The following is a 57,671-nucleotide window of genomic DNA, read 5'->3' as shown; positions in this document are numbered from 1 at the left end:
CATAGATTCCTTCATCCCAGATCTCAACTTCTCCAGCTCCGTAATTTCCTTTGGGAATGCTTCCTTCAAAAGTCCGATATTCATAAGGATGATCTTCTACCATCATTGCCAGTCTTTTATCTACAGGATTAAGAGAAGGCCCCTTGGGAACTGCCCAACTTTTAAGCACTCCTTCCATTTCCAGACGAAAATCGTAATGTAACCGTGTTGCCGCATGACGCTGAATCACAAATCTCAGTTTTGCTTTACTTTGTTTTTCTTTGCCCTCCGGTTCGGAAGTTGCCTTAAAGTCTCTCTTTTTATGATATTCTTCTAATGGCATCTTACAAAAATTTTAAGTGGAACGAAAAAATTATCTGATGAAAGTCTTATCCTGCTTTTCTTTTTCCTGACTCGAGACTTGCTTTCAGCATAGCCATAAGATCAGTCGCTTTTCCTGCCGGTTCTTTTGTTTCTTTAGTTTTTGTTCTTTTACCTTTTGCCTTCTGCTTTATAATTTTCAGAAGGTCTTCATTGTAGGTATCTTTATACTTTGAAGGATCAAAAGTCTCTGCTAAAGATTTAATCAATGTTTCCGCCATTTTGAGCTCTTCCGCTTTCGGAGCCTTTCCTGACGGAATTTTCAGGTCTTCATACGTTCTCATCTCTTCAGGATACCTCATCCTGTTTACCATGAGAATTTCATCCTGATAAGGGCGGATCATGCAAAGAATTTCTCTTTCTCTTAGAATAAAAGAGCCTATTCCTGCCATTTTGGTTTTCATAAGAGCTTTCAGCAGTAATTTATAAGCTGCTTCACCATTTTTTTGAGGTTCTAAAAAATAAGGAGTTTCAAAAAGTGCGGGATCTATTTCCTCTTCTTTTACAAATTGCAAAATGCTGAGAATTTTTGATTTTTCAGGACTTACCGCCTGAAAATCTTCATCCTCCAAAACAATATATTTGTCTTCTATTTTGTAGCCTTTTACAATATTTTCCCAGGCTACTTCTTTGTTGGTATTTTCATTTACCCTTTTGTATTTGATATTGCTGAGATCTTTTTTGTCCAGCATATCCAGATCTAAAGTACTCGATTCACTGGCCGAGTACAGCTTGATCGGTATGTTTACCAATCCAAAACCTATGGCTCCATTCCAGATCGCTCTCATATTTTTTATTTTTATAGGTTAGAGTACAAAACCCTTTCCAAATTGAATCGGACAGTATTTTTTGAATCTATCAAATCTTTTGAGCCAGTTAAAAATCCAGAAAACCATTCACCAGTGTTTTCCACTGAATTTTTGAAATCCCAATCATTCCGCCTGCTGCGATTAGCAGGTTTCTGGCTTTATCTATGAACTCTGCATCCATATTCGGGGTTTCATTTCTTCCGTATATTCCTGCCTCAATAAAGTCTCTTCCTTTAAAGATTCCAAAGGTAGAAGTAGCATGATCAGAATAGAAATGTACAATATGTTGTGAGGTTTTATCCTGAGGATTTTTCGATGGTCTGCAGGTCATCATCAAAAAATCAAGGCAAATTCCATGGGTTTGCTCTTCAAACAAATCGATTACTTCTACCCAATCGTAACCTTTGGCTTCAACAGTTCCCGGCCCAGGAATGTCTATTCGTATATAATCGCCAATCACAGGAAACCGCTCTACCGTTTTCCCTTGCGAATCGAAAAGTTTAAAATCCGCAAATCCCTCTCCACAATAACTTTTCCAGTTATTAATCAACATGAATCTTTCTTTCAGAGTGTTAAATCCTTCATGTACATCTGCCGGATTTGCATAGTTTTTCTTAGCTTCCGTATCATGATAGCTTCCTTTCTTTTGAATCGGTACTCCGAAAAGTTCTTTAGGTTTCATGTGATCAATTTTAAATCTGATGATAAGGCTTATATATTAACTTCTTTAGAGTTTTCTCTGTTCTTGGGTTAACTTATCCGTTGATAATCAATCCTCCATTGGGATGGAGAACCTGTCCCGTAATCTGAGCCGCTGCTTCGGATGCCAGAAACAAAAAGCTTTCTGCAACTTCTTCGGGTGTGGCATTTCTCTCCAAAGGAGGTTTTCGGAGGTCTTCCTCTTTTTCATCAAAAGTTTCTTTTGTAAGAGGTGTTGCTACTGGTCCCGGAGCCACTGCATTTATTCTTATTCCTTTGGGTTTTGCCTGCAATGCTAAGGAACGGGTAAAAGAAACAATAGCTCCTTTTGTTGCTGCATAATCCAACAATTCGGGATGTCCCTGATAAGCGACGGCGGAAGTTGTATTGATGATACAATCACCTTCTTTTAAATAGGGAAATACTACTTTGGTCAGTAAAATCATTCCAATGATATTGGTATCAAACGTTTTCCTGATATTTTCTTCTTCCAAATCCTGAATCTGCTCTGCCGGAAACTGGGTTCCTGCATTATTGATAAGGATGTTAATTTTATTCCATTGTGATATGAGTTCCCTGACTGTATTTTCACAAAATTCATAATCATTAATATCCCCTGAAAAAAGCAGACATTTTCTTCCCAACGCTTCAATCTCGCTTTTCGTTTTTTCGGCTCCTTCATCATCTTCGTGATAAATGATGGCTACATCGGCTCCTTCTTTTGCAATAAGTAATGCTACCGCTTTACCAATCCCACTATCTGCTCCTGTAATGAGAACTGATTTTTCAGCTAACTTTAATTCTTTCATCTTTACTTTTTTTCAATTCTAAATTTGCTCTGGCTTCAGCATTTTTATTCATTTCTGCTTTAAAACACCCCAAAATGAACTCAGTGTAATATAATTGGGCATTCAGAGCTTGTGTTTTGGGGTGCAGTTCAAGTGTGTTTGTGTAAATAATTTCGCCTTTGTAAGAGAATGAAAAGAATGCAAATATTTTGTATGATGAATTTCTAATAGGAGTACAATATCCTGTTGTTGCAATTGACCAGTCTGCTTCGTAGAGTTTTGCAACATTCAAAGCCATCGTTTCCACAATATTTTCCGAAACACAGTCGCATGCTTCCGCTTCTTCTTTATCCACATTCAGTAATTTTACTTTCATGGGTAAAGTATATGCTGTCATTCCGCCTTTATACACCAATGATGCGTTAGGCATCTGAGATAAAGCCAGCTGTAAACATCCTGCGGTTACAGATTCTGCAACCGCAATTGTTTCATCTGCCGTCATTAATGACTGACTAATGTACTCCAGAAGATTTTTGTGAAATTCCATCGCATTATATTTTTAAATGATTGTTTTAGTGATTGATTGTTTTCTATTTTATCATAGAGTTCTAAGCATTTCTATCGAGCTCCAGATCCCAAACTCTATGGTTAGCAATGGCCTGTATGAATCGATCTGTGCCTTCTGCATCTTCCCCTGTAATGATTGCAGGATCTTCATGTGCTCTTGCTCCAACATTACTGTTCATGTACAAAGGCTCTGTTCCTGCATCAAAATAGATAGCTTTACAATGTTTATAAGCTTCATTAATAAAATGCAGTACCAAATGCCTGTTTTCCGGGATTAATAATTCTTTGACTGCATCTTCTCCTCCTGCTATGTATAAAGCATCAAAGCAAACACTTGCTGTACTTGTCAACGAATGTTTCGAAAGTAAAGTTGAGCCATCATTAGTTCTTACAGGAGCTAAACTCGGGGCAATCAGTTCTACCGTTCCTCCTTTTCCTTCCAGTTTCATTTTTAAATCATTACTCGCTCCTACATCCACACCTGCGGCAATGATAAACCCAATCTTCCTTCCCTGAATGGTATTTTTAACGGTATTCTCCATACTCAGAGCTTCCGAAATTTTTATTTCAGGTTCTTTTTCTTCACTCTGCAAATCAATCCTGTTTCCATCTGCAGGAATACTTTGATTAGGAAAATCCAGCTCTGTGACCTCAACTCCAATTTTTTCTGCAACCCTCCATGCTAAGAATTTATCTATATTAACCAACTGCCCAACCAATCTTTCTCTAATTTCCGGAATCGTCACTTTTGACAATTCAAAAATCAACGCATTCTGCAAATGTATTTTTTCAGGAGTAGACTGACTGTTATAGAATAATTTAGCCTGTGAATAATGATCTACAAAACTTTTGCTTCTTTCTCTAATCTTTGTTCCGGAAATTCTTTCTTCATGTGAACTAAAACCTCCTTCCTTCATCATCGCCTGAAACGGACAACCTCCTCCTATAGAATTGGGCTCATAGCTCACTTTTCCTTTCACGATCTGCTGTCTCATATGACCATCACGCTGATTATTATGAACGGTATTGATGGATCTGTTGATGGGAATTTCATGGAAATTAGGCGATCCAAGCCTTGACAATTGGGTATCGGTATAAGAGAATAATCTTCCCTGCAGCAAAGGATCATTGGTAAAATCGATTCCCGGAACGAGATGTCCCGGATGAAATGCCACCTGTTCGGTTTCTGCAAAAAAGTTATCCGGATTTCTGTTTAATGTTAACGTTCCGACAAGTTCCACCGGGACAAGTTCTTCGGGTACAATTTTCGTGGGATCCAAAAGGTCAAAATCAAAGGTATCTTCATCTTCTTCAGGAATCAACTGTACTCCAAAATCCCATTCAGGAAATATTCCTTTTTCAATGGATTCCCAAAGATCTCTTTTATGAAAGTCAGGATCAACTCCTGAAATTCTCTGTGCTTCGTCCCAAGCTACCGAATGAACTCCTAATTTCGGCTTAAAATGAAATTTAACGAAATGAACCTTTCCTTCTTCATTGATGAATTTAAAGGAATGAACCCCGAAACCCTCCATTCTGCTGAAACTTCTGGGAATTGCTCTGTCACTCATCAACCACATGATCATGTGCATACTTTCGGGCATTAATGATATAAAGTCCCAAAATGTATCGTGTGCAGAAGCCGCCTGCGGCATTTCATTATCAGGTTCCGGCTTTACGGCATGGACAAGATCTGGGAATTTGATGGCATCCTGAATAAAAAATACCGGCATATTATTCCCTACCAGATCATAATTTCCTTCTTCAGTGTAGAATTTAATCGCAAATCCGCGTACGTCCCTTGCCATATCTGTACTTCCCTTACTTCCTGCTACGGTAGAAAATCTTACGAAAACAGGAGTTTCTGTACCTTCTTCGGCCAAGAACCTTGCTTTTGTATATTTTGCCAAGCTTTTATTGAGTTTAAAAACGCCATGCGCTCCTGACCCTCTTGCGTGGACTACTCTTTCGGGAATTCTTTCATGATCGAAATGCGTTATCTTTTCTCTCAGAATGAAATCTTCAAGTAACGTTGGCCCTCTTTCGGCAGATTTTAAAGAATCCTGATTGTTATTAATCTTCAACCCTTGATTCGTGGTTAACTTTTCATTCTCATTCAAAGTTGTATCTAATTTTAGCTGCTCAGATTTTTGATTTAATGGTGTGTCTTCTTTCATATCAATATTTTTTGAATTGATCATTTATAATTATTTCAGAAAAGAAACTCCTCCCATCATATGTATTCAAAAATCATTTCTTTTCAGAGTATCCAATAACCCGTTGAGACATTCTTCTTCTTTTAGCACTTTATTATAGGCCGTCTTTGCATATAAAGTAAAGGAAGGATCATCAAAAGGTGTTTGAGTACTTGCGTTCTCTACTATATCATGATGAAGATTGTCTTTTATATGAAAAAGATATTCTCTAATATATTTTTCTATTAATTTTTTAAGAAGCTCAGATCGGGTATTCGCTTTTAATTTGTTCAACGATTTTACCAAAAAAGCTGTTGCTCCATAGGTATTTACTCCATCCTGAACGATCGTTTCGTTTTCAGATTTTTCTTTTTTCTCATATAAGTCTATAAATTTTGATGTATCATTTTCTATCATAGTTTAAAGGTGTTTTTTCGGATATGTGTATAAACTTTTCAAAATAGTGGAGATCATCTTTATCTTTTACAGACAGATAAAACATCATTTTTATGGGTTCTTTCTTCCCTATGCTTCCGAGAGAATCAAATTGGGCAATAAATGCCTTTATGGTTTCAATATCTGCATTTTGCGCCATTACAAGTACTAAAAAAATATTATCGTCAATTTCCTTTGCATAGATCGAGGCTCCCTCAGGAAACAAGTCTCCATTGTTTGTAATTTTTTGAAAACATTCTTGTTTTAATGTGTTCATAATTTTATGAGTATCCATAGTGCTGAGTATTCGTGGTTATGGAAGCAAAAAGCCATATAGAGAATTCTATATGGCTCCAGTATATATCAAGTGGTGTATTAATTTTATTTTTTACATCAAAATTGATAAAAGCCCCTCTATTTTAATAAGATCATCTAAGATTTATAAACGACTACCCCTTTACTTCTTATCTATAAAGAGGCAATCATTGTTAAAAGAATTATGAATTTTGTCTTCTTTTCAAAGCCCTGTATATAGATTCTGAGAAATCATAATTGTGTATTCTCTGTGTACTTTGCTTTGAATAATAATTCCCTCCTCCAGAATTATAATTTATTTAAAAGGTAATAGCGATGATCGTTCTGCTATCTTACCTGCTAAAAATTATTTAGTATGATTGATATGAAAAACTAGTTAGAAGTAAAAACGTATCAATACTCTATCTAAAGCTCTGATTTGTTGCTAGTTTAAATGTACAGCTTAATAATTCACTATTTTATGATTTCAGTCATAAAAAAAATAGATTATTAATATAAAATTTTTCTGTTTTCTATTTTGATTTTCCCTTCCTTCTCCATTTTTTTCAAGGCTCTGATTACTGTTTCTACACGAAGCCCCACTAAATTTGCAATTTGCTGTCTTGTAAGCTCTACCGGGAAACAATATTCGCAATCATTATCATGAAAGCTTCTAAGATAATCCAAGAGGCCTTTTAATCTTATAGAAGGGTTTAGGGATGCCATATTTTGCATCATCACCAGTTTATAGTATAGCCTTTGAGATAAACAATGGTTCATTTCCATTGAAATATCCGGATGTTTTTCCAACAGATCTATAAAATTGTTTTTGGGAAGCCTTATGATTTCTGTAGGAACCAGGCAAACAGCATTCATTGGATACAGCTTATCTAAAAAAATAAGAGAATCTCCAAAACTCTGCTTTTTCCCCAGAATGTTGTGAATAAACTCTTTACCTTCTTCATTATAATTATTCAGCTTTACCTTCCCTTCCGTAATCTGGAAATAATACGACACCTGATCTCCCTCGCTAAAAACCATTTGTCCTTTTTTAAAGATTTTCGTCTCACCACCCCATGAATACAAAAGCGATTCATCGATGTTCATACAGCTTTTTGTTTTCATTGTATTTTAATTTAAAATTGAGGAGACTCTATTTTTAGCATAAAAAATTTTAGTATAATATTTTTCGATCTTCTATTTTGAGAAGTCTGGCTCTTTCCATTCCTTTTATTGTCCGTATGGTTGTTTCCACACAAAGCCCTGTTAATCCTGCCATTTGTTGGCGAGTTAATGGAATTTTAAATGAATATTGCTGCTGATCCATCGCAAAACTTTTAAGATAATCCATCAATGCCATTAACTTTACCATAGGACTTTGAGAAGAGAGATTCTGAGTCATGATCAGTTTAAAATACAATCTTTGAGAAAGACATTTGTTCATTTCATAAGAAACTTCTGCATCTTCCCTTAATAAATCAAGAAATGCTTTTCGGGGAAGTTTTAAGATTTGACATTCTGTAATTGCTATGGCGTTAATAGGGTAAAATTTTTCCATAAACAATAAAGATTCTCCAATACTCTGACCATCTTCGATGATAATTTGTATCGTCTCCTTCCCTTCCTCATTGTAATTATTGAGTTTTACCTCGCCTTTTATAATCTGGAAATAAAATGCAGGCCAGTCTCCTTCCGTAAAAATAGACTCTGCAGGTGCATATGTAGTAATACTTGCTCCCATTGAATACAACAGATTTTCTTCAATAACCATAATAGCTTTTTTAATGTTATAAGAATAAATACAGGGAACTTTTAAGTCTGAATACAAATATTACACCTTCATATTGTTAACTAAAGTTAAATTTGAATATAAAAAAAACAATAAATAGTAGGTAAAACAATAAAATAGACAAAATTCTATTCAAAAAGTTCATAGATAATATAAAAACTCAGAAAAATATAAGTCAAAAATGAAGATTACATTTAAAAAACCTCCATGAAGAATTTTACTTTATTTTTTTGACTTTCACGATACTGTCTTTACGATATCTAACGGTATCCGAACCTGCTTTTAAAGTGTCCCGAACCACTAATGTATCATCTTTGATTAGGGTATCAGGAGTAATAATTGTATCCTGAATAGAAGTACTCTTATACACAGTTTCCTTTTTACAACTCCAAAATATAGTCAAAAATAGAGCTGAGAATAATACAGTAGATTTCATAATATTAAATTTTGTGGTGTTATTATCAAATTTAATGCATTATTTTCTGTTTATCTTATGATTTCAATCATAAAAAGAGAATGAAAAATAAAAATTCTTCTATCACAAATACAACACCAAATCTAATAGAAAATTTTCCCAAGTTCTATTTTGACCATTTTTTCCTTTTCCATTTTTTTTACCACACGGATGACAGTTTCAATTCTCAACCCCGTAAGAGAAGCTAACTGTTGTCTTGTAAAGGGAATCTGATAAGAAAAAGGTTCACTATACTGATGGTAATTTTTCAAACAATCCATTAGCTGTCTTACCCTTAGCAAAGGATTGCTTACGGAAAGATTATTGAGCATAATGTATCTGTAATACATTCTTTCGGCAGTATAGGTATACAAATCCCACAAAGATTTCGGACATTTTTTCAAAAACTCAAGGCATTTCAGTTTTGGAAGTTTTAAAATATCAGAATCTTCCAGCGCAATGGCGTTTATAGGGTAAGGCACTTCTGAAAATAAAAATGTCTCTCCAAAACAATGTCCTTTAAAGGGAACACTGTGAATAAACTCTCTTCCATCTTCATGGTAATTATTCAGCTTTACACTTCCGTGCTTTATTTGATAAAAATAATTAGGTTGTCCACCTTCCGTGAATATTACCTCATTTGCTTTATAAGTTTGCATTTCTGCTCCTAATGAAAGCAAAAGTTCTTCATTAAATATCATTTTTGAAGGCTAAAAGTTTTATTATTAATTTATATAAAACAAAAACATTAGAATTGCATAACATATCCTGCAAACGTTGATTACTTCAACAATAATGTTTCTTAATCGATCCCCAAAAATAGATAAAGACTTCACGAAAATTTATGATTACAATCATAAGTTCTATAGCAACAAGCTATAGTTGTCAAGTGTATACATAGAAATAATTACCCGTTTACAATCTCTCCTCCGTTAGGATGCAGAACTTGACCGCTGATGAATTGAGAATCGTCACACGCCAAAAAAAGAAAACACGGCGCAATTTCGTTAGGCATTCCTGCACGCTTCATAGGGGAATCACTTCCAAATTCCGAGTTTTTCTTAGGTTTAAATGAAGATGCAATCAACGGAGTCCAAACCGGACCTGGAGCCACCGCGTTTACTCTGATACCTTTATCCATAAGATTCGCGGATAAACTTCTCGTAAATGAAATTATAGCCCCTTTTGTTGCTGAATAATCGATCAGTTTTGGACTCCCTCTATAGGCAGTGACTGAAGAAGTATTGATGATACTGGAACCTTTTTTAAGGTATTGCATTGCATATTTTGTAATCCAGAAATAGGAGAAAAAATTGTTCTGGAAAGTCGTCAGCAATTGTTCCGTACTAATTTTCTCAATAGAATCGGCTTCCCAATGAAGTCCTGCGTTGTTGATGATAATATCAATTTTCTTATGAATTTTGATACTGTTTTCAATGACTTTTTTACAATGGTTCTCTTTTCCCAAGTCGCCTTTTATCAAAGTACATGTCCGGGAAAATGCTTCAACTTCCATTTGGGTCTGTTTTGCCTCTTTTGTTTCATTCAGATAAGCGATAATAATATCTGCACCTTCTTTAGCAAATAGTAATGCGACCGCTTTTCCTATTCCACTATCTCCCCCTGTAATTAAAGCTACTTTATTCTTTAACTTTCCTTCTTTAGGATACGCTAAGGGAGCAGTTTCAGGAAGGGGATTCATATTTTTTTCTACACCGGGTCGGTTTTGCTTTTGCAAAGGTCGAATCTTTTTTTTAGTCTCTTTTTGCATGTTGTTTTTTTAAAAGAGCTACAAATAATGTGCTACTATGAAACAAACAACTTTACATCTTTCTTTCAAAAAAAGGAATAAAATAAATCTGCACCGAAGACATTATGAACAAATCTCAGTACAAATAAAGGGGAAATTCTTTTCCATTTACTCAGATGTTCTCTAATTAAAATATCCCGTACCTTTGTATCAATTATAAATGAAATGGGATGCAAAAAGATAGTACACACAGAAAAAAAATCATTCGATATAGCTATATAAAACTCATTATAAGCTCGATTCTTGTAAGTATTGTTTGCTGCTTATTAGCCTATAGTTTCAAACATTTAACTGGTTATGTGCAGGATCATTTATTTGAAAGACTGATCACATTCGACAACAGGCTATTAATCATTTTTCCAAGTATAGGTATAACGATTATTTATTTCTTACGTAAGTATATCTTTCAGAACAGAAAAAATAAAGGGATTAAAGAAATATACACCACATTGGAAACCCGTAAGGATCATTTACCCTTTTTTAAAGTTCCATCCCATTACATCAATGGTTTTCTGACTGTAATTTTTGGAGGCTCTACCGGTGTTGAAGTATCTACAGTGGTAGCAACTGCCACAGTCGGAAATCAGGCTTATAAACATTTGCATTCTGCATGGGCATATAAAACGGAACTCATCTGCGCCGGAGTAATTGCCGGAGTGACCTTATTATTCGGAAGTGCTCTTGGTGGTTTTCTATTTGCCTTTGAAGTTATCGCACGTAAGTATAGTAAGAGTCTGGTGATTAGTGGAATTTGTTCTATGCTTATTGCTCAACTATTTGTTCATTATATTGACTCCAGTTCACTACTTCCTTTTGAAGTAAAAGAATGGCACTGGGAAGCTCTCCCCTTTGTAGCCGTATTAGGATTAATTGGTGGATTTCTGGCACTCTACTTCACAAAGATTGTCATTTATGCCAAAACATTTTTTGGAACAATAAAGAATAATTTTATTCGTGTTAATTTAGGTGCCATAACGGTTGGAGGATTTATCTTTTTCCTTCCCGCTCTTTATGGAGATAGCTATCACGGACTTGGCAAAATTCTGGAAAGCAGTTTACATGATTCTGTAAATATGGCTTATTTTCTCCCTCTACTGCTGTTTATTTTCATTAAACCTTTAGCAGCATCACTCACTCTTGGAGCCGGTGGTGACGGAGGCGTTTTTGCTCCCAGTATTGTGACGGGAGCCTTTTTAGGAGTTGTTTTCGCGCAGTTTTGTAACCATTACTTTGGTGCTCATCTTATTATTATAAATTTTGCATTATTTGGTGCTGCTGCTATGCTTTCAGCTGCTATTCATGCGCCTTTTACTGCTATTTTCATTATTGCCAGTATTGTACCATCCGGTCATTTGTTATTATTTCCTTTATTAATCGCAAGTGTTATTTCCAAAATGCTTGCAAAAAAGATCTATCCTTATAATGTGTACACCTATAAGGAGATTGCCCATCATTAAAAATGAGAAAAGTAATTGCAGCAATCAATATGACTATAGATGGATTTTGTGATCATACAGCCATCACACCAGATAAAGAAATCCATCAGCATTATGAGAATCTCTTGTTGAATGCAGGTGTAATCTTGTACGGCAGAATCACCTATCAGCTGATGCAATACTGGCAAGAATTGTTGGAACATCCTAGCGGTGAAAAATCTATGGATGATTTTGCTGTTGCCATTGATAAAATTCCGAAATTCGTTTTTTCCCATTCGTTGGAAACTACAGGATGGGATAGTGCAACTCTGTCCCAAACATCCCTTCAAGAGACTGTGGTAGCCATAAAAAATCAACCTGGTAAAGATATTTTGGTCGGTAGCCGAAGTATTATCATTCAACTTCTTCAGCTTGGTCTCATCGATGAACTTCAATTGTGTATCCATCCCGTCATTGCAGGTAATGGTTTACCACTATTTAAGGACATTAATCAAAGAATGCTTCTTAAACATACAAAAACTAAAAATTTTGAGGGCGGTGCTACCATTCTTTACTTTGAACCTAAGTAATTTGTTCTTTTATAATTCGATTTTAACAATATAAAGTAACATGAATACCATAATAGATAAAGTAGCATTAATCTGCATTTCAGAAAAAAAGATTTTAACCGCACTTTCCAAATCGAAAACCAATCTTTATTTGCCCGGTGGTAAAAGAGAACCCTATGAATCCAATACAGAATGCCTGAAAAGAGAAATCATGGAAGAATTGAATGTCGAAATTTCAGATCACTCCATACGCTATTTTGGTATATTTGAAGCTCCTGCTGATGGCAAGGAAACGGACGTTTGGGTTAAAATGACATGCTATTTTGCAGACTATTCCGGTTCACTCGCTGCTTCCAATGAAATAGAATCATTCGAATGGATATCACATGATGATAGGAATAGAACCTCAGCAGTTGTTAAGATTATTTTAGATCGACTGAAATGCTTGGATTTAATAAATTAAATTGTACCATTAAAAACTTTGCCGTTTATTTATCCGCATTATTTATTTTTATACATAAAATAGCAAATAAAAAGACACACATTTACCAGTACAGCAAAAGCATTTGAAAAAATAATGGGTAATTCATTTTTAAGAAATCCATACCATACCCATAAGGAAAGTCCTAAAATAAGAACGAGAATCATGACCCAAGATAGATCACTGGCATTTTTTTCTCTGATTACTTTTATAAGCTGGGGAAGCATTGAAAGGGAAGTTAGAGTTCCGGCAACAATTCCTAAAATATTCTCATTAATCATTACAGTCTTCTTTTTATCTATTCCTAAATTAATCTTCATCTTTTGTGTTTTTCACCAGACTAATTCCAGAGAAAAAGAAAATCAATCCAAGAACTCCAACCACCCCTAAAGTGGTATATTCTGAATTTTTATTAATCAATTCATAACCGGTATAAAGTAAACCAACAATTCCAAGAACCGTTAGTATAGTTCCAAAAATACGTTTGACATTCATAACTATTTGTTTTATATTGATTAAACTTTTAAAAAAACTGCAAATTTTAAGCCGCTTGTTTAAAATCTATTTTCCATTAAAAGATAAAAGCAAAAAAGAAACATTAGACTATTTGAAGTTCGGTGCTTTTTTAATGTGTTAAAAACTTAGAAAGTTCTCGCTTAGCAATATCCTGTAAAATCAAAAGGCATAATAGTTGATTTATAGGAAGAACTAATCACAATTTTATTATTATGTCACACTCAATTTCACCCCACGAAAATCTGAGCGGTTCTGTTGCAATTGAAAAAATCAAACACATAACCGAAGGTTCAGGAACCTGTTTTTTCTCTACTCATGTAAATGGTGACACCAAAAGCCGTCCTATGGCTTTGCAAGAAGTGGATACTGAAGGAAATCTTTGGTTTTTAAGCGATGTAAACAGCGATAAAAATCATGAAATATTCTCCGATTCTGATGTAGAACTCTATTTTATGAATCATTCCAAGTATGAATACATGCTCATTAAAGGAAAAGCTACCGTATCACAAGACAAAGCCCTTATTGAAAAATATTGGACTGATTTTGCCAATGCATGGTTTGACGGAAAAGATGATCCAAGTATCAGTGTTATTAAAGTAGCTCCAAATGACGGATACTATTACGAAACCAAACAAAATAAGCTGGTAGCGATGTCCAAAATGATTTTTGCCGCTATTACAGGAAAATCTATTGAAGATGGGGGTATAGAAGGAAAATTAGAAATCTAAGAAAGAATTTTAAATGCTCCTAAAATTCACTCCTAAAGGCATTTACTGTATTCCGGGTAAATTTTATATTGACCCTTGGAAGCCTGTAGATTTAGCGGTCATTACCCATGGCCATGCCGATCACGCCCGAAGCGGAATGAAAAAATACCTGTGTCATCACTTTACCAGACCTATTTTGCATTCCAGAATCGGAAAAGAAATTGAATGTCAAAGTCTGGAATATGGTGAAATCCTTACTATTAACGGAGTAAAAGTATCCCTTCATCCTGCGGGTCATATCATTGGTTCTGCTCAGATCCGGATGGAATATAAAGGTTATGTTTCGGTTGTTTCTGGTGATTATAAAATTCAGAATGACGGAATTTCCACCCCTTTCGAATCTGTACGATGTAACGAATTCGTTTCCGAAAGCACGTTTGGACTTCCTATCTACAATTGGCTTCCAGTCGAGGAACAGGAACAGCAAATGCGGAATTGGGTTGAGCAAAATAAATCTAATGGTAAAACCTCTGTATTTATAGGTTATTCATTAGGAAAATCGCAGAGAATCATGAAAGCTTTGGAAGGACTGGATGAGCTCCATGTCCACTACTCTATTGCGAAACTAAATGAAGCCTACGAAAGTGTAGGAATACAATTACCCAATTATAAAACAGTAGATCTCCGTGAAGATAAAAAACACCTCAACGGCAAAATAGTGATCCTTCCACCCGCTCTTATTGACAATCCGGCGATGAAGAAAATCCCTAATTTGGCATATGCCATTTGTTCCGGCTGGATGCAGATCCGTGGAGCCAGACGTTGGAGAAGTGCAGATGCAGGTTTTGCAATAAGCGATCATGCCGACTGGCCCGGCTTGATTTCAGCGATTAAAGCTACCGAAGCGGAAAAAGTACATATCACCCACGGACAAACCGCTGTTTTTTCAAAATATTTAACTGAAATAGGAATTCCCGCTGATGAAGTAAAAACCGAGTATGGAAACGATGAGGAAACCACAGAATTTGAACCAGAATGAAAGATTTTGCCACTTTAATCAATGCGCTCGACAGCACCAACAAAGCTTCCCTAAAACAGGAAGCTATTTTGAGGTTTATGGAAGAAGCTGATTCACAAGATAAAATGTGGTTTTTAGCATTATTTACAGGTAAAAAGCCTAAACGGAACATCAACTCTACGATCATGAAACAATGGGCGATGGAAGCCGCCCATATTCCTGAATGGCTGTTTGTGGAAAGCTATTCTTCCGTAGGAGATCTGGGAGAAACCATTTCACTGTTGCTTCCACCACCTCAACATACTACAGAATATTCACTTTCTGAATGGATGAATAAAATTATTGCACTAAAGGATTATTCCGAGGAACAGAAAAAAGAATTTGTTTTAGATACGTGGAAAAGCTTGGATACGGTGGAACGTTTTATTTTCAACAAATTACTGGGCGGAAGTTTCCGAATCGGTGTATCTTCAAAAACCCTTATTAATACGCTGGCCAAACATTATCACTTGGAAGCCGCTGCCGTTGCCCACAGCATTATGGGCGACTGGAATCCTCAGGAAATGGATTTCGATGCTTTAATCAAAGGGGAATATACCAACACCAATTTGTCAAAACCTTACCCTTTCTGTCTCGCCTATGCATTAGAAAAAAAACTGCAGGATTTAGGTTCGGAAAGTGATTGGCAGGCGGAATATAAATGGGACGGAATCCGTGGACAGCTGATTAGAAGAAATAATGAAATCTTCATTTGGTCCCGTGGTGAAGAATTGGTTACCCAGCAATTTCCTGAAATTGAAGCAGAACTTTCAACGTGGCAAGGAAACTTTGTATTAGACGGTGAAATTCTGGCTTTTAAAGATAATGCGGTTCTTAATTTTAATGAACTTCAAAAAAGGCTGAACCGGAAATCTTTAACAAAAAAAATGATGAAAGAAATTCCTGTCGTAGTTTTTGTTTATGATCTTCTGGAGTTTGAAGGAGAAGATTATCGTGAAAAACCACTCGCTGAAAGGCGAAAAAAATTAGAAGAACTCCTGCAAAATAATTCTTCCGAAAAGCTGATGATCTCCTCTGTTATTCCTTTTAAAGACTGGAATACCCTTCCCGAAATCAGGGAAAAATCAAGGGAAATCAACAGCGAGGGTCTAATGCTGAAAAATTACACTTCCCCTTATCACACCGGCAGAAAAAAAGGGGACTGGTGGAAATGGAAAATCGATCCTCTAACAATTGATGCCGTTCTTATCTATGCTCAAAAAGGCAGCGGAAGAAGAAGCGCGTATTATACAGATTACACTTTTGCTGTAAAAAAAGAAGGGAAGCTTGTGACCATCGCCAAAGCTTATTCCGGCTTAACGGATAAAGAAATTCAGGAAGTCAGCCAATTCATTTCTAAAAATGTGCTGGAAAAATTTGGTCCTGTACGAACTGTAAAACCCGAGCTGGTTTTTGAAATTGCTTTTGAGGGGATTGGATACAGCAGCCGTCATAAATCGGGAGTAGCCTTACGGTTTCCGCGGATATTGCGGTGGCGGAAAGATAAAAAAGCAGATGAAATAGACGATATAGAAGAGATAAAAAAACTTATTACGTGACATCAAAATTCGAACAGTCAGAAGGTTTTCGCATCATTCAGCAATGGCTGCATGAGAAAGATATGTCGCCTTTTTCTTTTCAGAAAGAGACGTGGCAGCGCTTTGCCAACGGCTATTCGGGAATGGTGATTGCGCCTACAGGATTCGGAAAAACCTATTCCGTCTTTGTCGCTGTTCTTATCGATTTTTTTAATCATCCTGAACGTTATAAAACAGGATTGAAGCTGCTTTGGATCACTCCCCTCCGTTCACTGGCAAAAGATCTGGCAAGAGCCATGCAGGAAGCTATAAATGAAATAGGCCTGGACTGGATTGTGGAAGTAAGAAACGGAGACACTGATGCTAAACAAAAACAGCGTCAGAGCAAAGCCATGCCGGATATTCTGCTCGTCACTCCGGAAAGTTTACATCTTTTGATGGCTCAAAAAGACAATCAGCGTTTTTTTAAAAATGTACACTGCATAGCAGTAGACGAATGGCACGAATTGTTGAGTACCAAACGCGGTGTGATGGTAGAATTGGCATTAGCCGTTCTCAAATACAGGAATCCTCAAATCAGAATCTGGGGAATTACTGCTACCATAGGAAATCTTGATGAAGCACTTGAAGTGTTAATTCCTGATCCTAAGAAAAGAACTAAAGTAATTGCTAAGGAGCAAAAGAAAATAGATATTTTATCAATCTATCCTCCTGAAGTTGAAATATTACCATGGGCAGGACATTTAGGAGGAAAACTGGTGCAAGAAGTTGTTCCAGTCATTCTCAAATCAAAGTCAACCCTTGTTTTTACAAATACACGGAGCCAGGCTGAAATGTGGTATCAATTGCTATTAGAAGCTTATTCTGATTTTGCGGGACAAATTGCTTTGCATCACAGCTCTATTGATGCTCATTTACGGCAATGGGTAGAAGAGAATCTGAATTCCGGAGCATTAAAAGCAGTGGTTTCCACCTCATCTTTAGACTTAGGAGTAGATTTTAAACCTGTGGATACCGTCATTCAGGTCGGCTCCAGCAAAGGAGTCGCCCGGTTTATGCAGCGTGCAGGACGAAGCGGACATTCCCCGTTTGAAACTTCTACCATTTATTTCGTTCCTACCCATTCGTTGGAGCTCATCGAAGTTTCCGCACTGAAAGAAGCCGTAAAAAATAAAGTGATTGAAAAACGGGAACCCTTCATTTTAGCCTACGATGTATTGGTTCAGTTTCTTGTTACTCTGGCTTTAGGAGGAGGGTTTTATGCGGGTGAACTTTTTTCTGTGATTAAAGGAACTTATGCTTTTTCAGAACTTAAAGAGGAAGAATGGAAATGGTGCATTTATTTCATCACACAGGGCGGAAAAACTGGAAAAAACTACGAAGAATTTCATAAAGTGATTCAGAAAGAGGATGGAAAACTAGTCGTTGAAAAAAGAAAAATTGCCATGCTTCATCGGATGAATATTGGTGTTATCGTGAGTGATTCTATGTTAAGGGTAAAATTTCTGTCCGGTGGTTATATAGGAATGATTGAAGAATATTTCATTTCAAAACTGCATAAAGGAGATAAATTTGTGTTGGCCGGTCGTATTTTAGAATATGTGATGCTGAAAGAAATGACGGTCTATGTCAGATTATCCAGCGGAAAAGCCATCACCCCGAGCTGGCTGGGTGGAAGACTACCACTTTCATCAAACCTCAGTTTCTTTTTAAGAAAAAAATTAGCAGAATCTTTATCTCCCCATTCCAGAGAAAAGGAACTTAAATTTTTACATCCTTTACTCGTCAACCAAAATGAAAATTCACACATTCCCAAAGAGAATGAATTTCTGGTAGAGCAGATCAAAACCAGAGAAAGTTATCATTTATTCTTTTATCCTTTTGAAGGGCGTTTGGTACATGAAGTGATGGCTGCTTTATTGGCTTATAGGATCTCAAAACTATATCCTATAAGTTTTTCAATGGCAATGAATGATTATGGCTTTGAATTGTTTTCAGATAAAGAAATCAAATTATCAGAAGAAGAGCTTCATCATATTCTTTCCAAAGAAAATTTAATGCAGGACGTGATCAGCAGTGTAAATTCAACGGAAATGGCACGAAGAAAATTCCGGGATATCGCGGTGATCTCCGGAATGGTTATTCAAACCATGCCAGGAAGACAGATCAATAATAAATCATTGCAATCCTCTTCAGGGATTATCTTCTCCGTTTTGGAAGACTATGATCCTGAAAATTTATTGCTTCGCCAAGCTTATACAGAAGTTTTCAACCAGCAGTTGGAAGAAGTCCGATTGATTGCTGCATTTGAGAGAATTCATCAAAGTAAAATTATTTATATTCATTCTGACCGTTTTACTCCCTTAAGCTTTCCTATAAAAGTTGACAGCCTTAGACAATCTTTATCCAGTGAAGATTTAACTTCAAGAATTCATAAGATGCAAGAAGCCAATTTGAAAAAGAAAAACAGAAAGAAATGAAGATTATCGAAAAGCTTATTTCTATTAAAGAACACCACTTTATTTTAACCAATCAACGTGCTTTGTTTTGGAAAGAATCTTCTGCATTGGTTTTATCTGACTTACACTTAGGAAAGACAGCACACTTCAGAAAAAACGGGATTGCTTTACCCTCCGATATTATACATCAGGATTTAAAAAGGTTATCAAGTTTAATTTATCATTTCAAAGCAGAAAAAATCATTATCGTAGGCGATTTTCTTCACGCAGGAAAAAATTCGGAATTTGAACTCTTTGCAAACTGGAAAATGCAGTTTCCCACTCTATCTGTTATTTTAGTAAAAGGAAATCATGACCGTATTTCAGAAAAGGATATTCTGGAGTTAGGAGTTTCCGAAATCCATACGATTTACAAGGAAAATGAATTTATTTTCAGCCATCAGAATCTGAAAGATGAGTCACAGTTTGTGATTTCAGGACATCTTCATCCGGGCGTTATGTTACAATCGTCAACCAAAAGATTAAAATTTCCGTGTTATATTGTGACTGATCATCAGCTAATTTTACCCGCTTTCAGCACATTTACCGGCCTGGATACCCAAGATTATTTTCCCAACGCACAAAAATATATTTTTACTCAGGATTCTATTTTTTTAATTTCTTAAAACGTAAAACCCTTCCTTACATAAAGGACATACAGGAATTTAGAATAATTTTAAAGTATTGAAACCGGGTGTTGGACTTGTTTTTGATGATCATATACTTAAATACACCACATTATGAACACAAAAAGAATTTCAGTACAACTAGAAACGGCATTATCCACGCAAATGAATGTGGAAGATTTGCAATCCCGAGTATACTTATCTTACGGAATCTGGGCAACCGATCAAGGCTATGACGGCATTGGAAATTTTTTGTTTCGACATGCGCAGGAAGAACGTAATCATTCTATTAAGTTTATGGAATATATTCTAAATCGAGGCGGAAAACCTAAGGTTGAAGCAATTCCATCTCCCGGAAAGGATCCCAAAAGCTTATCCGATTGTTTTAATTCAGTATTCAAACATGAAGTTGACAATACAGAAAAAATTTACGCCTTGGTAGATTTAGCTTTAACAGAAAAAGATTGGGCAACCTGGAACTTTTTACAATGGTTTGTGAAAGAACAAATTGAAGAAGAAACCTTAGCAATGGATCTTATAGACAAACTTAAAATTGCCGGAGGTGATCAAGCTTCTGATGAATCATTATTTACCCTAGATAAAACATTAGCAGAAATGCCTGACGAAGCAAAATTGGCACAAACCGCAACTGGTGAAAATCCTTAAAACCTTTTCAGTAAATCTAATGTTTGAAATCTTAAAAAGGAGTCATCTATTTTCTAACATAATTATTTTTTTTAGGAATACCGTTCGAATTAATTAGGTAAAAACAATTGCTTTGATTATCCCAATTAATTTACAGCATTTCTGAAAATGTGATTATACATTAAAAAAGATGTAATTATTTAAATTACATCTTTTTTAATTTTAAGACAGTTCCTACTTTAGTTTCACCAAAGTGTTTAGCTATTTATAAAGAGTCTTTCAGAAAATTCTGCCATACGAGAAAATTCATAAAAAGCTTTAATTAAATTATGGTTACTATATACTTAAAGGTACCAGTCTTATTTTTACACTGAAAAATGAATTATACTTCTCGATAAATAGTAAAATTGATTAAAAAATAATATTATATTTTTTTATTCGGTACATCCAAGTATATAGTTGCCTTGAAAAGGTGACAATATACTTAAATGTACCAGATACAACTTTCTCTAAAAATATCACCCTCACTGTTAGATTTATATATCCTAGATTGATTGTAGACAAATATTATTTTATATTTTTGATTTGGTACATCCAAATATGTAGTTACCTAATTTTATCAATTAGACTGTATAAGTAGATAATATAGGCTCCAACGTTTCCGCATATTCTGCAATTAATTTTTCTTTCAAAAATCTGATCTGATCGCCATATAGACTATTCTTTCTCTGTCCAAAATACATGGTATTTTGGACATCATTGTACCCCCGCCACAAAACCTTGACCTCGTTTTTGGCAAAGGCCTCCCTGCAGATAAAATCAGGCAGTACAGCCAAGCCCTGCCCCACTGACAGACAACGGATGATCGAAAACTTATTTGGAACAATATAATTAGGTACAAATTCCGGCATGATGCCAAAATTTTCCTGCCAGAACTGATTCAGAAGTTTCATGTCGGATGCTGTGTTATACCAAATCTGCTGCTGGAACCAGTTTTTCAACGATTCACTGTCATGCGGATCGATCGTTTCCCAGCCTGAAAGATCGGTATTTTTTCCGCAGACAACCATGAGGGTTTCAGTGGTAAAGGCTTCAAACTCTAAAATATTATCCTCCTTTGGCTTTGTGGTCAGAATAAGGTCCGCGCCGCCATTCTCAAGCAGTTCGGTCAGCTTCTCGTTCTCTCCGAACTGCATGATCAGGTTAAAGTCAATATAAGGAATATGCTGTTCAAGCGCCTGCTGAAAAGTTTCAACACACATCCCGACACTTACCGTAGGTCGGTCAGATCCGGCTTTACGTCTGAACCGCCCCTGGATTTCTTCAAGAACATTCAAAGAATGCTGCATCTGCTGATACAATAAATGCCCTCTTTCCGTGGGAACCATCTTTCGGGCTTTTCTTTCAAATAAAGGATAACCGGTATAAGTTTCCAGGGAATTGAGATGTATCCCAACTCCGGGCTGTGATACAAACAGCTGCTTTGCTGCACCGCTAAGCGTTCCCGTTTCATAAATAGCCTTAAAAGTCCTGAACCATTCCAAATTAGCATTCATATATAAATATTTTTATAGTTATGTAAAAATACTATTATTTTTATTTAATAAAAACTGTCCATAATTTTGCCTATAGATTTTTAACATATTGTAATGCAAAAGATACTGGTAATAAACGCAGGAATGAAATTTGCCCATTCCGGTGGTAAGCTAAATGAGACGATCACTGTCTGGGACAGATTATTCTTTACTGCCAAAAATGGATTTGAGCTAAGAATCACCGAAACCGGAGACGGAGATTATGATATCGAAGAAGAAATAGAAAAGTTTCTTTGGGCTGACACTATTATCTATCATTTTCCCATCTGGTGGATGTATATTCCATTTACATTAAAAGAATATATTGATAAGGTTTTTACTGCGGGACATCGAAAAGGCATGTATTATAGTGATGGAAGAAAAGCCGACAATCCCACACGTAATTATGGAACCGGTGGGCTGCTTGGTGACAAACGGTATATGGTGACGACTACATGGAATGCCCCGGAGGATGCTTTTACCATTCCCGAGGAATTCTTTCAAGGTAGGAGCGTCGATGATGGTGTACTGTTTCCTTTTCACAGGATGAACGCATTCTGCGGACTTAAGCAACTGCCCAGCATACACTTCCACGATGTGGAAAAAAATGGCTCACCGGAACTGGTCGAAGCATTTAAGCAGGAGTACCTGCTGCATGTGCAGTCTCTTTTCAAAAATAATGGCGTGATTTTATAGATAGAAAGTAAGACCAAAGATATGATCAATATAAAAAATTTACTGCTACTGGCTTTTTGTTTTTTCAATACCGCAATCTTTGCGCAGCAGCAGTATATACTGGCTCTGTCAAAGGGAGAAAAGAAACTTGTGGTCATGGATTATACCACCCTGGAGGTTATCAAAAAAATTCCAGTGGGTGATGATCCGCACGAAATTGTAACCAATAGCGATGGTACCAGAGCCTATACTCAATTCCGCTTATGAATGCGGGCGGACACGAAATCAACGTGATCAATCTTCAAACACTTGAACCTGAGCAAACGATCAATACGAGCCCCTTTACCATACCGCATGGACTGGTTTTCAGGAATGATTCACTTTGGTATACGGCCCAGGGATCCAAAAATGTAGTCGTCTATGACCTCAAACAGAACGGACCTGTTAAAGCTTTAGGAACGGGACAGGATTTTACCCACCTCATATACCTGACGAAAAACGGAAAGACCTTCTACACCACAAATGTTGAAAGCGGCACACTGAGTATCTATGAGAATAAGGAAATACCGCCATACATGCCGCCAACAGGTGTACTGCCTGCTGGTGCAAAGCCCAGAAATGACTGGCGGCAGACCTTGGTGGATGTTGGTCTTGGAGCTGAGGGCTTCGATGTTTCCCGGGATGAAAAAGAGCTATGGACAGCAAGACCAGATGGAACCATTGTGATAGTTGACCTCGAAAAAAAACAGTTCAAACATAAAATCCATACAGAGGTTCAGGGACTTCCCCGTCTAAAGATCACCCAGGATGGTAAAACGGTGTGTATCGTCAGTGTAAAAACTGGGGACCTGCTATTTTACAACAGAAAGACTTTAAAATTAGAAAAAAGAATGCAGGTTGGACAGGGAGCCGGAATCTATATCGACAGTAACAACAGGATGTTTATTTCCTGTACCCCAAACAATTATGTTTCGGTGATTGACCTGTTGACACAAAAGGAAATCAAGCGTTTACCTATGGAGCGTCCTGATGGTATAACTTCTGTTACTACCCCCTAATAAATTTAAAAATCAAGCCTTAAAGGAGGCTGTTAATAATAAAAATTATAAAATATGCAAAATTCAATAAACTGGCCTGAGGGATATTTGCCGGGTCTAACAGATAATTATTGTTCAAATGAAGTAATCGTAAAGGGTTTGACCATAGAAGAAGTCTGGCCCTATCTAAACAATCCTTTTGCCTGGCCGAAATACTACGCGAATTCATCCGATATTGAATTTGAAAATAATGGAGGACCCGAATTCACCTCAGATTCACGTTTCCGCTTTAAAACATTCGGCTTTCCGATAGAAGCTGAAATAACTGAATTTGTACCACCTGCAGATGGCAATCCTGCCAGAATTTCATGGCATGGATGGGCCGAAGGTGATGAGGAAACAAGACTGGACGTCATCCATGCATGGCTGATCGAAGACCTTGACGGAGACAGAGTTCGCATCCTGACCCAGGAATCACAGATCGGAAAACCTGCCAGAGAACTGGCTGCGCAAAAACCCAATCCGATGATCAATGGACATCAGGACTGGCTGGAAGGTTTAATTAAGGCTGCACAGACTAAACTTGAAATATAACTTTAACTCAAAACAGGATCACAATGATAAGCAGACTAATGCTCCCTATCATGCTCATGATAGGGCTGACTGTAAATGCCCAGCAATTAGAGAAGGTCACAGACTACAAGGGGCAGCAGGTAACAGGAATCAGCGTAAATGAAGATGGACGGAGTTTTGTCAATTTTCCTCGCTGGCGAGAATCGGTAAAATACTCCGTGATGGAAATTAGCGAAAACAAAATGTCTGTACCGTATCCAGATGCCAGGTGGAACAGCTGGAAGCCGGGCAAGACAATCAGTGATTCTCTTTTCGTTGCCGTACAGTCCGTAGTAGCAAAAAACAATAAACTCTATGTCCTTGATACCAGGAATCCTTTATGGAAAGGTGTTGTGGACAATCCCCGTATTTTTGTTTTTGATCTCAAGACAAACAGCCTAATCGATGTGCTTAAGCTTTCCGATGGATCCTTCAAAGCTAACTCTTACACAAATGACCTACGTGTCGACGATAAAAATGGATTTATTTATATGACTGATTCCAATGAACCTGGGATAATTATATTTGACAGAAAAGCTAGAACAAGCAGACGCATTCTGGATCAGCATTATTCAACATCTGCTGAAACTGACCATTTGATGATAGACGGAAAAAAATGGGGTAACAAACCCGTCCATTCCGATGGGATTGCCCTTGATGAAACAAGCGACAAACTATTCTATCATGCGCTAACTGGGAAAACACTTTATAGTGTCAGCGCGAAGGCATTACGTGAAGGCTCTGAGCAGGAGATTGAAGGTTCAGTAAAAAAAGAGGCCTTAACTCCCTCTCCTGACGGTATGATACTAGATAAAAGAGGTAATTTATACATGGCAGATCTGGAAAAACATGCCATCGTGTATATCAGTCCTAAAAGAGAGCTAAAGACTTTAGTTAAGAATGAGTCCGTAGGATGGGCTGATACCTTCAGTATTTATGGATCCTACTTATATTTTACGAATTCAAATATTCACCGGGCAGGATCAGGTGCTGAAGATCTCTCCTATCCTGTATTTAAGATAAAATTACCTGAATAAAAAGTTAGCTAGACAGAACATCTAAAAATAGCTTTATAAGGACTTGAAGATAAAAAAGACTGTATTAATGTACAGTCTTTTTTATTAAATAACATTTAAAATCAAATTCATCAATGTTTCATTATTGCCCTTTTTCCGATATATAAACAAGCTTTGAGTTGACTACTTCATAAATACCTGCCGGTGATAGCTCCTTACCATAACCTGATTTCTTCGTACCGCCAAATGGCAGTTCCGGTAAACTTTCTGTCACCTTGTTAATAAAAACCATTCCTGAATCGATACTCTTCGCTAATTTTTTGGCTCTGATAATATCGTTTGAAAATATACTGCCACCCAGGCCAAACGGTGTAGCATTAGCTACCTCTATTGCTTCCGCTTCATCTTTTACGACATACAGCATAAACACAGGTCCAAAAATCTCTTCGGTGTAAGCGCTGTTGCCCGGCTTGATATCTTTAAGGAACGTTGGCTCAATAAATGCTCCGGGACGATCTATACGTTTTCCTCCACTGACCAAAGTTGCTCCTTCGGCTACTGCTTTTTCAACTTGTGATAATATTTCTTCAGCTGCCTTTTCACTACTTAAAGGAGGAACCTGCGTCTGGGCATCCATTGGATCGCCCACTTTTAGTGATGAAAAGATGGACTTGGCCCTTTTCTCGAACTCTTCAGCAATTTCGCGCAGTACGATAACCCGCTTTGGAGAAATACATACCTGACCGGCATTATGCATTCTTCCATAAACAGCCGCATTTACAGCATCATCGAGATTGGCATCATCCAGGACGATAAGAGGATCGCTTCCGCCCAATTCCAATGTTGATCTTTTGATATATTTACCTGCGGCAGCTGCAATGCTGGCACCGGCTGCTTCACTTCCGGTAAGGGATACCAATTTGATTCTGTCGTCAGCAACAATTGATTCGATATTTCTGCCAGGAACAAACAAGTTTGTATATAGTCCTTCAGGCGCTCCAGCTTCAAGAAATATTTCTTCCATTGCAAGTCCACATTGGGGAACATTTGAAGCATGTTTCAACAAGACTGTATTTCCTGCCATCACACTTGGTGCAGCAGATCGGGTCAGCTGATAAAATGGGAAATTCCAAGGCTGGACACTCAGATGGATTCCAAGTGGTTCATAACTGACATAACCCTCTCCGATTTTAGGATCCAGCGGCTTGTCAGCCAATAATTCCTCACCGTTGTCTGCATAGTAATCGAAAATTTTAGCGCATAACTCTACTTCCCCAAGGGCTTCACGGTAAAGCTTGCCCATTTCCAGTGTAGCCAATTTGGCAAGGGATTCTCTTTTTTCACGCATAATGGCCGCAATTTTATGAAGAAGCTTAGCCCTTTCATTTAAAGGAGTTTTCTTCCAGACCTTAAAGGTATTTTCCGCCGTGATGATTTTCTCTTCGATAACCTCCGCCGACATTTCCGTAAATTCCCTGACAATTTCATTTGTATAGGGATTGACGCTTCTGATGGATGATTTTTTTATTATTTCGTTCATATTAAGTATTTTTAGTTAATCAGTGTGATATGATTATGATTTGTAAAATGGATAATCGATATAGCCTTTTGCACCGCCGCCATAGAAAGTGGACCGGTCGAATGCGTTCGACTCAAGATCATTAATGAGTCTGTAGGCAAGATCAGGTGTAGATATATAGGTTTTTCCAAAAGCTACTGCACTGGCATATCCTTTTTCAATGACAGTCTCAGCTTTGTTTTTATCGAAACCTCCAGCAACAATAACAGGAAAATGGTAAAAATCACTGATGTGCCTAATGTATAATTTTTCCGCATCAAAACTTAATGTTGATCCGTTACCCGGGTCAATCTCCTTGTTTTCGATCACATGTAAGTAGGCCAATTTATAATCGACAAGTTTTTTAACAACATAATCATAAGTATTGTAAGGATCAGGCTCAGGAGCAATGCCACTGACATTAAAAGGTGAAATACGTAGCCCTACTTTATCATTATCCCATACCGTTAAAATAACATCAAGTACTTCGAATAATAATCTCGCCCTGTTTTCTACAGACCCTCCGTATTCATCGGTTCGCTGGTTGCTGACAGTCTTTAAGAATTGCTCAAGTAGATAGGCGTTGGCAGCGTGCAGTTCCACGCCATCAAATCCGGCCGCTTTCGCATTTATTGCCGCCTTACGGTAATCTTCAACAATCTCTTTGATTTCAGCTACTGTCAGTTCTCGGGGCGCTTCGTAGTCTGCTCTGGAAAAATCAGGTAAATAAGCATGACCTGGCGCTGCTAGAGCCGAAGGTGCAACCGGCAGGGTATTACCGGGCTGATAGTCTTTAAAAGAGAGTCTTCCTACATGCCATAACTGTAAAAAAATTGTCCCACCCTGTTGATGGACTTTATCTGTTATTTTCTTGTAAGCATCGATCTGCCCACTACTGTAAATTCCTGGAGTGTTGGGATACCCCTGCCCCTGCTGAGATATCTGTGATGCCTCTGCAATAATAAGTCCTGCACCTGAGCGCTGTCCATAATATTCAATTGCTATATCGGGCTGCTCAAAATTGCTGGTCGCCCTCATTCTGGTCAGAGGAGCCATTACTACCCTGTTTCTTAATGTATAAGCACCGATTTGTGCTGGTGTTGCTAAAATATTGCTCATTGTTGATTTTATTATTTATTATGGTAATTGACCTTAAGCTTCACTATGAAGGTGATGTCATAGCGAAACTCTTGATCTTATTTATTAATAACCTATTGTGAATCTTGCTTTCTCATGTTTGGGGCTTTCAAGTTCATTGACAAGAGCCACTGCATAATCTTCGAATGAAATCCAGTTTCTACCATTTCCATCCATAATGATGTTATCATCTGCCAGACGGAAAACACCGGTTCTAACACCTGGCTGGATCAGCATCGGAGGGCTGAAATAGGTCCAATTGATAACTGATTCTTTCAGGGCTGCAAAAGCTTTGACATGTGATTTGGCGATGGGCTTATATTCTTCAGGCCAATAACCAGAATCAAGGACAGTAATGCCCGGCGAGAACCACAGCGAGCCAGCTCCACCCACAACGATCAATCTTTTCACAGACGATTGCTGTACCGCCGAAATAATACGTTTGGTCACTTCCTCCAATATATCGGTGTAACTCTCATCTGTAAAATATCTAGGGTCTTTTGCGGGGCCAAAAGCACTGACCACAGCATCCGCACCTGTTATGATTTCTGCAATCTTATCGATATTGCTCAGATCATCCTGAATACGTTTTATACTTTCGGGTAATTTATCAATATCACGTAACACAGCCGTAACGTCATGTCCTCTGCTGATAAGTTCACTTAATACGGTGCGTCCTGCCTGTCCGCTTGCCGCTAATAGTACGATTTTCATTTTGTCTTGATTTTTTGTTTTGTATAAAAATTGAAATTTCAAAAATAAACCAACTGGTTTATTTTTGTTTAAAAAAAATTATGCTCCTATATTTCTGATTAATTTTTCCACGAAGCCCATGGTAATGTTAAGTTCCGCTAGTCTACCGGTTACCTTGGTCTGCATAACCGCACCTTCAATCATAAGCACAATAACCACAGCCATTTCGGTAACATCAGTTGTTGATTTTATCTCTCCTCTTTCAATTCCGCGCACAATTTCATGTTCTATTTTTTTTTGCCATGAAATCAAAGCTTTTGAAGCCTTATCCTTAAGCAATGGATGTGTATCATCTGCCTCGCTTGAAGTATTTACGATCGGACATCCTCCCTGCCAGGCTGGTAATGTCAGAAAATTTCTGAGTGTTGTAGGGTAAACTAATAATCGGTCAATGGAATTCTGTAGTCCTGAAATCTTCTCTCCGAAATGATTGGTCAATTTGGCTATATTGTAATCAAATACAGCTAATGCAATTTCATCTTTGCTTTCAAAATGTCCATAGATACATCCTTTCGATAATCCGGTTGCATTGACAAGATCCTTATAAGATGTTCCTGCAAAGCCCTGCTCATTGAAAAGAACCGCTGTTTTTTCAATAATATCCTGTCTTGTTCGCTCTGACTTATTCATATTGATTATTTTCTACTAACTCTAACAGTACAAAGGTAAAAAAAATAAACCAATTGGTTTATTTTTTTTACCTTTTTTTTTCCCTACTTTTTTTATAAAATTAAGAATCCCCCCCTGCACATGAAAAAAGACAAAATCAGAAGAACTAGAAAGTTATCTTGCTAAAGGGCAACTGGATAAAGCGTCAAAATTTTTGAAACAGCAACTTTGGTATAGTACCAAAATGAGTTGAACCAGTTGGAAACGATATTCAAACAAAAATAGGAATGAGTTAGTTCTGCAATGACTGATAATTAATTTTTTTTTGATATAAAAAAAGACTGTCTCGCTTTTGAAACAGTCTTTTTTCTTTTTATATGTATTTAGATTATTTTGCAAATAACGCTTTTTTCAAAGCAGTCGCTGCATCTAACACAGATTCTTGTACTGCAGGGATATGTGCTAAAGGATTCAACATTCCGTAATCGTGGATAAAACCTTTGTATTCTGTAAGGGTTGTAGGAACTCCTGCATCATCTAGTTTTCTTCCGTAAGCTACGCCTTCGTCGTGCAAAATATCATTTTCAGCAACCTGAACCAATGCAGGAGGTAGACCTTTCAATTCGTCTAAAGAAGCTTTCAATGGAGAAGCGTATTTGTTGTTTCGCTCTTTTAAATCAGGTAAATAGTTATCCCACATCCATTTCATCAATGGGGTTGTTAAGAATCTTTCCTGAGCATATTTTGTATAAGAAGCTCTGCTGAAATCTGAGTCTGTAACCGGCCACAAAAGAACTTGTTGTTTTAATTTAGGTCCGTTTTTGTCTTTCGCCATCAATGCGACAACAGCTGCCATATTTCCACCTACACTGTTTCCTGCAACGGCAAGTCTGCTACTGTCAACACCAATTTCTTTTCCATGTTCAGAAACCCATTTGGTCGCAGCATACGCTTGATTGATTGCAACTGGAAATCTCGCTTCTGGAGACGGGGTATAATCTGGGAAAACCGCCACTGCACCACTGTTTACAACTAAATCACGAACTAATCTTTTATGAGTTGGATAATCTCCTAACACCCAACCACCACCATGAAAGAACATAAATACAGGAAGTCCTGCTTTTGCACCTTTTGGTTTTACAATATGGATTTTTATCGTTTGTCCGTCTTGTGTGATGGTTCTTTCAGATTCTTCAATGTCAGAATAATCGAAGTTTACAGATTTTTGAGCCCCTACCAAAACTAATCTTGCGTCTTTTGGAGCTAAGGTTTCCAACGGTTTTCCTTCTCCGCTGTTCAGGGCTTTTAAAAATTCTCTTGTTTCTCTGCTGATATTTGGGTCTTGAGATGCAGGATTGGATTGTGCCATCACATTAGAATTGAAGATGGCGAATGAAGCTAATGTTATTGCTTTTAAATAGATATTTTTCATTGTAATTATTTTTGAAGATTAATATTTAAGATAATTTTGAAGTTGATTTAAATTTTATTTTGTTAAGTGAGTTTATTTATTATTCGTAAGTTATAGTTTAATGAATCATTGTCGCTATGAATGTGATTTCAAAAAACCGCCCAAAACTTCAAAACATTAGCTTTTAAGGCTTTAAACTAAATTGCAATAACTTTCAACTTACGAAATAACGTAGTTTTATAATTCCCTTTCTTTATATGCACAACTACAGTGCTGTAATTTTAGATATTCTGTAATTCATTTGTTTGATTTTGATATGACAAATTTAGGGTGACTGGAAAGCTTATACATTTAACTAGTTTAATAAATTACATTTCTGAAAAAATATTTTAATCTTTTTATCCTTCATTATAAACAGATTATTTTCATTTGATAGAAAAAACACAAACATCATAAACAAAGCACTACAAATCAATTATTTAAATTTTAAGCAAAAAAATTAGGCCTAGATAATAAAACCCAAGCCTAACTATTTTAAATATTTCACTTAAAAAAAGTGACTGTTTAATTTTTTCAACTACATCATCATCGGAACTTCCATTAATAAAATTTCTGTATTTTCTGAAGTCGACTTGATGTCCAGATCAGAAATATCCCAAACTCCGAAACCATCTCTTTTTTCCAGTTTTTGACCTTCAATTTCTGCGCTTCCTTTTACAATAAAAACATAAACTCCATTTCCTTTTTTCTTAATCTTATAATTGATTTCGAGAGTATTTTCAAAATTTCCTAAATGAAACCAAGCATCCTGATGAATCCAAACCCCTTCATCATCTGCATTTGGAGAAAGAATCTGCTGGAATTGATTGTTTCCTTTTGTTTTATCCAAAGTAATCTGGTCATATCTTGGCGTTACATTTCTTTTGTTTGGATATATCCAGATTTGAAGAAACTTTACCAGACTGTCATTATTTTTATTGAATTCGCTATGCATAATTCCGGTTCCTGCACTCATTACCTGAATATCTCCACTTTTTATAATCGCTGAGTTTCCCATGCTGTCTTTGTGTTCCAGATCACCTTCCAATGGAATACTGATGATTTCCATATTATCGTGTGGATGGGTCCCAAAACCTCTTCCCGCTTCTACTTTATCATCATTCAAAACTCTCAAAACACCGAAATGCATTCTTTCCGGATTGTGATAATTAGCAAAACTGAAGGTATGATTACTTACCAACCAACCGTGGTCAGCTTTTCCTCTAGAATCTGCTTTATGAAACACCGAATTATCTTTAATTTTTGAGTCCGTATTTGGTAAATGATTATATCCGATGGGTTCCAAAGGCTCGATTTCATCAATTTCATTTTTCATCGTATTGGCCAATGCTGCAGAAGCTACAAACATTCCTGTTCCTAATAATCCTTTCTTTAAAAAATCTTTTCTGTCCATATCTTTTTGTTATTTATTCCTTATTGATAGGACAAATTTAGGCTGATGAAAAATCGTGTGCATTGAACTAGTTTAATAAATTGCTTTTCTTTGAAATAAAAAGACGGGGCAGTTTACACATTATGTATAAATTACCCCGTCAACAATTCTTTTGAATTTTCGCCACCCCTTCATTGGAAGGAAATTTTGCGTAAATTACTCCTTATTTTTATTCGCTAAACGTTTTCGGATTGTACTCACAAATTCTTTTGAAACTCCGAGATAGGAAGCGATGTAATATTGTGCAACTCGCTGTGGAATTGACGGATATACTTTTATAAATTCCAAATATCGGTCTGAAGCAGCTTTGGAGATCGTATTTACCAAACGATTCTGCAAAGTAAAAAGATTTCTCTGAACCAACATTCTGAATACTCTTTCAAACTTCGGAATTTTCTGCAAAAGTTCTTCTTTAGACGTCGGATTCAGCATATAAATTTCTGAATCTTCCAAAGTTTCTATATATAATTTGGAAGGCTTTTGCTCCTGAAATGAGGCAATATCACTAATCCACCAATCCTCGATCGCAAAAAGAATGGTCACTTCAAAACCATTATCATCAAGATAATAAACACGTACACAGCCTGTTTTAATGAAGCCTTCAAACTGACAAATCTCACCTTCTCTTAACAAAATCGTTTTCTTGGGAAATGTTTGTAAGGTCAAATAATCTGTGAAGATTTTTTCTTCGTCTTCGTTAAGGCTGATGAATCGGGTAACGTTTTTGATGATATTTTCGAACATATTTACAGTTTATGGCTGCAAATTAGGAAAAAGTGTGTAAACTTCATTCTTCAGCAGCCCACTTCCTCCGCCATAATGATCAATTACTTTCACATCTTTGTCGAGAGTTGAACAAAAAACTTTAATTTCATTTTCAAATTTTTCATCCAAACCAGAACTCAGCAAAACAATATCTACCTCATTTTCTTTTATATAATCAAGACAGACGGTTTCATCACTTCGGATTTCCGCTTTCCAGCCTTCATTGTTTTCGATAATTCTTTTTAAGGTTTCAAGAATTTCCTGATTTTTTCCAATCACTAAAAAATTTAATGTTTTCATTTTTTAATTGTTGTATTAAATTTATTTTTTGGAGCTGTTTCCCGCTATCCACTATATCTTTTTTTCCAGCCACCCAATTTCAATTTCAAAAAAAGATGCCGTTACTATCGGGGCTAGAAAATTGTCTGTACTATAGATGTTTGTTTCCGGTAATTTTCAGTTCATTCAAATCCAGTTGAGATTCTGCTTTTCTGATCTCATCATCACTGAATTCCTTTTCACGCTTAATTTTAAACAATTCTTTTCGTTGCAATGCAAAAATATCAAGCATAATTTCGTGATATTCATTCAGATCATTTCTTCTGTTGGTACACATTTCCAATGATTCGAGATGACTTTGTTGCTGTACAATATCATTTTCAATGGTATTTTTAAAATTTTCAACCAAACTGTTGTTTTCAAGATTAGACTGGTATTTTTCATTCAATCGGTTAACTGCAAGATTATCTAATCGTATCTGGATACTTGCCTGTTGCTCGTGAGGAGGAAGAATCGGGTCAATTTCACCAATTTTTGTCAGTTTAATAATCAACGGCAGCGTTAAACCCTGAAAAACCAGTGTCACAAAAATCACCACAAACGTGATAAAAATAATCAGATTTCTCATCGGAAAAGCCGTCTCGCTATTCATCATCACCGGAATCGACAAAGCAGTTGCCAATGAAACGACACCTCGCATCCCCGCCCAACCGATAATCAAAGGGTTTTTCCATCCCGGACTTGGGTCTCTACGCACTTTTTTGCTCAGCCATCTCGGAATGTGTGCTACAGGATAAATCCATAAAAGACGTACCACAATCACGATTAAACTTATAATTAATCCATATTTAATGCCTTCCATCACAGAAGTTTCACCCAAACCGTTGATAATATCCGGAAGTTCCAACCCTATCAATACGAAAACTAAAGCATTCATTACGAAAATCAAAGTATTCCAAACGCCTGTCATATTAATTCTTGTCATTCCGGTTTTAAAAATTTCGTGCGCACGGAAGGACATAAACAGTCCGCCACTTACCACGGCCATCACTCCAGAATAGTGAAAATGTTCCGCAGCTAAAAACAAAACGTAAGGTGTAATCACTGTCATTGCTGCATCAATCGCCGGAGTTGTCGGCAAAAACCGATGAATAGCATAGAAGATGTGTGCTCCTGCAATTCCTACCACAACGCCCATTCCTGCGACCAGAAAGAATTGCCCTGTTGCTTCCTGCATCGAAAATACTCCCGTCATTACCGCTGCCAAAGCAAATCTGAAAACGATAAGTGATGACGCATCATTAATCAGACTTTCACCTTCTAACATTGCGATGGTACGCTTCGGAACTTTCAGTCCTTTCAAAACTGTCGTTGCTGCAATCGCATCGGGTGGCGAAACAATTCCGCCCAACAAAAATCCCATTGCCAATGTAAATCCCGGAATCAAAGCCTGTGACGCAAACGCTACCACAATAGAGGTTAAAAAAACCAATCCGAAAGCCAGTAATCCGATGGTACGTTTCCATTTCCAGAAGTCATTCCACGAGGTGTACCAAGCGGCTTCATACAATAATGGCGGCAGAAAAATAAGGAAAATAATTTCGGGATCCAGCTGTAAAACAGGAACTCCCGGAATCAAACTGATTCCCAAACCTGCCAAAACCAAAAATATAGGATAGGCAATTTTGATGCGCTGTGCCAACATCACCAGAAGCATGACGAGAATAAGTAGTCCAAGAATTAAAAGGAGTTGTTCGTGCATAGTTTTTTGAGAGTTAGAAGTTAGAAGTTAGAAGTTAGAAGTTAGAAGTTTAACAAAATTACTTTTTACTTTTTACAAATGAATAAAAATTGAAGTTCTTTCCTTCTTTTCTAGGTTTTTGGTTTTATGGCCTTTACCTGAAATATCTTCTACCAAAAGAATTTCTCCGGTTTTAAACTGTCGGATATCACCAAGTGAAGTTTCAATTTCTACTCCGCCATCCAACAATATGATATACTGTTTTTGAGGAGCGTGATGAAAATCGTAATCATAGTCAGCGGAAACTTTTCTGAATTGAAGTTTTTTAACATTAATATCTTCCGATAAAAATCCGATTTCGCCTTGATTGATTAATGGAATTTCGATGTCTTCGAAATGAGATTCTCCGTTTTCGTCGCTGAATATTCTTGTGATTTTCATTTTTTTTATGTTTAAATTTTAAAAATATTATTAATTCTCGCAGATTTTTTTGATTTGGCAAATGCTTGATAAAACTTGCTGAATCAAAAAAATCTGCGAGAGAATAAATTATTTAAAAACAATCGAATTCGCTAATTCAATTTCCTCCTGATTGATGGAATGTCCGAAATTAGCATAGACTTTTTCCGTCACATCTGCATTCATTTCCTTCAAAATATTGGCTGTCGCATACACTCTCTCCACCGGAACGTGGAAATCAGGATTACTGGTTCCTATGAAAATAGGAGTTTGTACAAAATCGCCTTTGTAATTTTCACGATTGATTTTTTCACCAATCACACCACCGATAATAGCTACTGCCCCACCAAATCTCTGAGCATTTCGCGCTAGAAATTCCAAAGTCAGACATGCTCCCTGCGAAAATCCGAAAAAATAAATATTTTCAGCTTTGATTCCTGAATCCAAAGCGACCTGAACCGTTTTTCCAACAGTTTCGATGGCTGATGACAACCAAGGTTCATTTTGTTCTGTGGGCGCAATAAATGAAAACGGATACCAAGTTCCGTTAGTTGCTTGTGGTGCCAATAAAGCGTACTCTTCCACATTCAAATGTTGGGATAAACTCAAAATATCCTGTGCGCTTCCGCCTCTTCCATGAATCATGATTAAAACTTTCTTAGCTTCATTCAATGATTTCCCTCCTGTTTTTATATCTAAAATATGACTCATTTTTATCTGTATTTTTCTATTGGATAAGTAAATTTTGGTAAAACCTCAACCAAATGCTCTCTTTGCCCCTCAAACTGTGATGGCAAACTCAAATGTTCTCCCAAAGAAGCCAGTTCTTCATCTACATCGAAGCCGGGACCTGAAGTTGCAATTTCAAACAAAACTCCGCCCGGTTCTTTGAAATATACGGAAGTGAAGTATTTTCTGTCTTTCACTTCGGTATGTTCCAAGCCAAATCGGTTTAATTTTTCAATCATTTCAAGCTGCGTTTCGGCATTCGGAGTAGCAAAAGCGACATGATGAACAGTACCTCTTCCCGCCAAACCTTTAAGAGCAGTCGGTGTGCACAATAAATCCACATATTTTCCGGGTTTGTCTTCTGTTCCGAATCTGAATCGGTCTGAACTTTCGGCAATTAATCTGTGATCCATTTGAGTGGTCAACAAAGCAGCGGTTCGTTCGTAAGCATCCAGCCAGATTTCAACATGGTGAATTCCTTTGATGGCATAATCTTTCGGAATAAATCTATTATCATAACCTTTTCTGTCGTCTTTCTCATTGAAAACCAGTTCCAGACCCAATCCATCAAAATCTTCAAGATAAATAAAGGCTTCACCCGAAAATCTTTGCTGAGGCTGTTTGAAAGGAATATTAAATTGTTCCAAACGGTTTATCCAATAATCCAGTGCATCCATCGAAACCGAAAAAGCTGTGGTGTTCAGCATTCCTTTGCCATGTCTTCCGTTGACCAGGCCTTTTCCATAAGGGAAAGTCGTCATAATGGTTCCGGGAGTTCCGAATTCATCTCCAAAATAGAAATGATAAACCTCAGAATAATCAAAGTTAACGGTTGTTTTTACCAACCGGAGTCCTAAAACTCCAGTGTAAAAGTCTATATTTTCTTGTGAGTCGCCTGTGATAGCGGTTACGTGATGAAGTCCTGTAATGAGTGACATTGTTTCTTGTTTTTTGGTTGATTGCTGATAATTATTGGTTTAGTTTTCTTTTAACCAAACATCATTGTATTCTTCGGGATTGCGTTTGAATTGCGCGTGAACATACGGACACAACGGAACGATTTTCAAATCATTTTCTCTGGCGTAAGAAACCAATTGATTGAGTAATAATTTTGCAAAACCTTTTCCTGCGTATTCTTCATCAACCTCGGTATGATAAACCGTTAATTTATTTCTGATCACGGAGATATCCATTTTACCTGCTTTTTTATCGTTTGAGAAAAGCTGAACTTCTCCTTTAACATTTCCTAAAACTACTTTTGTTGTTTCCATACTATTTTTTACCTATTACTAAGATATCTTGTTTTTAAAATTGGAGTGATGACCTATGATAACTTCGGCAACACTTCTTCGATTCTTGAACGCAAAGATTCGTGCTGTTTTGGAAGCTTCAAATTCGTTCCCAGTTCATTTAAAGGTTCATCTACAGTAAATCCCGGATTATCGGTTGCAATTTCAAATAAAACACCACCCGGCTCACGGAAGTATAATGAATAGAAATAATCTCTGTCAATTTTCGGAGTGATATTCAATCCTGCAGACATTACTTTTTCACGGAATTCCATTAAAACATTGTCATCTTTTACTCTAAAAGCAACATGATGGTTGGTTCCTGCTGCATTTCTTCCTGCCGGGATTTTATCATTTTCAATGATATCAACAAGATTTGCTGTTTCAATTGCATCGGTTGCAAAACGGTATCTTTCACCTTCCTGTTTTTGCAAATCGTATCCGAAAATATCGGTTAACACTTTAATTGTCGGGTCTGCTTTTTTCAAAGTCAAAGTGATGTTGTGAAAACCTTTTAAAGCATTTACATCTTTAATATCATCGGTTGTCCAAACTTTTCTGTCATCCGGTGTTGAAGATTCGATGAACTGTAATTGTAATCCATCCGGATCTTGGAATGAAATCAGTTTTTCACCGAAAATTTCACCTTCTTCAAATCTTATATTAAATTGCTGTAATCTATTTTTCCAGAACTCCAAGCTCCCTTTAGGAACGGAATATCCGATGTGTGTTGCCAAACCAGAACCGTTTGTTCCTTTTCCAATTCCTTCCCAAGGAAAGAAAGTTAAAATTGTTCCCGGAGTTCCTTCCTCATTTCCGAAGTAAAAATGATATGTTCCAGGATCGTCAAAGTTGACTGTTTTCTTTACCAATCTTACGCCTAAAACTGTTGTATAAAAATCTAAATTTCTTTTTGTGTTGTCTGCAATTGCTGTAATATGGTGCAGTCCTAATATTCTATTTTCCATTTTTTTGATTGTTTAATTTTGATACGACAAATTTATGGCGACTGGAAATACTGTACATTTAACTAGTTTAATAAATTACGTTTTGTTTAAATCAATAATCTAGGTTACTATATACGTAAATGTACCAGATACAACTTTATACAAAAATATCACCCTCACTGTTACATTTATATAGCCTAGATTTATTGTAAACAAATATTATTTTTATATTTTTGATTTGGTACATCCAAATATATAGTTACCATAATTTTCAATACTCAAAAGAATTAATAAAATAGTAATTTATATCAAAAATCCTGTTTTGTTATTTACAAAACAGGATCAACCAAATTGAGAAAAATTTTCCCTTTAATAAGATGATATAAATTTAATATTTTTTAAATTTATATTCCCAAAATCGATAAAAATATAGCCTTTAAGATTGGATTAAGCTTATTATTGTTCTTCAAACAATAAATAATTAAGCTACTAACTACCTATATTGAAAGTAACTAGCCACGCTGTAGATTTAGAACCTATATTGACTCCTAAAAACGCTGCTAAGTTATTCATAAAATTGATCACAGAATACAATCAGCTGATGCTACCGCAATTGAGTTACCTACAATACTTACCTAATAAGAATATAAACGACATAATTCTCTTTTGAAGTATTGAATATATATAATATTAGAACACAGAAAAATAGTGCTAATTGAATACAAATAGCACTATTTTAATTAATTTAATCTTAAAAATTCAGTTAAGAAAAATGATTTTATTTAAATCTCAAATTCAGGGAAATAATATCAGATTTCATTCCCACAGATTTCGTGTAATGCCCGTATCTGATTTCCAACATATTCAGCCTTTCAACACCAAATAAGCCGTTTTTCGGACTGATTCTGATTCCTGCACCGTAAAAATTACTGCTGAATTTTGAAAGATCATAATTACTTGTATAAAAGTCATCAAAAACAGTGTGCTCTTGATAAGGTGCAAAATATTTAGCTGCAGTCTGAGAATAGTACCTGTAAAATGGACTTACCGAAATAAAAGGTGAAATTTTTACCGGTGTTTCTAAACTGAGTGTATTCGATTTTAAGCCCCAATCATCGGTATAATAACGATAATACGCTCGCAGAATCACTTTGTCTCCTAGGAAATAATTCGCTCTTACTCCCAAAGGAATTTTAAACCGTTTATCCGGTAAAGCTTCCTGATGTACGGATTTATCACTGAAATAAACCCTATGGAAAGGTAAACTTAAATATCCTGTCTGCTGAACACCATCCGCCAACAATTCAACCTGAAAGTTCTGATTGATAATTTGCGAATATGATAGAGACAAAGCATAAGTATTTCTTCCGCTTGTCCCGTAATTCTCGTGTTCTCCTCCTGTACTTCCATTGGTTCTCAGTTCAATCGGTGCAATCAGTTTTACCTGATCCAGATAAGCCTGAAATTTCGCCGTAAACTCTCCCATTCTGTTCTTGGTTTTTTGTGAAATTCCAATGTTTGCTCCGTACGATGTGTAATCGAACTCGAAGGAAGTGGAAACACCTGCCATTAAAGTGGTCCCTTTATCCGTATTCTCACGGCTCCAGCTTAATGCAGGATAAATTCTGTTGTCTGCGTGGGAAGCTGATGAATTGGCTTTCAGATCGATCATATCCGATGAAGCAGAAGTATAGTGATCAATCCCGACACTGAAATCGAATTTATTCTTCCTTTCTTTCTTATCGTATTTTACCATAGTTACATCAATGGTATTGGAAATATCGGTCAGTTTTTCCGTACCGATTCCTCCTGTAACTGCAGAGTTGTTCCCGTTTTGTTTATAATAGCTTGAAACTAAATTAGCTTCATCAAAAGTCAGTTTTTTAGGCTGTTCATTGTTTGTGTTCTCCTGTGCTTTTGCGTTGAAAATTCCGAAAAGAGCAATAACACTTACGATCAATTTTTTCATTTTTGAATCACAATTAAATTTTACGATTACTCTTTTTAATTACATCCGCAACCGCCGCCAATTTTTCCTGCATTAGCGCCCGAAGATCCTTCTCTGTAGGATTGAAAGCTGAGTTCGGTTTTTTCAACCGTCCGGTTTCCAAGAACCATTTCGGCATCGTTTAATTTATTTTTTTCGTACTCTTTTACAGTTGTGCAGGACTGGACTGAAGTAACTATGATTAGTAAGCAAGCTGATATTTTTATAAGGTTTTTCATTTTAAATTAATGTTTTGAGATGAATAAATTTTGTCCTGATCATCAATAATAATACATTCCAGATGGTTGATCTGATTGATCATATTGAGTGCTGCATCGATTCCCATAATACTTACGGGAGTTGCCATTGCATCAGCAATTTCTGCGTTGGGACAAAAAATCGTAACACTTTTCACACCCGAAACAGGCATTCCTGTTTTGGGATTAATGGTATGAGAATATTTTTTACCGTTAATAATGACGAATTTTTCATAATTTCCTGAAGTTGCCACCGCCATATCGGTAATATTCATATACGAAAAAGGCTGTTTGGCATTGTCGGGATCGGCAATTCCGACAGTCCAGGTCTTTCCGTCTGCCTGATTTCCCCAGGTCGTTAAATCCCCTGAAGCATTTACAATTCCGGAAGTGACACCTTTGTTTTGAAGCATCTGTTTTGCCATTTCAGCAGCGTAGCCCTTCCCTATTCCCCCAAAACCGATTCGCATTCCTTTTTCTTTGAGGAAAACGGTTTGCTTTTCTCGGTCAAGGAAGATATTCTGATAATTAACGAGTTTCAGATGATCTTTAATCAGTTCAGGATTCGGAAGCTCTTTCATTTCTTTGTCAAAATTCCAGAAACTTTTATCGATTCCCCCATAGGAAATATCGAAATAGCCGTCTGTTATTCTGCTGATTCTAAGGCTTCTTTCAATCAACTCAAAAATCTCCCAATCCACTTTTACAGGCTTGATTCCGGCATGTCTGTTGATGAGATTAGTCTGGCTTTCCTCACTGAAAGTCGTCAAAAGCTTTTCGATTCTTCTGATTTCGTTAATTGCTGCATCAATATGCTGATTTGCCGAATTTTCATCATCGCTTACAACGGTAATTTCAAAAGCGTTCCCCATTAATTTCTGAGGTCTTTTGAATTCTCTTAACATATTTTTATTTTTGATTTTCTTTGATACTTCTTATCTCTCTGCTGAAAGCCAATGCATTTTCAGAAGGAAGACCTTCCCAGCTTTTCAGGATTTTCCCTTCCGAATTCAGCAGCAATGTGTAAGGAAATAATCCTTTCTTATTATACTCATCAGCAAGTGAAGCATTTTCTTTTTTCAGTTCCGGTGAAAGCTGATTTTTTTTATTTCTTGGAAAATCTGCATTGATGTAAACGACGACATTTTCTGCTTCCAGCTTTTTAAATTCAGCGGTCTCAATGATATTTTTATGAAGCTTGATGCATGGAATACACCAGTCGGAACCGGAGAAATTTAATAATATAAGCTCGTCCTTTTCTGAAGCTTGTTTTTTGGCATTTTCCAAACGGCTTTGCGCATGAATGCCAACAGCGAATACAACCATTAAAATGGCTGAAAGTATTGTTTTCATTATTCTGAAATTAATAATATAAAATAATTGATGTTGTTGATCTGTAAATACAAATCAAATTAGGACTGAATTATGAAAAAGAAAACCTTGGCGGCTCCCAAACGGAATTCAGAAAACCTTTACAGAAAAGATTTTCGTCTTTTGAAGGAATTTTATGAAATTTCAATAATCTGAAATGATAAGTTGCAGTTTCAAAACTGAATCCCTGATTAATTGTAAAAACCAAGGATAAAGGCGCAGAATGTATGATAAATGGAAGTCTCTGATCTTTTCCGTAATCACCGTCTTTCACAGGATGGTCGTAATGTGTTCTCAGAAATGCAGTAAGCGTCATATCCGGGTTCAACTCTTTATGCTCAATGTAATGTTCAACAAGTTCCGGGATTTTCAAAAGCTGATATAATTCGGTTGTGGAAACCAAATATAAAAATAACAACAATATGGAAATCAACTTTTTCACAAATCAAAATTATAAAATATTCTATTAAGAATACTTATTTTTTTCCTGTATACCTTTTTACAAGTTTATAACCCTCAAACCATAGCACTGAAATAGCCGCAACAAGCAATGTTATCCCCAGTTCTTTTACAGTAAGAGGTGTTATACTAAAGAATCTTGATACTGGGTTCACATAAAGAATAATAAATAACAGCACAAGAACCAACGCCGAAATCCCCATCAATAAGAAATTACGATTTTTAAAGCTTTCAAATATGCTATAATAGAAAGATCGGTTCACCAGACTTAATAATATATTTGCAAATATCAAGGTACTGAAAACCAAAGCTCTTGTTTTTGCCTCATCATTTCCAAGATCAACAGAATACTGGTACATCCATAATATTCCTCCCGTAATAACCAACCCCTGAATGATACTTACCGTAAGCTCTCTCCAGTTTAAAAAAGTTTCTGTAAGTGCTCTAGGAGGTTTCTTCATTGCATTTTTTTCAATAGGCTCATTCTCATATACAATGGAACAGGTAGGCCCCATTACCAGTTCGAGAAAAATAACATGAACCGGGGTAAATATGTGAGGAAATATCCATCCTAAGAATAATGGTAAAGAAACCGTTAGGATAATAGGAATATGAATGGAAATAATATACTGCACTGCCTTTTTGATATTGGCATAAATTCTCCGTCCGGCAGCAATTCCTACCACCAGCTTTTCCAGATCATCATTCGTAATTACCAAAGCTGCAGCCGATTTGGCAATCTCAGTCCCTTTATTTCCCATTGCCACTCCTATGTGAGCTGCCTTTAATGCAGGTCCGTCATTCACTCCATCTCCCAACATGGCTACTACATTGCCTTGTGCTTTCAGAGCATTCACCACTTCCAGTTTTGCTTCGGGAAACATTCTTGTAAATAACGTTGTATTTTCAGAGAGATTCATCAGGTCATCTTCAGAACTTGAAGCTATTTCACTTCCATTAATTGCCGGACTTTCATTTATAATTCCTGCCTGCATTGCAATCGCCTTTGTCGTATCTGCATTATCTCCTGTAATTACTTTTACCTTAATCCCTGCATCATAAATATGCTGAAACACATTTTTTATTCCTTTTTTAGGAGGATCATAAAATACAGTCAATCCTAAAAATTTAAATGTAAAATCCTGTTGCTTTACAGGAAAATTATTTCCTTCGAAATGGGATTTAGCTACGCCAAGAACACGATATCCCTGTTCTCCGAATTCTTTTATGACTTCTCGTACTTTGCTTTTTTCTTCTTCTGAAAGGTCAGAAACATTAAGAATGGCTTCAGGGGCTCCTTTAGCAGCAATAATTCTGTCTTTTTGTTCATTCTCGAAAAGATGCGTCATCATCGGAGGTTTTCCTTCTAATGGATATTCATGAAATAACTGGTAATCTTTTCTTTTATCTGAATCCTGAGTTTGTTCGTACACCTTATGCAAAGTTATTTCCATCGGATCAAAAGGTACCGGCTCACAACTCCACATCGCATAATCAATAAGTTCATCCAGTTCTTTTATTTTAAATTCTTCCTGCTCGTAAATGGTATCAGATTGATAATCATAAAGATGTTTTAACTGCATGGAATTTTCAGTGATCGTTCCCGTCTTATCTGTACATATTACTGTAACACTTCCCAATGTCTCAACAATGCTGCTTCGTTTGATAATGATTCCTTCGCGCATCAGCTTCCATGCACCTAAAGCCATGAAGGTTGTAAAAGCAACAGGAATTTCCTCAGGAAGTACAGACATCGCCAATGTAAGACCACTTAATAAACTGGTAACAAAATCTTCCGTTTTAATATAGCTGAAAACACATACTGCCATAAAGATAACCAACCCGATAATAGCCATACCTTTTACAAAACTCCTGATCTGAAGTTGTAAAGGCGAAGCTTCTTCCTTTATCCCCAGAATAGATTGCCCTATTTTCCCTACTTTGGTTTCTTTTCCTATACTTTCAACTACAAAAACTGCAAGTCCGGAAACCGTAATGGTTCCACTATATACTTTATTATCTTCCGATTTACTATCCTTGAAAACAGAAAAACTCTCTCCTGTCAGTGAGGATTGATTAACGGAAAAATCATTACTGTGGACAATCTTCCCATCGGCATTGATTAAACTTCCTTCCTCCGTAATACAAAGATCACCGACAACGATTTCAAAAGTGGGAATTTTCACCACCTTTGAATTTCTAATTACCTTACTTAAAGGCTCATTAAGCTTTTCGAGTTCTTCAAGTGCTTTCTTGCTCCGGTTATCCTGATAAAAGGAAATAGCAGTCACACCTACTATCGCCACAAACATAAATACAGCTTCTCCATAATCGCCTATAACTACATAAATGAGGGAAACACATATCAATAAAATAAGCATGGGTTCTTTCAGGATACTAATAAGCATACCTATCCATGTTTCCTTCTTCACCACTTCTAATCTGTTATAACCATATTTTTTTCTGGAAGCCGTAACCTCAGCTTCTGTAAGCCCTTTCAGGTCTTCAGGTATATTGTAATTCATGCGAGATGGATGTAGTATTAAATTTACTGAAAGTTTTTTTAATTAATGTTTTTATTCGCTGTTACCTAATATGTTTTTTAACTTCAGATACCCATTTTTCTATTTCCGATTGATCTGCAGAAGATAATTTTGTATTATGATGGATAACCGTATACGATCTTAGAGGCATTTCTCCACTTCTTACCGTTTCAGTAATTTCGTCTAATTTTTTCAATTTCTTTTCTTGAGAATAGGTATTGAATTCATCAAAATTCAAATGCCTTTTTCCAGAATTGACATGATCAGCCAACCACCATTTTACCGGCTGTATATTATTATACCATGGATAAGCTGTATTATTAGAATGACAATCATAACAGCTTGTTTTTAATAAACCCTGTACATGAGAGGATACCTGATAATGTTTTTCAATTGCATTTTCCGAAGGAGAAGCTGATATATTTTTCTCCGTATCAAAAAATTGGATAACAATTATTAATAGGGCGATAAATCCAAGCCCGTTTTTTATTAAAGATGATGTTGTCATTATTTTAATTGATTTTTAAAGTACTTATTCATTTATGAGTTATTCTCCTTCTGTATTTTTAAGCTTCATAAGAAGTATATAAGCATTTTTGATTACTATTTTTTTATTATTAAAATCATTAAAATTAAGGATCTGTATGAATCCGTTTTCAGTTTCACCTAATTTTACAGAAGTCAATCTGTAGGTTTGTTTTTTATCTTCCACGAAAACAAAATCTTTCCCTTCAAAATTGACAATACTCTCTTCAGGTACGGCATTGGAGAAAGCAGTACTCGTTTCTATTTCTGCATTCATATACATTCCCGGCACAAGGTTCTGGTCGTATTTTTCAAAATGGCAATGTACTTCAGCCCAACCTCCGGGATTAACATCTTTACTTACCAATAAGATTTCTCCGTAGTATTTTTTATCAGGAGAAGTATTGGTATATGCTGTGAACCGCTGCCCTTTGTTCAGGTTTTTCAAATCCTTTTCATAGACTTTAAGAGTAAGGTGAATATCATCAGGATTAATTAATTCAAAAAGTACATCGGATGGATTTACATATTTCCCGATATTCACATTTACCTTGCTTACAAAGCCATTGATACTGCTGTAAACGGGGACACTTTTCGTAATGTTTCCGGAACTTAGTGACTCGGGATTGATATTGATAAGACGAAGCTGTTGAGCCAGAGAGTTCATTAAGATTTTCTGGCTGTTCATTTCAGATTGCGCCTGCTGCATCACCTTATCACTGGTTGCCTGGCTTTGGTTCAATGTTTTCTGACGGTTATAATCTAATTGGGTAAAATGCACTTTAGATTTTGCCATCAGATAATCCTGTTGAAGCTGAATAAACTGCGGATTTTCGATAACTGCAATCACCTGACCTTTTGATACTGGTTTGCCAGGAAGTAAATTACTGGATTTGAGATAACCTCCCAAAGGAATACTTACCGAAACCAAATTTTGTGGTGGAACATCAATCATCCCGTTAAGCTTTAAAACTGAAGAAATCTTCTGTAAAGAAAGCGTTGTTGTTTCTATCGGAGCATTTCGCAACTGTGCATCCGTAAGAACCACTACATTTTCATCTTTCGGCTTGGCAGAAACCGATTCTGTTTTTTCATGGTCTTTACATTGGTAAAACAGCAGCAATCCTACGGATAGAGAATATGATATAATTTTAAGTTTAAGTTTCATTGTTAAGGGTTTAAAGTAAGATATTCCAGTTCTATAGCAATTTGATTCAGTTTCCAGACGGCATCTGCATAATTATTCTTTAAGGCAACAGCCTGATTGACCAATATGACAAACTCTAGGTAATTAATTTCACCAGCCAGAAACTGTTTCTTAGCTGTTTCAGTAATGACATCGGCATTTTTCAGCTCTGAGCTTTCATATTGGGAAACAATATCAAGATTAGTCTGGTAGATATTAGTGATTTTTTTAAGCTGATTCTGTAGGGTAAATTCTGTATTCGCCAGATCATTTTCAACAACTGATTCTGCAATCTTTGCAGCCTGTATTCTTGACTTCTGACCTCCTGAAAAGACAGGAACCGAAACGCCCAGTTGTACAGAATGAAACTGTGGTGCAGATCCATAAACTTTATCATCAGCTCCCATTCCTCTGAAACTGTTAAGATTATAAGCCAACTGAAGACCGGGAAGCATTTTTGCCTTTTCAAGAGCAATCTGCTGCTCAGAAACATTTTTCTGCTGTTGTAACAATTTAATAGCAGGATGTAAGCTAAGTTCAGTTTTAGAAACTCCATTAAATAATTTCTGATCTTCAGGTAAAAAATCTGTTTCGGTATTCAAGAGCCACTGCAACTGATATCTCAGAACAGAAAGTTCCTGTTGTAATTGTTTTAACTGAATTTCTATCGCTGATTTCTGATTGGAAGCTGTTGTTTTTTCCAGAATATTACTCTCACCTGCTTTTAAACGAATGCTTGCTTTGTTCAGAAAATCGGTGTACAGTTTTAATGTTTCATGAAGAAGCTGCTCCTTGTCTTTCCAATACAGGATATTATAAAAGGTAAGACTCACGGCTTTCTTCAGCTCATATTCTTTAAGAGAAACATTTAACAAAGATCTTTTCCATTCTTCAGTATATACATTTCTCTGTTTTTTATACACTGTTGGAAACGCAATGTTTTGGGAAATTCCGAATTTCATATCGTTGTAAGCACTATTGACCTGCCCGTAATCCATTGAAATTCCTGTCTGCGGAATATCATTCGCAGATTTGATTAATGCTTTTGAATATTCTGATTTCAGTTTTTCATTTTTAAGATTTCTATTATTCTCCAGTGCTGTATTAATAGCATTTTGCAGGCTGATCGGAGTTTGGGATTTAACACCGGTTCCCATTACGCTAAAAATCAAAATCAATACAGCTGCAAAGTTTTTATGATTATTTTTTTTCATTTTAAATCCTTTTTCAATATTTACGTAAAGCAATGGTAAAACGAATAGGGTAAGAAAAGTCGCTACCATCAACCCACCAATAACAACAGTTGCCAAAGGTCGCTGAACTTCTGCTCCGGCACCACTACTGACAGCCATTGGAATAAATCCTAATGAAGCCACAAAAGCCGTCATCAGAACGGGACGAAGTCTTGATTCCCCTCCGTCTATAACAATTCTTACTATATTTTTAATTCCTCTTTTATGAAGACGGTTAAACTCTGAGATTAAAACAATTCCATTTAAAACCGCCACTCCAAAAAGTGCGATAAATCCTACTCCGGCACTGATACTGAAAGGCATACCCCGCAATGCCATCAGAAATACTCCACCAATAATAGAAAGTGGAATTGCAGTATAGATAAGTAAACTTTCTTTAACGGAATTAAAAGCCAGAAACAGCATAACGAAAATAAGAGCCAATGCAATCGGAACAGCAATCATAAGACGCTGTTTGGCATTATTAAGATTTTCAAATGATCCTCCGTAGGTCATATAATATCCTGTGGGAAGTTTCATTTTTTGATCGGCTTTGCGCTGTAGCTCTTCCACAATACTTTGTACATCTCGTCCTTTTATATTGAAGCCTACCACAATTCTTCTTTGAGCGTTTTCCCTCTGAATTTGGTTGGGGCCATTTTTCACTTCTACTTTGGCAAGCTGAGAGAGCGGGATCTGATTTCCGGAAGGAGTAGGAACCAGGAGATTCTTAATATCGGTAACATTTTTCCGATTCTTGGTATCAAGCCGTACTACCATGTCGAAACGTTTTTCACCTTCAAAAACCAATCCTGTACTTTGTCCTGCAAATGCTGTATTGACAATCCTATTGATGTCTGAGATGGACAAATGATACTGAGCAATCAAAGGGCGGTTATATTCTATAATAACTTGTGGCATTCCGGAAATAGGTTCTATATAAAGATTCTGAGTTCCATCCACAGTCTCTATAATTTTTCCAAGCTTCTGGGCATATTGTGAAAGAACATCCAGATCTTCTCCAAAAATCTTGATAACAACATCCTGTCTTGCCCCGGTCATTAATTCATTAAAACGCATCTGAACAGGGAACTGGAAACTGGCGGTAATTCCCGGAACATCCTGAAGTTGTTTCCCCATTTTATCTGCCAGTTCCGGGAAAGAGGAAGCTGAAGTCCATTCTTTTTTATCTTTTAAAATAACCATCATATCTGAAGCATCCATGGGCATTGGGTCGGTAGGAACTTCCCCACTTCCGATCTTTGTCACAACTTTTTCCACTTCAGGAAATCTTGATTTAAGAATATGAGCCGCCTTCTGGGTACTTTCAATCGTCGTTGTAAGATTACTTCCCGGCAAAACTCTTGTGTCCACGGCAAAATCGCCTTCTTCAAGAGATGGGATAAATTCCCCTCCCATTCTGGATAAAATGAAAACGGCCATTATAAACAGGACAGCCACAATCGCAAAAATCGTTTTCGGAACTCTAAGAAGCTTAAGCAAAGTATGAAGATAAATCTTCTCCACTTTCTTCATAATTCTATCTGAAAAAGTAGGTTTTTCACTTCTTTTTTTCAATAAAACAGCACTCATCATCGGGATATACGTTAATGACAATAAAAATGCGCCCAGTAATGCAAAAGCAACGGTCTGAGCCATTGGTTTGAACATTTTTCCTTCAATTCCCTGTAGGGTAAGAATCGGTAGATAAACAATCAGGATAATGATCTGTCCGAAAACCGCACTGTTCATCATTTTTCCTGCAGAGTGAATAACGACGGTATCCATTTCTGCTGCTCCAACAGAAAAAATCTTTTTGAATTTTGAATTATGACTGAACTGATGTAATATAGATTCTACAATAATCACCGCACCATCGATAATCAAACCGAAATCCAGAGCTCCAAGACTCATCAGATTACCACTGACTCCGAAAAGATTCATCATACAAATTGCAAATAACATAGCAAGAGGAATCACTGAAGCCACCAGTAAACCGGCTCTTATATTTCCAAGGAATAATACAAGAACAAAAACAACGATCAATGCTCCTTCTGTAAGGTTCTTTTCAACAGTACCAATAGCATTATTCACCATTTTGGTCCGATCCAGGAAAGGTTCTATTACCACTCCTTTTGGAAGCGTCTTCTGAACCTGAGTGATTTTCTCTTTTACATTTTTAATCACCTGGTTACTGTTTTCACCTTTAAGCATCATAACGACCGCTCCAGAGACTTCTCCTTCATCATTAAAGGTCATGGCTCCGTATCGGGTAGCAAAACCCGGCTTTACTTCTGCAATATCTCTTATAAACAGTGGAACATCGTTTGTTTTTGTAGCGATAGAAATATTTTTAATTTCTTCAATGTTCCCTACCAGACCTTCACTTCTGATGTATAAAACGGTAGGTCCTTTTTCAATATAAGCGCCTCCTGTATTTTGATTATTAGCTTGTAGGGCATCGAAAACATCATTAATGGTAATTTCATAAGCATTCAACCTATCCGGATTGACTGCAATCTCATATTGTTTTAACTTTCCTCCAAAGCTGCTGACTTCTGCAACCCCTTTTACACCTAAAAGCTGCCTCCTTACAATCCAATCCTGAATTGTACGAAGCTCCGTAATATTATATTTTTTTTCATATCCTTTTTCAGGTCTTATTACATACTGAAAAATTTCACCTAGCCCAGTGGAAATAGGTCCTAGTTGGGGATTTCCTATCCCTTGTGGAATGACAGCCTGTACCTGCTGCAGTCTTTCCGCAACCTGCTGTCTGGCCCAATAAACGTCAACATTATCTTCGAAGACAATGGTAACAAGAGATAGTCCAAATCTGGAAAAACTTCGGATCTCTTTTAGTCCTGAAATATTATTATTAGCCTGTTCTATAGGAAAGGTAACAAGTCGTTCTATATCCGTTGCCCCGAAAGAAGGTGCAATGGTAATAACCTGTACCTGATTATTGGTTATGTCGGGTACCGCATCTATCGGTAATTTAGTGACCTGATAGGAACCAATTCCAATAAGCCCTAATACCAACAATGCAATAATGAGTTTATTCTTTACAGAAAACTCAATGATTTTTGTAAGCATAAATGATTAATTATTAATCTTAATTATTGAGATAAGTTTTAGGCACTCTGAAGCACACGATGAATACATCTGCATCTTTTGCAGATAATTTATGGCAAAGCAGAATACCCTCAATCAGAGGATGATTGAGAAAAATAGATTAAGATTGATGAAATCTTGGGGGCTCCCAAATAGAATTTAAAATTTCCTTATTATAAAGTATATTTTTATAAAGGATTTGTTTTATGCCAATAGGATTAAATACCTTTTCTAAGCAATGAAGATCTAAAATTGGATTAACGGTAAATGCAACAGAAAGAGGACTTGCGTGTGAAACAAAAGGTAGCTTCTGATCCTGATCATAATCATTATCTTTAACCGGATGATCATAATGCATTTTCAGAAATGCAGTAAACGACATTTCAGAATTAAGGTTTTTGTGCTGAAAATAATGCTCAATGAGAATCGGCATTTTCAAAAGCTGATATAGTTCGGTTGTAGAAACCAAATAAAGGGATAACAACAATATGGAAATCAGCTTTTTCACTGTATCAAAATTACGAAATATTTCATTAAGAATGATTTTAAATAATCTAATTTGTACAATATTTTACACTGTATTTTTCAAAATAGTACTACTTATAATAATGAAAAGTATTACTACAAAAATGTAGTAATACTAAAAAAAAATACATAATATTCAGACCTATGTATTCTGTTGACAAATAAGATTTCTCAATATTGTCATTTTATTTTTTCTTCCACAACACAAATTATCGCTCAGAAGAATTTTGTTTTTCACCTTACTTTTTCCCAAAAATTCAATAATTTATCACAAGCAGTATCAATTAGATTAAAACTATTAGGAATTTCATCCCACTTACTCCAATAGGTAACCAGACGTGTGCCTACCGGTGTTGCATCAAGCTGTTCCCGTACATACTCCGAATAATCATAGTATAAATCTCTATCATGAATAATTGTATCATCAATTGAGCATGAAGTATCTATATTCTCATAAAAAGAATTAAAAAAATAGAACGCTTCATATTCTAAAAAAGAGATTTCTTTTATATTTAAATTAATAAAATCAACGTTTGATATATTGTGTTTATCAGCTATTTTTTTTGATATTTTAGTTAGAGATGTTCTTTGCTCAACTCCGTAGAATATACCATCTGTAGAAGCAGCCCCCACGAGACAAAACTTACCTGCTCCAGATCCAATATCCAAAACTTTTCTATCGGTATCATCAACCAAGTATTTTGCAGCCATCTTAGCAACTGCAACTGGAGTCCAATGACGCTGCGATAACGCTTTTATATGTTCGGGATATATTTCATTAAAAGCATTATCATCAATATCTATATTTAATTTAAGGTATTCAAAAATCATTCTATCATTCAGTTATACTCTCATTATTTTGATCAATTATAATAAAATAAACATCATCCAACAATATGCAAAAATTGGTAGTATCAGAAGGAAGTTATTTTACATTAACGAAGGGAAGAGACACTATTATTGCTTTAGTCGGTTTATTTCTAATGTTAATAAAAATCTCATTTCCTACAGCGGAATTTTCAACAGAAATGTATCCCATCCCAATCGGTATCTTAAGTGTTGGTGACATCGTTCCGGAGGTAACAGTTCCTAAGATTTCTTGATTTTCATTCCAAACTTCGTAACCATGGCGAGGAACACCTTTATCAATCATTTCAAATCCCACTAACTTTTTGGATATCCCTTTTTCTTTTTGAATTTTTAAAAATCCACTATGAACAAAGTCTTTATTAAATTTAGTAATCCAGCCTAGCCCAGCTTCTAAAGGAGAAGTATAATCATCAATATCGCTTCCATACAAACAGTAGCCCATTTCCAATCTTAATGTATCTCTTGCTCCTAATCCTATGGGCTCTATTCCTTCTTCCTTCCCAGCTTCGAAAATAGCTTCCCATAAATGTGCAGCATATCTGTTTTCAACATATATTTCGAATCCTCCTGCTCCTGTATATCCCGTAGCAGATAGTAAAGCATTAGGAATATGGGCTAATTCGCCAATGGTAAAAGTATAATATTCCAAGTCTTTTAAACTGACATCCGTCAATTTTTGCAAAACCTGTTGGGCTTTTGGTCCCTGAACTGCTAACAATGACATCGAATCTGAGATATTGCTAACCTGTGCATCAAAGGAATTCTGTTCATGAATCCAGTTCAGGTCTTTTTCTATATTTGATGCATTAACGACCAATAAGTAATCGTCCTTACTGATCATATATACTAAAAGATCATCGATTATTCCTCCTGTGTCATTAGGCATGCAACTGTATTGTACCTTTCCCGGAAAAAGTTTTGCTGCATCATTGGAAGTAATCTTCTGAATTAATGATAAGGCTTCTTTTCCTTGTATCAGAATTTCTCCCATATGAGAAACGTCAAATACACCCACCCTATTTCTTACAGTTTCATGTTCATGATTGATACCTTTGTATTGAACAGGCATTTCATAGCCTGCAAAATCAACCATTTTTGCTCCAAGCAAATGATGTATTGCATTAAATGCCGTTTTCTTAATTTTTACTGTTTCCATCTGTTATAAACCAATTAAAGAAGCATATGATTCAACTTTCAAGAGTTCCTCCGAATCAGATATATTATTAATCTTTATTTTAATCATCCATCCCTCTCCGTAAGGGTCAGAATTTACTAATTCAGGATTTGATTCCAATTTTGGATTGATTTCCAATACTTCACCTGCAAGCGGCAAGAAAAGATCTGATACTGTTTTCACTGCTTCAACAGTCCCAAATACTGCATGCTGTTGTAGATTCTCCCCAAGAGTTTCAATTTCAACATATACAATATCCCCCAATTCATGTTGTGCAAAGTCAGTTATTCCAATATATGCTATATCATTTTCTACTTTCACCCATTCATGGTCTTCAGTATACAAAAGATTTTTAGGAATTTCCATTTCTATTTGTTCTTTATTTTGATTGATTTATTTTTTTTGAATAGGCCCCCCTTCTATAATTTCATTACTGGCAAAAGATTCAAACTCTTTAAAGTTCTCAGTAAATTGATTAGCTAGATGTAGGGCTTTTTTATCATATTGAGATGAATCAGCCCAAGTATTTTTAGGATTCAGGATTTCAGAAGGAACACCTTCACACTGTACAGGCATTTGAAGACCAAAGACAGTATCACTTATAAAATCTACATTTTCGAATTTGTTTTCTAATACTGCAGTAATCATAGCTCTTGTGTATGACAGTTTTATACGTTCTCCTACTCCGTAAGCCCCTCCTGACCAACCTGTATTAATCAGCCAAACGTTTACATTATTTTCATTTAGCTTTTTCCCTAAAAGTTCAGCATATTTTGTTGGATGAAAAGGAAGAAAAGGTTTTCCAAAGCATGCTGAAAATGTGGTCTGTGGTTCAGTAATTCCGGCTTCGGTTCCAGCTACTTTTGCGGTATATCCTGAAATAAAATGATACATCGCCTGACCAGTTGTTAGTTTTGAAATCGGAGGCAGTACGCCAAAAGCATCGCAGGTCAAAAAGAAAATATTATTGGGAATCCCCCCAACAGAAGGATGGATCGCGTTATCAATAAAGTCGATCGGATAGGCAGCTCTCGTGTTTTCAGTTACAGAAGTATCATCATAATTAACAATGTCTGTTCCGTCAAAAAAACGTACGTTTTCAAGCAACGTACCTGAACGAATCGCACCGAAAATCTGAGGCTCTTTTTCTTGACTTAAATTTACACATTTAGCATAACATCCCCCTTCAAAATTAAAAACATTATCGTTATCCCATCCATGCTCATCGTCTCCTATTAATTTTCTGGCCGGATCTGCTGAAAGTGTCGTTTTTCCTGTTCCGGAAAGTCCAAAAAACACAGAGGTATCTCCGTCATTGCCGACATTGGCAGAACAGTGCATTGATAAGACTTGCTTCTCATGCGGAAGAATATAATTCAATACTGTAAAAATGCCTTTTTTAATTTCACCCGTGTATGCACTACCACCAATAAGAATGATTTTTTTTGTGAAGTTGATAATCGTAAAATTATGCTGACGGGTTTTATCAGTTTCAGGAACAGCTTTGAAACTTGGTATTGCAAGGATGAGCCATTCATGTTTAAATACCTCAAGCTCTTTTTCATTAAGCCTTAAAAACAAGTTGTTGGCAAACAAGCTTTGCCATGGATTTTCAGTAATAACTCTGATATTTAAACGATACTCAGATTTTGCACAGGCATAAACATCTTTAACATAAATTTCACGTTCTGAAAGATGATCAACGAGACGATTATATAATCTGTCGAAATCTTCAGGCAGAAACGGATGATTTACGTCTCCCCACCAAACCGAATTTTGGGTATTTTCATCTAAGACTACATATTTATCTTTTGGGGAACGCCCTGTGAACTCACCGGTATCGCAAGCCAATGCCCCTGATTCAGTTGTAATCCCCTGCCCTTTTCTTAAGGTTTGCGAAATTAACTGGGCTTCTGATAGATTCCAAAAGATCTCTTTTGGGGATAGAATTCCGATTTCCTTTAAACTTTCTAAATGATTCATTTCTATGATCAGATTTTTACTTTCGAGCAAAAGTAGTCCCTTTGTCAATAAATTTTCATGATCTATCTTTTTGTAAAATTTGATTTAAGTCAAAATTTTAGAGAATCAAAATAACATACTTTAATAAGAATTTATCACTATTTTAATCTCGAATTATTACCAATGGTACATCTGCAAAAAGAACTTACAAAAACGGGATTCAGTATTAACCCGTTAAGCCATATTATCAAAAAGAAACAAGGAAAATCAGATTTCAATACATTAAAATACTTTTGTATTTTACTAATACTTGATGACCTTACAATTACTATTGAAGAAGAAACTTATGAAATAAAAAGTAATAGTCTTGTTTTTATAGGTCCTCATAAAATGCTCTCTTTTCGTGAATATAAAAGAAAAGAAATTTTTATTTACTCTTTTTCTTCTCTGTTTTATGAACAATATTCTAATAACCCTACTTACCTCTATTCCATTCTGTTTTTTAACTCCAGAACAGATATTTTCCATATTTCTTATGTTGATGCTTCCAAAAACATGATAAAATACTATTTAGTAGAAAGGCTTTATAATTTTCAAAACAAAAATGAAGAGCTTTTTATTTCTGCAGCTTATACGATCATTAAATCGCTAATTCTTGATGCATCTTTAGCCCTTAATAGTAAGATAAATGAGAAAACTGAAAAGCCTCAGTATACTACTAATATATTAACTTCATTTAATATGAAAATTAAAATGAATTAGTTTTCAACGTGCTATACTCAGCAATTAAGTCGAACAAATTACTTCATCTTAACTTTCTTTTCAATACATAATATTTATATAATATTCTATCATACCAGATGATGAAAAAAAGTAATCCTACAGAGAATAATAATGTTTTTATGTATAAGATTTCATAAATAAAACCTCCTGTTACACCTCCTGAAAAAAAACATAGTACAATTACAATTTTTAAGATGATACTTTTTTTTAGGTGGTTGTATACAATTCCCTTGCGATAAAAAAACAATTTTGACATTTCAATCCCTAAGTCAGTGAAAATACCTGTAAGATGTGTCGTTCTTACCACTGATTGAGATACTCTTGTTACTAAAGAATTCTGTAATCCCATTGCAAAAAGTAAAAGACAAGCAATTATATTTTGACTGATTGTTATTTTCAAATCAGCTGATAGTCCAATGAAGCCTAAAATACAAATTTCTATCAGTAAAGGAATAAGATGAGATCGTATTTTTCTGAACCCGGATACAAATTCTACCAGAAGACTCGAACAGAAAGCTCCTAGCAAAAAACATCCAATAAATAAAAGGTAGACAACAGCGGCGTAATAATCTTTCAGCACTACTTCTTCAGAAAAAAAAGCAAAATGCCCAGTAATATTCGTTGTTAATATTTTAATTGATAATACTCCAACAATATTAACTGTTCCTGCAACAAATGAAAGAAGTGATGCTAATTTAAGATTATGAAAATAAGTTCTGTTTTTTCCTCTATGTCTAAACATCTATACTGTATTTGACTGTTACAACAGAAACGTCAATATCTGTTACATGATCTTATCCGAAATCTTATATTTTACTTAATGAATTCCGTTTTGAAAACTTCATCATAATTATGAACACAGTTGTTGACAAATCCCTGTTCAGCCATCCATTTGTCACTGTACACTTTGGTAATGTATCTTGACCCATGATCCGGATAGATTAAAACAACGATATCGTTTTCAGCAAATTCGTGAGATTGTGCATACTGCATCAATGCCTGAGTAACCGCTCCGGTTGTATAACCTCCCATAATCGCTTCTTTCAAAGCAATTTCGCGGGTTCTGTAAGCAGACATTTCGTCATTCACTCTCACAAACTCATCAATTTTATCAAAAAGTAGGGCAGAAGGAATTAAATTTTTTCCCATTCCCTCAATCTGATAAGGATGAACATCTTCTTTATGAATCTCACCTGTCTCGTGATAGCTTTTAAGAATAGAACCATCGGCATCTACACCGATCACTTTGATATCAGGATTTTTTTCTTTTAAAAATTTAGCTGATCCGGATAAGGTTCCACCTGTTCCAGTACAGGCAAAAAGGTGTGTGATCTTACCTTCTGTCTGT

General features: G+C 36.1%; 60 protein-coding genes (1 of these 60 running past the window's edge). 14 read left to right on the top strand and 46 right to left on the bottom strand.

Annotated elements, in window-relative coordinates:
• From ligD to RM51_RS10870, 13 genes are all read right to left on the bottom strand, one after another.
• Positions 1-322 carry the start of a DNA ligase D gene (gene ligD, locus RM51_RS10930; RefSeq protein WP_039369028.1) on the bottom strand. 2,228 nt of this gene lie to the left of the window's left edge, so only the first 322 of its 2,550 coding nucleotides appear in the window; it begins with the start codon at positions 320-322; the stop codon falls past the left edge of the window.
• 46 nt (positions 323-368) lie between these two features.
• Complete coding sequence (gene ku, locus RM51_RS10925; RefSeq protein WP_039369025.1) at positions 369-1,148, bottom strand: non-homologous end joining protein Ku; 780 nt, start codon at positions 1,146-1,148, stop codon at positions 369-371.
• An 88-nt stretch (positions 1,149-1,236) separates the two neighbouring features.
• Entirely contained in the window at positions 1,237-1,851 is a 615-nt protein-coding gene (locus RM51_RS10920; protein WP_052248473.1) for a hypothetical protein, read from the bottom strand.
• 73 nt (positions 1,852-1,924) lie between these two features.
• Positions 1,925-2,677 carry an SDR family oxidoreductase gene (locus RM51_RS10915; RefSeq protein WP_039369021.1) on the bottom strand — a complete coding sequence of 251 codons (753 nt, stop codon included), beginning with the start codon at positions 2,675-2,677 and terminating at the stop codon, positions 1,925-1,927.
• Positions 2,655-3,203, bottom strand: a complete 549-nt coding sequence (locus tag RM51_RS10910; RefSeq protein ID WP_084111074.1) for a CinA family protein — start codon at positions 3,201-3,203, stop codon at positions 2,655-2,657. Before RM51_RS10910 ends, RM51_RS10915 begins: the two co-directional genes overlap by 23 nt.
• A gap of 61 nt (positions 3,204-3,264) precedes the next feature.
• Positions 3,265-5,424 carry a catalase gene (locus RM51_RS10905; RefSeq protein WP_039369018.1) on the bottom strand — a complete coding sequence of 720 codons (2,160 nt, stop codon included), beginning with the start codon at positions 5,422-5,424 and terminating at the stop codon, positions 3,265-3,267.
• Positions 5,425-5,466: 42 nt separating this feature from the next.
• Positions 5,467-5,835: a hypothetical protein gene (locus RM51_RS10900; protein ID WP_039369015.1), complete on the bottom strand. Its 369-nt coding sequence runs from the start codon at positions 5,833-5,835 to the stop codon at positions 5,467-5,469.
• Complete coding sequence (locus RM51_RS10895) at positions 5,822-6,130, bottom strand: hypothetical protein (RefSeq protein WP_131667068.1); 309 nt, start codon at positions 6,128-6,130, stop codon at positions 5,822-5,824. Before RM51_RS10895 ends, RM51_RS10900 begins: the two co-directional genes overlap by 14 nt.
• A gap of 527 nt (positions 6,131-6,657) precedes the next feature.
• Positions 6,658-7,272 carry a Crp/Fnr family transcriptional regulator gene (locus RM51_RS10890; RefSeq protein WP_052248472.1) on the bottom strand — a complete coding sequence of 205 codons (615 nt, stop codon included), beginning with the start codon at positions 7,270-7,272 and terminating at the stop codon, positions 6,658-6,660.
• Between the two features lie 49 nt (positions 7,273-7,321).
• Positions 7,322-7,918 carry a Crp/Fnr family transcriptional regulator gene (locus tag RM51_RS10885; protein WP_052248471.1) on the bottom strand — a complete coding sequence of 199 codons (597 nt, stop codon included), beginning with the start codon at positions 7,916-7,918 and terminating at the stop codon, positions 7,322-7,324.
• 235 nt (positions 7,919-8,153) lie between these two features.
• Complete coding sequence (locus RM51_RS19495; protein ID WP_165585000.1) at positions 8,154-8,306, bottom strand: hypothetical protein; 153 nt, start codon at positions 8,304-8,306, stop codon at positions 8,154-8,156.
• A 188-nt stretch (positions 8,307-8,494) separates the two neighbouring features.
• Positions 8,495-9,091 carry a Crp/Fnr family transcriptional regulator gene (locus RM51_RS10875; RefSeq protein ID WP_039369006.1) on the bottom strand — a complete coding sequence of 199 codons (597 nt, stop codon included), beginning with the start codon at positions 9,089-9,091 and terminating at the stop codon, positions 8,495-8,497.
• A gap of 206 nt (positions 9,092-9,297) precedes the next feature.
• Positions 9,298-10,161: an SDR family oxidoreductase gene (locus tag RM51_RS10870; protein WP_039369002.1), complete on the bottom strand. Its 864-nt coding sequence runs from the start codon at positions 10,159-10,161 to the stop codon at positions 9,298-9,300.
• Positions 10,162-10,370: 209 nt separating this feature from the next.
• Here RM51_RS10870 and RM51_RS10865 point away from each other — a divergent pair, with 209 nt between their 5' ends.
• Genes RM51_RS10865 through RM51_RS10855 form a run of 3 tightly spaced genes read left to right on the top strand, consistent with a single transcriptional unit; the run spans position 10,371 to position 12,647 of the window.
• The gene (locus RM51_RS10865; RefSeq protein WP_039368998.1) at positions 10,371-11,657 is read left to right on the top strand and encodes a chloride channel protein; all 1,287 of its coding nucleotides are present in this window, start codon (positions 10,371-10,373) and stop codon (positions 11,655-11,657) included.
• 2 nt (positions 11,658-11,659) lie between these two features.
• Positions 11,660-12,205: a dihydrofolate reductase family protein gene (locus RM51_RS10860; RefSeq protein ID WP_039368991.1), complete on the top strand. Its 546-nt coding sequence runs from the start codon at positions 11,660-11,662 to the stop codon at positions 12,203-12,205.
• Between the two features lie 40 nt (positions 12,206-12,245).
• On the top strand, positions 12,246-12,647 hold the full coding sequence (locus tag RM51_RS10855; protein ID WP_039368989.1) for an NUDIX hydrolase: 402 nt from the start codon (positions 12,246-12,248) through the stop codon (positions 12,645-12,647).
• Positions 12,648-12,685: 38 nt separating this feature from the next.
• Here the strand turns inward: RM51_RS10855 and RM51_RS10850 are convergent, their stop codons facing one another.
• Together RM51_RS10850 and RM51_RS10845 are read right to left on the bottom strand one after the other, a co-directional pair.
• Positions 12,686-12,985, bottom strand: a complete 300-nt coding sequence (locus RM51_RS10850) for a SemiSWEET transporter (protein ID WP_228375809.1) — start codon at positions 12,983-12,985, stop codon at positions 12,686-12,688.
• A complete protein-coding gene (locus RM51_RS10845; protein ID WP_039368987.1) occupies positions 12,975-13,160 on the bottom strand; it encodes a hypothetical protein in 186 nt (61 codons plus the stop codon). The genes RM51_RS10850 and RM51_RS10845 overlap by 11 nt, the downstream gene beginning before the upstream one ends.
• A 233-nt stretch (positions 13,161-13,393) precedes the next feature.
• On the opposite strand from RM51_RS10845, the gene RM51_RS10840 reads away from it, so the two are divergent.
• The 6 genes from RM51_RS10840 to RM51_RS10815 all read left to right on the top strand — a co-directional run bounded on the left by RM51_RS10840 (position 13,394) and on the right by RM51_RS10815 (position 20,273).
• A complete protein-coding gene (locus RM51_RS10840; RefSeq protein ID WP_039368985.1) occupies positions 13,394-13,909 on the top strand; it encodes a pyridoxamine 5'-phosphate oxidase family protein in 516 nt (171 codons plus the stop codon).
• A 13-nt stretch (positions 13,910-13,922) separates the two neighbouring features.
• On the top strand, positions 13,923-14,927 hold the full coding sequence (locus RM51_RS10835) for a ligase-associated DNA damage response exonuclease (protein WP_039368984.1): 1,005 nt from the start codon (positions 13,923-13,925) through the stop codon (positions 14,925-14,927).
• A complete protein-coding gene (locus RM51_RS10830) occupies positions 14,924-16,504 on the top strand; it encodes an ATP-dependent DNA ligase (RefSeq protein WP_039368983.1) in 1,581 nt (526 codons plus the stop codon). The genes RM51_RS10835 and RM51_RS10830 overlap by 4 nt, the downstream gene beginning before the upstream one ends.
• Positions 16,501-18,963, top strand: coding sequence for a ligase-associated DNA damage response DEXH box helicase (locus RM51_RS10825; protein WP_039368980.1), 2,463 nt, complete (start codon positions 16,501-16,503; stop codon positions 18,961-18,963). The genes RM51_RS10830 and RM51_RS10825 overlap by 4 nt, the downstream gene beginning before the upstream one ends.
• Positions 18,960-19,607: a ligase-associated DNA damage response endonuclease PdeM gene (gene pdeM / locus RM51_RS10820; protein ID WP_039368979.1), complete on the top strand. Its 648-nt coding sequence runs from the start codon at positions 18,960-18,962 to the stop codon at positions 19,605-19,607. The genes RM51_RS10825 and pdeM overlap by 4 nt, the downstream gene beginning before the upstream one ends.
• Positions 19,608-19,721: 114 nt before the next feature.
• Positions 19,722-20,273 carry a ferritin gene (locus tag RM51_RS10815; RefSeq protein ID WP_039368978.1) on the top strand — a complete coding sequence of 184 codons (552 nt, stop codon included), beginning with the start codon at positions 19,722-19,724 and terminating at the stop codon, positions 20,271-20,273.
• Positions 20,274-20,875: 602 nt separating this feature from the next.
• Here the strand turns inward: RM51_RS10815 and RM51_RS10810 are convergent.
• Positions 20,876-21,808, bottom strand: coding sequence for a LysR family transcriptional regulator (locus RM51_RS10810; protein ID WP_039368975.1), 933 nt, complete (start codon positions 21,806-21,808; stop codon positions 20,876-20,878).
• A gap of 93 nt (positions 21,809-21,901) precedes the next feature.
• On the opposite strand from RM51_RS10810, the gene RM51_RS10805 reads away from it, so the two are divergent.
• The 4 genes from RM51_RS10805 to RM51_RS10785 all read left to right on the top strand — a co-directional run bounded on the left by RM51_RS10805 (position 21,902) and on the right by RM51_RS10785 (position 25,187).
• Positions 21,902-22,522 carry an NAD(P)H-dependent oxidoreductase gene (locus tag RM51_RS10805; RefSeq protein ID WP_039368972.1) on the top strand — a complete coding sequence of 207 codons (621 nt, stop codon included), beginning with the start codon at positions 21,902-21,904 and terminating at the stop codon, positions 22,520-22,522.
• A gap of 242 nt (positions 22,523-22,764) precedes the next feature.
• Positions 22,765-23,559: a beta-propeller fold lactonase family protein gene (locus tag RM51_RS10795; RefSeq protein ID WP_039368969.1), complete on the top strand. Its 795-nt coding sequence runs from the start codon at positions 22,765-22,767 to the stop codon at positions 23,557-23,559.
• Between the two features lie 87 nt (positions 23,560-23,646).
• Positions 23,647-24,132 carry an SRPBCC family protein gene (locus tag RM51_RS10790; RefSeq protein WP_228375808.1) on the top strand — a complete coding sequence of 162 codons (486 nt, stop codon included), beginning with the start codon at positions 23,647-23,649 and terminating at the stop codon, positions 24,130-24,132.
• 23 nt (positions 24,133-24,155) lie between these two features.
• Entirely contained in the window at positions 24,156-25,187 is a 1,032-nt protein-coding gene (locus RM51_RS10785) for an L-dopachrome tautomerase-related protein (protein WP_052248469.1), read from the top strand.
• A 121-nt stretch (positions 25,188-25,308) separates the two neighbouring features.
• Here RM51_RS10785 and RM51_RS10780 read toward each other — a convergent pair whose 3' ends face one another.
• From RM51_RS10780 to pckA, 28 genes are all read right to left on the bottom strand, one after another.
• Entirely contained in the window at positions 25,309-26,706 is a 1,398-nt protein-coding gene (locus RM51_RS10780; RefSeq protein ID WP_039368945.1) for an NAD-dependent succinate-semialdehyde dehydrogenase, read from the bottom strand.
• Between the two features lie 33 nt (positions 26,707-26,739).
• Positions 26,740-27,843, bottom strand: coding sequence for an alkene reductase (locus RM51_RS10775; RefSeq protein ID WP_039368941.1), 1,104 nt, complete (start codon positions 27,841-27,843; stop codon positions 26,740-26,742).
• A gap of 84 nt (positions 27,844-27,927) precedes the next feature.
• Positions 27,928-28,575 carry an NAD(P)-dependent oxidoreductase gene (locus tag RM51_RS10770; protein ID WP_039369409.1) on the bottom strand — a complete coding sequence of 216 codons (648 nt, stop codon included), beginning with the start codon at positions 28,573-28,575 and terminating at the stop codon, positions 27,928-27,930.
• A gap of 78 nt (positions 28,576-28,653) precedes the next feature.
• Complete coding sequence (locus RM51_RS10765; RefSeq protein WP_039368938.1) at positions 28,654-29,244, bottom strand: TetR/AcrR family transcriptional regulator; 591 nt, start codon at positions 29,242-29,244, stop codon at positions 28,654-28,656.
• 367 nt (positions 29,245-29,611) lie between these two features.
• Positions 29,612-30,592: an alpha/beta hydrolase gene (locus RM51_RS10760; protein WP_039369407.1), complete on the bottom strand. Its 981-nt coding sequence runs from the start codon at positions 30,590-30,592 to the stop codon at positions 29,612-29,614.
• A 619-nt stretch (positions 30,593-31,211) separates the two neighbouring features.
• Complete coding sequence (locus tag RM51_RS10755) at positions 31,212-32,087, bottom strand: pirin family protein (RefSeq protein WP_039368935.1); 876 nt, start codon at positions 32,085-32,087, stop codon at positions 31,212-31,214.
• 195 nt (positions 32,088-32,282) lie between these two features.
• Positions 32,283-32,870: a Crp/Fnr family transcriptional regulator gene (locus tag RM51_RS10750; RefSeq protein WP_039368933.1), complete on the bottom strand. Its 588-nt coding sequence runs from the start codon at positions 32,868-32,870 to the stop codon at positions 32,283-32,285.
• 9 nt (positions 32,871-32,879) lie between these two features.
• On the bottom strand, positions 32,880-33,191 hold the full coding sequence (locus tag RM51_RS10745; RefSeq protein ID WP_039368930.1) for a hypothetical protein: 312 nt from the start codon (positions 33,189-33,191) through the stop codon (positions 32,880-32,882).
• Between the two features lie 130 nt (positions 33,192-33,321).
• Positions 33,322-34,932: a Na+/H+ antiporter gene (locus RM51_RS10740; protein ID WP_039368928.1), complete on the bottom strand. Its 1,611-nt coding sequence runs from the start codon at positions 34,930-34,932 to the stop codon at positions 33,322-33,324.
• A 72-nt stretch (positions 34,933-35,004) separates the two neighbouring features.
• Positions 35,005-35,352 (bottom strand): cupin domain-containing protein, encoded by a 348-nt coding sequence (locus RM51_RS10735; protein WP_039368926.1) that lies wholly within the window; start codon positions 35,350-35,352, stop codon positions 35,005-35,007.
• Between the two features lie 108 nt (positions 35,353-35,460).
• The gene (locus RM51_RS10730) at positions 35,461-36,081 is read right to left on the bottom strand and encodes an alpha/beta hydrolase (protein WP_039368923.1); all 621 of its coding nucleotides are present in this window, start codon (positions 36,079-36,081) and stop codon (positions 35,461-35,463) included.
• Between the two features lie 2 nt (positions 36,082-36,083).
• Entirely contained in the window at positions 36,084-37,037 is a 954-nt protein-coding gene (locus tag RM51_RS10725) for a VOC family protein (protein WP_039368920.1), read from the bottom strand.
• A gap of 39 nt (positions 37,038-37,076) precedes the next feature.
• A complete protein-coding gene (locus tag RM51_RS10720; protein ID WP_039368917.1) occupies positions 37,077-37,370 on the bottom strand; it encodes a GNAT family N-acetyltransferase in 294 nt (97 codons plus the stop codon).
• Between the two features lie 53 nt (positions 37,371-37,423).
• On the bottom strand, positions 37,424-38,356 hold the full coding sequence (locus RM51_RS10715; RefSeq protein WP_039368914.1) for a ring-cleaving dioxygenase: 933 nt from the start codon (positions 38,354-38,356) through the stop codon (positions 37,424-37,426).
• 757 nt (positions 38,357-39,113) lie between these two features.
• Positions 39,114-40,304, bottom strand: a complete 1,191-nt coding sequence (locus RM51_RS10710; RefSeq protein ID WP_039368912.1) for a DUF3570 domain-containing protein — start codon at positions 40,302-40,304, stop codon at positions 39,114-39,116.
• A 35-nt stretch (positions 40,305-40,339) separates the two neighbouring features.
• The gene (locus tag RM51_RS10705) at positions 40,340-40,561 is read right to left on the bottom strand and encodes a DUF4266 domain-containing protein (protein ID WP_039368910.1); all 222 of its coding nucleotides are present in this window, start codon (positions 40,559-40,561) and stop codon (positions 40,340-40,342) included.
• Entirely contained in the window at positions 40,558-41,484 is a 927-nt protein-coding gene (locus RM51_RS10700; RefSeq protein WP_039368908.1) for an FAD:protein FMN transferase, read from the bottom strand. Before RM51_RS10700 ends, RM51_RS10705 begins: the two co-directional genes overlap by 4 nt.
• Before the next feature lie 4 nt (positions 41,485-41,488).
• Positions 41,489-41,932, bottom strand: coding sequence for a thioredoxin family protein (locus tag RM51_RS10695; RefSeq protein WP_039368905.1), 444 nt, complete (start codon positions 41,930-41,932; stop codon positions 41,489-41,491).
• Positions 41,933-42,002: 70 nt separating this feature from the next.
• Complete coding sequence (locus tag RM51_RS10690; RefSeq protein ID WP_039368902.1) at positions 42,003-42,392, bottom strand: hypothetical protein; 390 nt, start codon at positions 42,390-42,392, stop codon at positions 42,003-42,005.
• A gap of 34 nt (positions 42,393-42,426) precedes the next feature.
• Positions 42,427-44,934 carry a cation-translocating P-type ATPase gene (locus RM51_RS10685; RefSeq protein WP_039368899.1) on the bottom strand — a complete coding sequence of 836 codons (2,508 nt, stop codon included), beginning with the start codon at positions 44,932-44,934 and terminating at the stop codon, positions 42,427-42,429.
• A 61-nt stretch (positions 44,935-44,995) separates the two neighbouring features.
• Positions 44,996-45,460: a heme-binding domain-containing protein gene (locus RM51_RS10680; RefSeq protein ID WP_039368896.1), complete on the bottom strand. Its 465-nt coding sequence runs from the start codon at positions 45,458-45,460 to the stop codon at positions 44,996-44,998.
• Between the two features lie 39 nt (positions 45,461-45,499).
• A complete protein-coding gene (locus RM51_RS10675) occupies positions 45,500-46,645 on the bottom strand; it encodes an efflux RND transporter periplasmic adaptor subunit (RefSeq protein WP_039368891.1) in 1,146 nt (381 codons plus the stop codon).
• 2 nt (positions 46,646-46,647) lie between these two features.
• On the bottom strand, positions 46,648-50,991 hold the full coding sequence (locus tag RM51_RS10670; protein ID WP_039368888.1) for a CusA/CzcA family heavy metal efflux RND transporter: 4,344 nt from the start codon (positions 50,989-50,991) through the stop codon (positions 46,648-46,650).
• Between the two features lie 139 nt (positions 50,992-51,130).
• Positions 51,131-51,517, bottom strand: coding sequence for a hypothetical protein (locus RM51_RS10665; protein ID WP_039368885.1), 387 nt, complete (start codon positions 51,515-51,517; stop codon positions 51,131-51,133).
• A 251-nt stretch (positions 51,518-51,768) separates the two neighbouring features.
• A complete protein-coding gene (locus RM51_RS10660) occupies positions 51,769-52,365 on the bottom strand; it encodes a class I SAM-dependent methyltransferase (protein WP_039368882.1) in 597 nt (198 codons plus the stop codon).
• 94 nt (positions 52,366-52,459) lie between these two features.
• Positions 52,460-53,560 (bottom strand): glycine cleavage system aminomethyltransferase GcvT, encoded by a 1,101-nt coding sequence (gene gcvT / locus RM51_RS10655; protein ID WP_039368879.1) that lies wholly within the window; start codon positions 53,558-53,560, stop codon positions 52,460-52,462.
• Between the two features lie 3 nt (positions 53,561-53,563).
• Positions 53,564-53,944 (bottom strand): glycine cleavage system protein GcvH, encoded by a 381-nt coding sequence (gcvH, locus tag RM51_RS10650; protein ID WP_039368877.1) that lies wholly within the window; start codon positions 53,942-53,944, stop codon positions 53,564-53,566.
• 27 nt (positions 53,945-53,971) lie between these two features.
• Positions 53,972-55,561: a phosphoenolpyruvate carboxykinase (ATP) gene (pckA, locus tag RM51_RS10645; RefSeq protein WP_039368876.1), complete on the bottom strand. Its 1,590-nt coding sequence runs from the start codon at positions 55,559-55,561 to the stop codon at positions 53,972-53,974.
• A 162-nt stretch (positions 55,562-55,723) separates the two neighbouring features.
• Between pckA and RM51_RS10640 the strand changes: the two genes are divergently transcribed.
• Positions 55,724-56,302 carry a hypothetical protein gene (locus tag RM51_RS10640; protein ID WP_039368872.1) on the top strand — a complete coding sequence of 193 codons (579 nt, stop codon included), beginning with the start codon at positions 55,724-55,726 and terminating at the stop codon, positions 56,300-56,302.
• A gap of 43 nt (positions 56,303-56,345) precedes the next feature.
• Here RM51_RS10640 and RM51_RS10635 read toward each other — a convergent pair whose 3' ends face one another.
• Both RM51_RS10635 and RM51_RS10630 read right to left on the bottom strand, forming a co-directional pair.
• Positions 56,346-57,065 (bottom strand): YoaK family protein, encoded by a 720-nt coding sequence (locus tag RM51_RS10635; protein ID WP_039368868.1) that lies wholly within the window; start codon positions 57,063-57,065, stop codon positions 56,346-56,348.
• A 71-nt stretch (positions 57,066-57,136) separates the two neighbouring features.
• The coding region (locus tag RM51_RS10630) for a pyridoxal-phosphate dependent enzyme (RefSeq protein WP_039368867.1) at positions 57,137-57,671 on the bottom strand (535 nt) is incomplete at its 5' end.

The organism is Chryseobacterium taiwanense (genome assembly GCF_000813825.1).
Lineage (GTDB): Bacteria > Bacteroidota > Bacteroidia > Flavobacteriales > Weeksellaceae > Chryseobacterium > Chryseobacterium taiwanense.
This window is presented reverse-complemented; position numbering and strand designations above follow the sequence as displayed.

Excerpts from the sequence above, each read along its gene's own strand:
- RM51_RS10760 (WP_039369407.1), bottom strand. The coding sequence starts at position 30,592 with ATGGCACAATCCAATCCTGCATCTCAAGACCCAAATATCAGCAGAGAA.
- RM51_RS10685 (WP_039368899.1), bottom strand. The coding sequence starts at position 44,934 with ATGAATTACAATATACCTGAAGACCTGAAAGGGCTTACAGAAGCTGAG.
- RM51_RS10905 (WP_039369018.1), bottom strand. The coding sequence starts at position 5,424 with ATGATCAATTCAAAAAATATTGATATGAAAGAAGACACACCATTAAAT.
- RM51_RS10715 (WP_039368914.1), bottom strand. The coding sequence starts at position 38,356 with ATGGAAAATAGAATATTAGGACTGCACCATATTACAGCAATTGCAGAC.
- RM51_RS10770 (WP_039369409.1), bottom strand. The coding sequence starts at position 28,575 with ATGAAAATCGTACTATTAGCGGCAAGCGGACAGGCAGGACGCACCGTA.
- RM51_RS10855 (WP_039368989.1), top strand. The coding sequence starts at position 12,246 with ATGAATACCATAATAGATAAAGTAGCATTAATCTGCATTTCAGAAAAA.
- RM51_RS10750 (WP_039368933.1), bottom strand. The coding sequence starts at position 32,870 with ATGTTCGAAAATATCATCAAAAACGTTACCCGATTCATCAGCCTTAAC.
- RM51_RS10720 (WP_039368917.1), bottom strand. The coding sequence starts at position 37,370 with ATGGAAACAACAAAAGTAGTTTTAGGAAATGTTAAAGGAGAAGTTCAG.
- RM51_RS10765 (WP_039368938.1), bottom strand. The coding sequence starts at position 29,244 with ATGAATAAGTCAGAGCGAACAAGACAGGATATTATTGAAAAAACAGCG.
- RM51_RS10915 (WP_039369021.1), bottom strand. The coding sequence starts at position 2,677 with ATGAAAGAATTAAAGTTAGCTGAAAAATCAGTTCTCATTACAGGAGCA.
- RM51_RS10740 (WP_039368928.1), bottom strand. The coding sequence starts at position 34,932 with ATGCACGAACAACTCCTTTTAATTCTTGGACTACTTATTCTCGTCATG.
- RM51_RS10870 (WP_039369002.1), bottom strand. The coding sequence starts at position 10,161 with ATGCAAAAAGAGACTAAAAAAAAGATTCGACCTTTGCAAAAGCAAAAC.
- RM51_RS10705 (WP_039368910.1), bottom strand. The coding sequence starts at position 40,561 with ATGAAAAACCTTATAAAAATATCAGCTTGCTTACTAATCATAGTTACT.
- RM51_RS10700 (WP_039368908.1), bottom strand. The coding sequence starts at position 41,484 with ATGTTAAGAGAATTCAAAAGACCTCAGAAATTAATGGGGAACGCTTTT.
- RM51_RS10660 (WP_039368882.1), bottom strand. The coding sequence starts at position 52,365 with ATGATTTTTGAATACCTTAAATTAAATATAGATATTGATGATAATGCT.
- RM51_RS10920 (WP_052248473.1), bottom strand. The coding sequence starts at position 1,851 with ATGAAACCTAAAGAACTTTTCGGAGTACCGATTCAAAAGAAAGGAAGC.
- gcvT (WP_039368879.1), bottom strand. The coding sequence starts at position 53,560 with ATGGAAACAGTAAAAATTAAGAAAACGGCATTTAATGCAATACATCAT.
- RM51_RS10875 (WP_039369006.1), bottom strand. The coding sequence starts at position 9,091 with ATGATATTTAATGAAGAACTTTTGCTTTCATTAGGAGCAGAAATGCAA.
- RM51_RS10635 (WP_039368868.1), bottom strand. The coding sequence starts at position 57,065 with ATGTTTAGACATAGAGGAAAAAACAGAACTTATTTTCATAATCTTAAA.
- RM51_RS10670 (WP_039368888.1), bottom strand. The coding sequence starts at position 50,991 with ATGCTTACAAAAATCATTGAGTTTTCTGTAAAGAATAAACTCATTATT.
- RM51_RS10755 (WP_039368935.1), bottom strand. The coding sequence starts at position 32,087 with ATGGACAGAAAAGATTTTTTAAAGAAAGGATTATTAGGAACAGGAATG.
- RM51_RS10795 (WP_039368969.1), top strand. The coding sequence starts at position 22,765 with ATGAATGCGGGCGGACACGAAATCAACGTGATCAATCTTCAAACACTT.
- RM51_RS10840 (WP_039368985.1), top strand. The coding sequence starts at position 13,394 with ATGTCACACTCAATTTCACCCCACGAAAATCTGAGCGGTTCTGTTGCA.
- RM51_RS10785 (WP_052248469.1), top strand. The coding sequence starts at position 24,156 with ATGATAAGCAGACTAATGCTCCCTATCATGCTCATGATAGGGCTGACT.
- RM51_RS10675 (WP_039368891.1), bottom strand. The coding sequence starts at position 46,645 with ATGAAACTTAAACTTAAAATTATATCATATTCTCTATCCGTAGGATTG.
- RM51_RS10805 (WP_039368972.1), top strand. The coding sequence starts at position 21,902 with ATGCAAAAGATACTGGTAATAAACGCAGGAATGAAATTTGCCCATTCC.
- RM51_RS10745 (WP_039368930.1), bottom strand. The coding sequence starts at position 33,191 with ATGAAAACATTAAATTTTTTAGTGATTGGAAAAAATCAGGAAATTCTT.
- RM51_RS10730 (WP_039368923.1), bottom strand. The coding sequence starts at position 36,081 with ATGAGTCATATTTTAGATATAAAAACAGGAGGGAAATCATTGAATGAA.
- ku (WP_039369025.1), bottom strand. The coding sequence starts at position 1,148 with ATGAGAGCGATCTGGAATGGAGCCATAGGTTTTGGATTGGTAAACATA.
- RM51_RS10815 (WP_039368978.1), top strand. The coding sequence starts at position 19,722 with ATGAACACAAAAAGAATTTCAGTACAACTAGAAACGGCATTATCCACG.
- RM51_RS10810 (WP_039368975.1), bottom strand. The coding sequence starts at position 21,808 with ATGAATGCTAATTTGGAATGGTTCAGGACTTTTAAGGCTATTTATGAA.
- RM51_RS10830 (WP_039368983.1), top strand. The coding sequence starts at position 14,924 with ATGAAAGATTTTGCCACTTTAATCAATGCGCTCGACAGCACCAACAAA.
- RM51_RS10845 (WP_039368987.1), bottom strand. The coding sequence starts at position 13,160 with ATGAATGTCAAACGTATTTTTGGAACTATACTAACGGTTCTTGGAATT.
- RM51_RS10910 (WP_084111074.1), bottom strand. The coding sequence starts at position 3,203 with ATGGAATTTCACAAAAATCTTCTGGAGTACATTAGTCAGTCATTAATG.
- pdeM (WP_039368979.1), top strand. The coding sequence starts at position 18,960 with ATGAAGATTATCGAAAAGCTTATTTCTATTAAAGAACACCACTTTATT.
- pckA (WP_039368876.1), bottom strand. The coding sequence starts at position 55,561 with ATGAATCATTTAGAAAGTTTAAAGGAAATCGGAATTCTATCCCCAAAA.
- RM51_RS10680 (WP_039368896.1), bottom strand. The coding sequence starts at position 45,460 with ATGACAACATCATCTTTAATAAAAAACGGGCTTGGATTTATCGCCCTA.
- RM51_RS10865 (WP_039368998.1), top strand. The coding sequence starts at position 10,371 with ATGCAAAAAGATAGTACACACAGAAAAAAAATCATTCGATATAGCTAT.
- RM51_RS10900 (WP_039369015.1), bottom strand. The coding sequence starts at position 5,835 with ATGATAGAAAATGATACATCAAAATTTATAGACTTATATGAGAAAAAA.
- RM51_RS10640 (WP_039368872.1), top strand. The coding sequence starts at position 55,724 with ATGGTACATCTGCAAAAAGAACTTACAAAAACGGGATTCAGTATTAAC.
- RM51_RS10735 (WP_039368926.1), bottom strand. The coding sequence starts at position 35,352 with ATGAAAATCACAAGAATATTCAGCGACGAAAACGGAGAATCTCATTTC.
- RM51_RS10775 (WP_039368941.1), bottom strand. The coding sequence starts at position 27,843 with ATGAGCAATATTTTAGCAACACCAGCACAAATCGGTGCTTATACATTA.
- RM51_RS10695 (WP_039368905.1), bottom strand. The coding sequence starts at position 41,932 with ATGAAAACAATACTTTCAGCCATTTTAATGGTTGTATTCGCTGTTGGC.
- gcvH (WP_039368877.1), bottom strand. The coding sequence starts at position 53,944 with ATGGAAATTCCTAAAAATCTTTTGTATACTGAAGACCATGAATGGGTG.
- RM51_RS10860 (WP_039368991.1), top strand. The coding sequence starts at position 11,660 with ATGAGAAAAGTAATTGCAGCAATCAATATGACTATAGATGGATTTTGT.
- RM51_RS10835 (WP_039368984.1), top strand. The coding sequence starts at position 13,923 with ATGCTCCTAAAATTCACTCCTAAAGGCATTTACTGTATTCCGGGTAAA.
- RM51_RS10885 (WP_052248471.1), bottom strand. The coding sequence starts at position 7,918 with ATGGTTATTGAAGAAAATCTGTTGTATTCAATGGGAGCAAGTATTACT.
- RM51_RS10895 (WP_131667068.1), bottom strand. The coding sequence starts at position 6,130 with ATGAACACATTAAAACAAGAATGTTTTCAAAAAATTACAAACAATGGA.
- RM51_RS10725 (WP_039368920.1), bottom strand. The coding sequence starts at position 37,037 with ATGTCACTCATTACAGGACTTCATCACGTAACCGCTATCACAGGCGAC.
- RM51_RS10850 (WP_228375809.1), bottom strand. The coding sequence starts at position 12,985 with ATGAAGATTAATTTAGGAATAGATAAAAAGAAGACTGTAATGATTAAT.
- RM51_RS10710 (WP_039368912.1), bottom strand. The coding sequence starts at position 40,304 with ATGAAAAAATTGATCGTAAGTGTTATTGCTCTTTTCGGAATTTTCAAC.
- RM51_RS10890 (WP_052248472.1), bottom strand. The coding sequence starts at position 7,272 with ATGAAAACAAAAAGCTGTATGAACATCGATGAATCGCTTTTGTATTCA.
- RM51_RS10780 (WP_039368945.1), bottom strand. The coding sequence starts at position 26,706 with ATGAACGAAATAATAAAAAAATCATCCATCAGAAGCGTCAATCCCTAT.